This is a genomic window from Trinickia sp. (assembly GCF_057351765.1).
This window is the reverse complement of record NZ_JBMRBK010000075.1, coordinates 115,343-159,875: the sequence shown is the minus strand read 5'-3', so window position 1 is coordinate 159,875 and position 44,533 is coordinate 115,343. Positions and strand designations below refer to the sequence as shown.

The 44,533-nt window shown below is 62.6% G+C and carries 45 protein-coding genes and 2 pseudogenes (1 of these 47 only partly in view); 16 read left to right on the top strand and 31 right to left on the bottom strand.

What is annotated here, in order from left to right; all coding sequences use genetic code 11:
* Nucleotides 1-315: 315 nt before the first annotated feature.
* Both ACO1XS_RS21210 and ACO1XS_RS21205 read right to left on the bottom strand, forming a co-directional pair.
* Nucleotides 316-720, bottom strand: coding sequence for a DUF4399 domain-containing protein (locus tag ACO1XS_RS21210; protein ID WP_414720263.1), 405 nt, complete (start codon nucleotides 718-720; stop codon nucleotides 316-318).
* Nucleotides 721-795: 75 nt separating this feature from the next.
* Nucleotides 796-1,218, bottom strand: a complete 423-nt coding sequence (locus ACO1XS_RS21205) for a DUF4399 domain-containing protein (RefSeq protein ID WP_486391629.1) — start codon at nucleotides 1,216-1,218, stop codon at nucleotides 796-798.
* A gap of 186 nt (nucleotides 1,219-1,404) precedes the next feature.
* Here ACO1XS_RS21205 and ACO1XS_RS21200 point away from each other — a divergent pair, with 186 nt between their 5' ends.
* Nucleotides 1,405-2,541, top strand: coding sequence for a formylglycine-generating enzyme family protein (locus tag ACO1XS_RS21200; RefSeq protein ID WP_486391628.1), 1,137 nt, complete (start codon nucleotides 1,405-1,407; stop codon nucleotides 2,539-2,541).
* 79 nt (nucleotides 2,542-2,620) lie between these two features.
* Here the strand turns inward: ACO1XS_RS21200 and ACO1XS_RS21195 are convergent, their stop codons facing one another.
* The 7 genes from ACO1XS_RS21195 to ACO1XS_RS21165 all read right to left on the bottom strand — a co-directional run bounded on the left by ACO1XS_RS21195 (nucleotide 2,621) and on the right by ACO1XS_RS21165 (nucleotide 10,747).
* A complete protein-coding gene (locus tag ACO1XS_RS21195) occupies nucleotides 2,621-4,123 on the bottom strand; it encodes a SulP family inorganic anion transporter (protein ID WP_486391627.1) in 1,503 nt (500 codons plus the stop codon).
* Between the two features lie 68 nt (nucleotides 4,124-4,191).
* Nucleotides 4,192-5,088 (bottom strand): formylglycine-generating enzyme family protein, encoded by an 897-nt coding sequence (locus ACO1XS_RS21190; protein WP_486391626.1) that lies wholly within the window; start codon nucleotides 5,086-5,088, stop codon nucleotides 4,192-4,194.
* 79 nt (nucleotides 5,089-5,167) lie between these two features.
* Nucleotides 5,168-6,535 (bottom strand): arylsulfatase, encoded by a 1,368-nt coding sequence (locus ACO1XS_RS21185; protein WP_486391625.1) that lies wholly within the window; start codon nucleotides 6,533-6,535, stop codon nucleotides 5,168-5,170.
* A gap of 97 nt (nucleotides 6,536-6,632) precedes the next feature.
* Nucleotides 6,633-7,493, bottom strand: a complete 861-nt coding sequence (locus ACO1XS_RS21180; RefSeq protein WP_486391624.1) for an ABC transporter ATP-binding protein — start codon at nucleotides 7,491-7,493, stop codon at nucleotides 6,633-6,635.
* Complete coding sequence (locus ACO1XS_RS21175) at nucleotides 7,490-8,392, bottom strand: ABC transporter permease (RefSeq protein ID WP_486391623.1); 903 nt, start codon at nucleotides 8,390-8,392, stop codon at nucleotides 7,490-7,492. The genes ACO1XS_RS21180 and ACO1XS_RS21175 overlap by 4 nt, the downstream gene beginning before the upstream one ends.
* Nucleotide 8,393: 1 nt before the next feature.
* Nucleotides 8,394-9,836, bottom strand: a complete 1,443-nt coding sequence (locus ACO1XS_RS21170) for an ABC transporter substrate-binding protein (protein WP_486391622.1) — start codon at nucleotides 9,834-9,836, stop codon at nucleotides 8,394-8,396.
* A 287-nt stretch (nucleotides 9,837-10,123) separates the two neighbouring features.
* Complete coding sequence (locus tag ACO1XS_RS21165) at nucleotides 10,124-10,747, bottom strand: cadmium resistance transporter (protein ID WP_486391621.1); 624 nt, start codon at nucleotides 10,745-10,747, stop codon at nucleotides 10,124-10,126.
* 351 nt (nucleotides 10,748-11,098) lie between these two features.
* Between ACO1XS_RS21165 and ACO1XS_RS21160 the strand changes: the two genes are divergently transcribed.
* Complete coding sequence (locus tag ACO1XS_RS21160; RefSeq protein WP_486391620.1) at nucleotides 11,099-11,872, top strand: GntR family transcriptional regulator; 774 nt, start codon at nucleotides 11,099-11,101, stop codon at nucleotides 11,870-11,872.
* A gap of 132 nt (nucleotides 11,873-12,004) precedes the next feature.
* Here ACO1XS_RS21160 and maiA read toward each other — a convergent pair whose 3' ends face one another.
* The 3 genes from maiA to gtdA form a co-directional block, all read right to left on the bottom strand.
* Nucleotides 12,005-12,646, bottom strand: a complete 642-nt coding sequence (maiA, locus tag ACO1XS_RS21155; RefSeq protein ID WP_486391619.1) for a maleylacetoacetate isomerase — start codon at nucleotides 12,644-12,646, stop codon at nucleotides 12,005-12,007.
* 28 nt (nucleotides 12,647-12,674) lie between these two features.
* Nucleotides 12,675-13,373: a fumarylacetoacetate hydrolase family protein gene (locus ACO1XS_RS21150; protein WP_486391618.1), complete on the bottom strand. Its 699-nt coding sequence runs from the start codon at nucleotides 13,371-13,373 to the stop codon at nucleotides 12,675-12,677.
* A gap of 77 nt (nucleotides 13,374-13,450) precedes the next feature.
* Complete coding sequence (gene gtdA / locus ACO1XS_RS21145; protein ID WP_331570440.1) at nucleotides 13,451-14,497, bottom strand: gentisate 1,2-dioxygenase; 1,047 nt, start codon at nucleotides 14,495-14,497, stop codon at nucleotides 13,451-13,453.
* Between the two features lie 190 nt (nucleotides 14,498-14,687).
* Between gtdA and ACO1XS_RS21140 the strand changes: the two genes are divergently transcribed.
* Nucleotides 14,688-15,608 carry a LysR family transcriptional regulator gene (locus ACO1XS_RS21140; protein WP_331570438.1) on the top strand — a complete coding sequence of 307 codons (921 nt, stop codon included), beginning with the start codon at nucleotides 14,688-14,690 and terminating at the stop codon, nucleotides 15,606-15,608.
* Here ACO1XS_RS21140 and ACO1XS_RS21135 read toward each other — a convergent pair.
* Nucleotides 15,597-16,547 (bottom strand): universal stress protein, encoded by a 951-nt coding sequence (locus ACO1XS_RS21135; protein WP_331570436.1) that lies wholly within the window; start codon nucleotides 16,545-16,547, stop codon nucleotides 15,597-15,599. The two genes, ACO1XS_RS21140 and ACO1XS_RS21135, sit on opposite strands and share 12 nt — an antisense overlap.
* 123 nt (nucleotides 16,548-16,670) lie before the next feature.
* Nucleotides 16,671-17,972: an NRAMP family divalent metal transporter gene (locus tag ACO1XS_RS21130; RefSeq protein WP_331570434.1), complete on the bottom strand. Its 1,302-nt coding sequence runs from the start codon at nucleotides 17,970-17,972 to the stop codon at nucleotides 16,671-16,673.
* A gap of 319 nt (nucleotides 17,973-18,291) precedes the next feature.
* On the opposite strand from ACO1XS_RS21130, the gene ACO1XS_RS21125 reads away from it, so the two are divergent.
* Nucleotides 18,292-18,492, top strand: a complete 201-nt coding sequence (locus tag ACO1XS_RS21125; protein WP_331570432.1) for a hypothetical protein — start codon at nucleotides 18,292-18,294, stop codon at nucleotides 18,490-18,492.
* Nucleotides 18,493-18,803: 311 nt separating this feature from the next.
* Nucleotides 18,804-20,237 carry an MBL fold metallo-hydrolase gene (locus tag ACO1XS_RS21120; RefSeq protein WP_331570430.1) on the top strand — a complete coding sequence of 478 codons (1,434 nt, stop codon included), beginning with the start codon at nucleotides 18,804-18,806 and terminating at the stop codon, nucleotides 20,235-20,237.
* Between the two features lie 309 nt (nucleotides 20,238-20,546).
* On the opposite strand, the gene ACO1XS_RS21115 is transcribed toward ACO1XS_RS21120, so the two are convergent.
* The 3 genes from ACO1XS_RS21115 to ACO1XS_RS21105 all read right to left on the bottom strand — a co-directional run bounded on the left by ACO1XS_RS21115 (nucleotide 20,547) and on the right by ACO1XS_RS21105 (nucleotide 23,100).
* Entirely contained in the window at nucleotides 20,547-20,996 is a 450-nt protein-coding gene (locus ACO1XS_RS21115) for a universal stress protein (protein WP_331570428.1), read from the bottom strand.
* A 62-nt stretch (nucleotides 20,997-21,058) separates the two neighbouring features.
* The gene (locus ACO1XS_RS21110; protein ID WP_331570426.1) at nucleotides 21,059-21,991 is read right to left on the bottom strand and encodes a 1-phosphofructokinase family hexose kinase; all 933 of its coding nucleotides are present in this window, start codon (nucleotides 21,989-21,991) and stop codon (nucleotides 21,059-21,061) included.
* Nucleotides 21,992-22,062: 71 nt separating this feature from the next.
* Nucleotides 22,063-23,100 carry a zinc-dependent alcohol dehydrogenase family protein gene (locus ACO1XS_RS21105; protein ID WP_331570424.1) on the bottom strand — a complete coding sequence of 346 codons (1,038 nt, stop codon included), beginning with the start codon at nucleotides 23,098-23,100 and terminating at the stop codon, nucleotides 22,063-22,065.
* Nucleotides 23,101-23,272: 172 nt separating this feature from the next.
* Here ACO1XS_RS21105 and ACO1XS_RS21100 point away from each other — a divergent pair, with 172 nt between their 5' ends.
* Together ACO1XS_RS21100 and ACO1XS_RS21095 are read left to right on the top strand one after the other, a co-directional pair.
* Nucleotides 23,273-24,112: a universal stress protein gene (locus ACO1XS_RS21100; RefSeq protein ID WP_331570422.1), complete on the top strand. Its 840-nt coding sequence runs from the start codon at nucleotides 23,273-23,275 to the stop codon at nucleotides 24,110-24,112.
* Nucleotides 24,113-24,138: 26 nt separating this feature from the next.
* Nucleotides 24,139-24,510: a DUF3564 family protein gene (locus ACO1XS_RS21095; RefSeq protein ID WP_331570420.1), complete on the top strand. Its 372-nt coding sequence runs from the start codon at nucleotides 24,139-24,141 to the stop codon at nucleotides 24,508-24,510.
* A 59-nt stretch (nucleotides 24,511-24,569) separates the two neighbouring features.
* Here the strand turns inward: ACO1XS_RS21095 and ACO1XS_RS21090 are convergent, their stop codons facing one another.
* Nucleotides 24,570-24,782: a DUF2964 family protein gene (locus ACO1XS_RS21090; protein ID WP_414720262.1), complete on the bottom strand. Its 213-nt coding sequence runs from the start codon at nucleotides 24,780-24,782 to the stop codon at nucleotides 24,570-24,572.
* A gap of 247 nt (nucleotides 24,783-25,029) precedes the next feature.
* Between ACO1XS_RS21090 and ACO1XS_RS21085 the strand changes: the two genes are divergently transcribed.
* The 4 genes from ACO1XS_RS21085 to ACO1XS_RS21070 are packed head-to-tail and all read left to right on the top strand — an operon-like array spanning nucleotide 25,030 to nucleotide 29,915.
* Nucleotides 25,030-26,799 carry a PHA/PHB synthase family protein gene (locus tag ACO1XS_RS21085; protein ID WP_331570418.1) on the top strand — a complete coding sequence of 590 codons (1,770 nt, stop codon included), beginning with the start codon at nucleotides 25,030-25,032 and terminating at the stop codon, nucleotides 26,797-26,799.
* On the top strand, nucleotides 26,756-27,769 hold the full coding sequence (locus tag ACO1XS_RS21080) for a bifunctional enoyl-CoA hydratase/phosphate acetyltransferase (RefSeq protein ID WP_331570416.1): 1,014 nt from the start codon (nucleotides 26,756-26,758) through the stop codon (nucleotides 27,767-27,769). The genes ACO1XS_RS21085 and ACO1XS_RS21080 overlap by 44 nt, the downstream gene beginning before the upstream one ends.
* Nucleotides 27,766-28,977 carry an acetate/propionate family kinase gene (locus ACO1XS_RS21075; protein ID WP_331570414.1) on the top strand — a complete coding sequence of 404 codons (1,212 nt, stop codon included), beginning with the start codon at nucleotides 27,766-27,768 and terminating at the stop codon, nucleotides 28,975-28,977. Before ACO1XS_RS21080 ends, ACO1XS_RS21075 begins: the two co-directional genes overlap by 4 nt.
* The gene (locus ACO1XS_RS21070; RefSeq protein WP_331570412.1) at nucleotides 28,974-29,915 is read left to right on the top strand and encodes an LOG family protein; all 942 of its coding nucleotides are present in this window, start codon (nucleotides 28,974-28,976) and stop codon (nucleotides 29,913-29,915) included. The genes ACO1XS_RS21075 and ACO1XS_RS21070 overlap by 4 nt, the downstream gene beginning before the upstream one ends.
* Before the next feature lie 84 nt (nucleotides 29,916-29,999).
* Here the strand turns inward: ACO1XS_RS21070 and ACO1XS_RS21065 are convergent, their stop codons facing one another.
* The 3 genes from ACO1XS_RS21065 to ACO1XS_RS21055 form a co-directional block, all read right to left on the bottom strand.
* Nucleotides 30,000-30,650 (bottom strand): BON domain-containing protein, encoded by a 651-nt coding sequence (locus ACO1XS_RS21065; RefSeq protein ID WP_331570410.1) that lies wholly within the window; start codon nucleotides 30,648-30,650, stop codon nucleotides 30,000-30,002.
* Nucleotides 30,651-30,694: 44 nt separating this feature from the next.
* Nucleotides 30,695-31,129, bottom strand: coding sequence for an Hsp20/alpha crystallin family protein (locus ACO1XS_RS21060; protein ID WP_331570408.1), 435 nt, complete (start codon nucleotides 31,127-31,129; stop codon nucleotides 30,695-30,697).
* Between the two features lie 208 nt (nucleotides 31,130-31,337).
* Entirely contained in the window at nucleotides 31,338-32,084 is a 747-nt protein-coding gene (locus ACO1XS_RS21055) for a beta-ketoacyl-ACP reductase (protein ID WP_331570406.1), read from the bottom strand.
* A gap of 319 nt (nucleotides 32,085-32,403) precedes the next feature.
* Between ACO1XS_RS21055 and ACO1XS_RS21050 the strand changes: the two genes are divergently transcribed.
* The 3 genes from ACO1XS_RS21050 (at nucleotide 32,404) to ACO1XS_RS21040 (ending at nucleotide 34,194) form a co-directional block, all read left to right on the top strand.
* Nucleotides 32,404-32,910: a universal stress protein gene (locus tag ACO1XS_RS21050; protein WP_331570404.1), complete on the top strand. Its 507-nt coding sequence runs from the start codon at nucleotides 32,404-32,406 to the stop codon at nucleotides 32,908-32,910.
* On the top strand, nucleotides 32,907-33,734 hold the full coding sequence (locus tag ACO1XS_RS21045; RefSeq protein WP_331570402.1) for a universal stress protein: 828 nt from the start codon (nucleotides 32,907-32,909) through the stop codon (nucleotides 33,732-33,734). The genes ACO1XS_RS21050 and ACO1XS_RS21045 overlap by 4 nt, the downstream gene beginning before the upstream one ends.
* A 115-nt stretch (nucleotides 33,735-33,849) precedes the next feature.
* On the top strand, nucleotides 33,850-34,194 hold the full coding sequence (locus tag ACO1XS_RS21040; RefSeq protein ID WP_331570400.1) for a c-type cytochrome: 345 nt from the start codon (nucleotides 33,850-33,852) through the stop codon (nucleotides 34,192-34,194).
* 24 nt (nucleotides 34,195-34,218) lie between these two features.
* Here the strand turns inward: ACO1XS_RS21040 and ACO1XS_RS21035 are convergent.
* Nucleotides 34,219-34,887 (bottom strand): annotated as a pseudogene (locus ACO1XS_RS21035) (aldehyde dehydrogenase family protein); the annotation flags it as partial.
* A 99-nt stretch (nucleotides 34,888-34,986) separates the two neighbouring features.
* Entirely contained in the window at nucleotides 34,987-35,391 is a 405-nt protein-coding gene (locus ACO1XS_RS21030; protein ID WP_331570398.1) for a RidA family protein, read from the bottom strand.
* A gap of 98 nt (nucleotides 35,392-35,489) precedes the next feature.
* Here ACO1XS_RS21030 and ACO1XS_RS21025 point away from each other — a divergent pair.
* Nucleotides 35,490-35,732 (top strand): annotated as a pseudogene (locus ACO1XS_RS21025) (LysR family transcriptional regulator); the annotation flags it as partial.
* 13 nt (nucleotides 35,733-35,745) lie between these two features.
* Here ACO1XS_RS21025 and ACO1XS_RS21020 read toward each other — a convergent pair.
* The gene (locus ACO1XS_RS21020) at nucleotides 35,746-36,498 is read right to left on the bottom strand and encodes a hypothetical protein (RefSeq protein WP_331570396.1); all 753 of its coding nucleotides are present in this window, start codon (nucleotides 36,496-36,498) and stop codon (nucleotides 35,746-35,748) included.
* 204 nt (nucleotides 36,499-36,702) lie between these two features.
* On the opposite strand from ACO1XS_RS21020, the gene ACO1XS_RS21015 reads away from it, so the two are divergent.
* Complete coding sequence (locus ACO1XS_RS21015) at nucleotides 36,703-37,695, top strand: M14 family metallopeptidase (RefSeq protein WP_331570393.1); 993 nt, start codon at nucleotides 36,703-36,705, stop codon at nucleotides 37,693-37,695.
* A 119-nt stretch (nucleotides 37,696-37,814) separates the two neighbouring features.
* On the opposite strand, the gene ACO1XS_RS21010 is transcribed toward ACO1XS_RS21015, so the two are convergent.
* The 7 genes from ACO1XS_RS21010 to ACO1XS_RS20980 form a co-directional block, all read right to left on the bottom strand.
* Nucleotides 37,815-38,189, bottom strand: coding sequence for a hypothetical protein (locus ACO1XS_RS21010; RefSeq protein ID WP_331570391.1), 375 nt, complete (start codon nucleotides 38,187-38,189; stop codon nucleotides 37,815-37,817).
* 41 nt (nucleotides 38,190-38,230) lie between these two features.
* Nucleotides 38,231-39,223 (bottom strand): ABC transporter permease, encoded by a 993-nt coding sequence (locus ACO1XS_RS21005; protein WP_331570389.1) that lies wholly within the window; start codon nucleotides 39,221-39,223, stop codon nucleotides 38,231-38,233.
* Nucleotides 39,224-39,230: 7 nt separating this feature from the next.
* On the bottom strand, nucleotides 39,231-40,226 hold the full coding sequence (locus ACO1XS_RS21000; RefSeq protein ID WP_331570387.1) for an ABC transporter permease: 996 nt from the start codon (nucleotides 40,224-40,226) through the stop codon (nucleotides 39,231-39,233).
* Between the two features lie 35 nt (nucleotides 40,227-40,261).
* Nucleotides 40,262-41,809 carry a sugar ABC transporter ATP-binding protein gene (locus ACO1XS_RS20995; RefSeq protein ID WP_481581437.1) on the bottom strand — a complete coding sequence of 516 codons (1,548 nt, stop codon included), beginning with the start codon at nucleotides 41,807-41,809 and terminating at the stop codon, nucleotides 40,262-40,264.
* A 53-nt stretch (nucleotides 41,810-41,862) separates the two neighbouring features.
* Nucleotides 41,863-42,996, bottom strand: a complete 1,134-nt coding sequence (locus ACO1XS_RS20990; protein WP_331569983.1) for a substrate-binding domain-containing protein — start codon at nucleotides 42,994-42,996, stop codon at nucleotides 41,863-41,865.
* A 153-nt stretch (nucleotides 42,997-43,149) separates the two neighbouring features.
* A complete protein-coding gene (locus ACO1XS_RS20985) occupies nucleotides 43,150-43,713 on the bottom strand; it encodes a type III effector (RefSeq protein WP_331569985.1) in 564 nt (187 codons plus the stop codon).
* A gap of 280 nt (nucleotides 43,714-43,993) precedes the next feature.
* A protein-coding gene (locus ACO1XS_RS20980; RefSeq protein ID WP_331569986.1) for an SMP-30/gluconolaconase/LRE-like region family protein crosses the window boundary here: on the bottom strand, nucleotides 43,994-44,533 show its final stretch. It continues 1,353 nt past the right edge of the window; only the last 540 of its 1,893 coding nucleotides appear in the window; its start codon lies beyond the right edge, outside the window; its stop codon occupies nucleotides 43,994-43,996.

The following is a 44,533-nucleotide window of genomic DNA, read 5'->3' as shown; positions in this document are numbered from 1 at the left end:
CACGGCCGTCGAGTTCTTTGGCGACGCTCAGGTCTTCGATCATCAGCGTTTTCATGACAGTTCTCCAAAAGATTAAGCAAAGGGACTTCGAGGATAGTGAGCTGCAAGTGTTGCGGGCTCGGGTCTCTTACTGCACAGGCTGTGCCAGGCGCGCGACGCGACCCTGCCGGCAGTGCGCGAAGGCTTGCCGGTATTGACGCTGAGTGACGAGGGAAACGCAGGCCGGTGTCGCCGCTCGCGATACTTCGAACGGCGTGTGACGGTGCACAGACAACAGATCGGGGAGAATGTGTCGGCCGCGAGCCGACACTCACATCATTTGACGATGATCGTGATCTTCTTCGAATGGATGGGGGGATTGTGCGGGGTGTGATCGAAGTCGCCCATCAGCAACTGCAGCGTGTGCTTTCCGGGTGGAAGATCGAGCATGGTCTCGGTCTGGCCTGCCCCAAAGTGCAGATGATTCCTGTCCGAAGGTATTTTCTCGTCCATGGACGGCAGGTCCGTATCGATCAACAAATGGTGGTGGCCCGTATTGGGAAACTTCACCCCGGCCGGCGCGACGCCCATGTAGCGCAGCCCGAACCAGACGCGAAACGGCTTGCCCGCCGGCAACACCTGGCCGTCGTTAGGCCAGCCGATATAGACGGTGGCACGCGGGTCGGCCGGGGTGCTGCCGGCCCATGCGAGCGGCGCCGAGACGAGCAGCGCGGCAGCCATCGCTTGGGCGACCAATGGGGCGACACCTGCGGCGAAGGAAAATCTCTTGTTCATGGTGTCTGTCTCCGGGTCGGGCTACGTCACAGTGATCGTGATCTTTTTCGATTGAACGGGGGGGTTGTGCGGCACGTGGTTGTAGTCACCCATGAGCAATTGCAGCGTATGTCTTCCGGGAGGAAGCTCGATGCGCGCCTCCGTCTCGCCCGCGCCGAAATGCAGATGGTTTCGGTCGGACGGAATCGGCTGATCCATTGGCGGCAGATCCGTATCGATCAGCAGATGATGATGACCGACATTGGGCCGATCGATACCCTTCGGACACAACCCCATGTTGCGCAGGCCCATGCGCACCCAGAAGCCGCCCTTGATGACAGCGCCGTCGTAAGGCCAGATGATGTAAACCTCGGCACCAGGCGGCGAGGCCGTCGGGCCAGCGAACGACGTCCGCGGTGCGAGCACCGCCGCCGCCCACGCGATGAGCATCGTCCTTCGTTGCATGGTGTGTCCCCTCGTTCGTCGAATCATTGCGCCGGGCGATTCGCGCCCATGCCGGCGAGCACCTATCCTCGCCTATGAGCGAGGTCCGCTACTGCGCGGTGGCGCACAGACTATCGGCTCTTCCCTGCGCGCAAACTACGGGTCTATCGCGATGGATGCTTGGGCGGAACAATGAGGAGACTGAACATGTGGCGACGACTCGTGTTCCTGAGCCTGATCGCGTCGACTTTGGCTGCGGGGCCCGGATGGTCCAACGCAGGGGTGCTGCCAAAGGACAGCGCGGAGCAGTACGAAATCACGTTCTGGGATTCGATCAAGGACAGCACTTATGCGGGCGACTATGAGGCGTACCTGAAGGCCTATCCGAACGGCCGTTTCGCTCCGCTCGCACAGGCGCGCATCGCCCGCCTGCGTGCCGCGGCTTCCGCTCCCACTCCTGGGCAGTCGCCGGCGGCACGGCAGGGCGCAGCGCAGCCGCCCTCGCCGCCGCCATCGGCTACGTCACCGCCAGCATCGCCCAGGCAGCCATCCTCACGCCCCGTATCCCCGCCCGTGGGCGCACCGCCTACGGCCGCAATGCCGCCGCAGTCGCCGCCATCCGCGGCAAACCACGAAATAAGGGACTGCGCCACCTGCCCGGCTTTGATCGAGGTCGACCCCGGCACATTCACGATGGGCAACAACTCGGACGACCCGTCGGAAAAGCCGGCCCATCGGGTGACCATCGCTCATCGCTTCGCGCTTGCCAAATACCCGGTCACGGTCGCGCAATGGAACATGTGTGTCGCAGCGAGCGCATGCCTGCGCCCTGCGAGCGAAGGGGGGCAAGGTCCGAACGCGCCTGTGCATGACGTGAGTTGGGACGACGCGCAGCAATATCTGAAGTGGCTCACGAAAACGACCGGCAAGCCATATCGGCTGCCGACCGAGGCCGAATGGGAATATGCCGCTCGCGGCGGCACGACGACGCGCTACTGGTGGGGCGATGCGATGAGCAAGGGCCACGCCAACTGCAAGGACTGCGGCCCGCCGTGGCGCGCCGATTCGCCAGCTGACGTCGGCTCGTTTGCCCCCAATCCGCTCGGCTTTTACGACATGAACGGCGGCGTATGGGAATGGGTCAGCGATTGCTGGCACAGCTCCTACAAGAACGCGCCGTCCGACGGGCGCTCATGGGAAGACCCGTTTTGCCAATCGCGCGTGATTCGCGGCGGCTCCTGGCTCGACGGCGCGGGCTATATGCTGTCGTCGACGCGCTTCAAGTACGACGGCAGCGTCCGCTACACGGCAAACGGCTTTCGCGTGGCGCGCGATCTGAAGTGAGCGGTGAGCGCGGCGCGCCGTCGGCTATCGTCTCGGGCAAAACATTCAGATAGGAGGGTCATCGACGCGCAGGCGCCCCTCAGCCGACATTGAGATTACCGCTGAGTCGTGCGTGGAACGCGCGACTTCGTTCGTCGAGACCGGTGAACACCACGGCGGCGTCGTGCTGCCGATACTTCATCTGGATGGAATCGAGCGCGGCCACCGTCGATGCGTCCCAGATCTGCGACTTCGAGAAATCGATGACCACCAGGCGCGGATCGGCCGCGTACTCGAAGCGGTCCACCAGGTCGTTGCTGCTGCCGAAGAATAGCGGACCGTGCACCTCGTAACGCACGCTTTGTCCGTCGTCCGACATGGCGCGCGTGGTACTGATCACATGCGCAACGCGGCGCGCGAACAACACCATCGCCAGCAGCACGCCGCCCATCACCCCAAGAGCAAGATTGCCGGTATACACCGTCAACGCCACGGAGACCGCCATCACCGACGTTTCCATCAGCGGCATCCGCTTTAACGTAGCGGGGTGCAAGCTGTGCCAATCGACGGTCTTCACCGCGACAACCATCATCACCGCGGCAAGCGCGGCCGTCGGGATACGCGCCATCACCGGACTTAGCCCGGTCATGAGCAAAAGTAGTGTGAATGCGGCGGCGAGCGTGGAGACGCGTGTGCGGGCGCCCCCGATACCGACGTTGACCACCGTCTGGCCGATCATCGCGCAACCGGCGATCCCGCCGAACGCGCCCGCGCAAAGATTGCCGAGCCCGAGCGCCCAAGATTCGCGCGCCTTGTTGGAGCGCGTCTGCGTCATTTCGTCGACGAGTTTGGCCGTAAGCAAGGTTTCCAGCAACCCCACGAACGCGATGCTGGTCGCGGTCTGCCATACGATCTTCAGCGTACTCAAGTCGAACGGTACCGTCCATGCCGTAAGCCCCGGCAAATCCGCTCGACCGGGATGAGCACCGCTGACCGTCGGCACGCTCCATTGCAGCCCGACGGCAATGCCGGTCGCGACCACGATCGCGATAAGCGGAGAAGGCACGGATCGCAGGAATCGCGGGCCGACCAGCACGATAGCGAGCGTGATCGCAAAGACCACATATACCTCGAATGGCTTGTCGATCACGTGCGGCAACTGTGCGCAAAAAATCAGAATGCCCAGCGCGTTGACGAAGCCGAGCATCACCGAGCGCGGAATGAAGCGCACGATGCGCGAGAAGCCCATCAAGCCGAAGGCAACCTGAACCATCCCGCCGAGCAGCGCCGCCGGCAAAATGTAGCCCGTGCCATGGGCGCGAACCATCGGGCCGACGACGAGCGCCACCGAACCCGCCGCCGCGGTGACCATCGCGGGCCGCCCCCCGACGAGCGACGTAACGAGAAGCAGTACCACTGAGGCAAAGAGCGCGGAATACGGCTCGACCCCCGAAATAAACGAGAAGGAGATGACCTCGGGGATCAGCGCGAGGCTCGTCACCACGCCCGCGAGGATTTCGCGCTGCAGTTCGGCGCGCGACGTGGGCAACGCAACGTGCGACGCGGCGCGCGGGGTATCGATCCTGCTCACAGGATGTGTCATATCGGTACTCGGTTGTTTGAGACATAAGACGCGGCACACGTCATCGCATATGGAGCGCCGCGAACGGATCACGTCCGTACGATGCATCGAAAGCCGATATGGCTGGTCGACGTATCGAGCGTCTGGCCCTGACGTGCCGCAGGCCGGTAGCGCAGGCAATAGGCCGGCGCGCATAAATGCGATCCACCCTTCACCACGTTGCGCACGTCCGGAGCGTGAGAGCCCGTCGACGGGATGCAGCACGACTTCACATCCGCGACGCCAGGCGGCTGGCCGTAACGGGTCACGGTCCACTCCCACACGTTGCCCGCAACGTCGTAAAGCCCATAACCATTCGGCGGGAACGACTTCACCGGCGAAGTGCGTTCAAAACCGTCGAGCACAGCGTTGCTCCACGGAAATTCGCCTTGCCACGTATTCGCCATCTGCCGACCCTCGGGCGTGAATTCATCGCCCCAGGGATACACCGCACCATCGAGACCGCCGCGGGCCGCATATTCCCACTCGATCTCGTTCGGCAGAGACTTCCCTGCCCATGCCGCGTAGGCGCTCGCATCCGCGAGCGACACATGCACGACCGGATGGTCGGCGAGACCGCCCAGATCGGTGTCCGGCCCTTGGGGGCGGCGCCAGCACGCGCCCGGCACATAAGCCCACCATTGCCGAAAGTCGTGCAGGCTCACCCGCGACTGCGGCTGCGTGAACACCAGCGAGCCGGGGCACAGAAGCGCCGGATCGGCGTCGGGATACAGCGCCGGATCGGGCTGCCGCTCCGCGAGCGTGACGTAGCCGGTCGCCTCGACGAAAACAGCGAACTGCGCGTTCGTCACCGGGTGCGCGTCGATCCAAAAATCGGGAGCAGTGGCGCGCCGCGCCGGACGTTCCTCGCGATAAAAAACATCGGAGCCCATCGTGAAGTCGCTGCCTCTGATCCACACCATCCCTTCGGTGCGGGCAGCGTTCATGGAAGGCGCCGCCGCTTTTGCGGAGCAGCAGCATGCGGGCTTCTCGAGTTTGATGTCCATGATCGGCGCGCCCATGGCGTTATGCGTTGAAGACCGACTTCGGCACGAAGTCGAGCTCGGAGCCCGGCGGAATCAGCGCCTCCTGCTTCACGCTGTCCTCGAACTCCCGCACGACGCGATGCGCGTGCTGCATCACCCACCACCGCACGTAGCGCTGATTGACCGCCTCGCGTTCCTTGGGATCTTCCTGCAGATGCGTGATGCGCGCGAAGCCGAGCGGCAGCTCGGGGTCGTGAAAATGCTGCTGGCGCTTGAAGTTGATCTTGAAGTCTTTCCACTTCACCGCATGCAGCTCGTCCTTGAGCCATACCATGCACGACTCGCGGTTCGAGCTCTCCTGTTCACCGAGGAAAAACGCGGTCTGGTCCTTACCATCGATGAGCCGGTCCTTCGGCGTGTCGCTTCCCGCGAACTTGAGCAGCGTCGTGAAGAGATCGGTGACGTGGACCATCTCGTTGCTTTCCACGCCCGCCGGAATACGACCCGGCCACCGCGCCAGCAGCGGCGTGCGGATGCCGCCCTCCGCCGAGCTGAAGTACGAGCCGTCGAAGAATCCGCCGGTGCCGCGTCCTGCCAGATGGTCCTCCGCGCCGTTGTCGCCGCACAAGATGACGATCGTGTCGTCCGCCACGCCGAGACGGTCGAGTTCGTCGAGCAGCACGCCGAAATCGTGATCTAGCATCAACAGGCAATCGCCCCATTCACCGTTGGTGCTCTTGCCGACGAACTCGTCGCGCGGCGACATCGGAAAGTGCATCAGCGAGTGATTGAAGTAAAGAAAGAACGGCTCGTCGTTTTTGACGCAACGCTGCATGAAGTCGAGTCCGCGCTTCTGGTACTCGAGGTCGCAGGTCTTCTTGGTTTCCATCGTGAGCTGCTCGTCGAGCAGCGGCCTCGCGCCCTGGCCCTTGAAGCCCTCGTGCATGTGCGAGTAGCCATCCCGCTCGGGCACGTAGTGGGGATCCTCCAACCACATGCACTCGTCATAGGTACGCAATGGGCCATACCATTCGTCGAAACCGTGATCGGTCGGAAAACGCCCGTCTTCCGCGCCGATGTGCCATTTCCCGAGGCACGAGGACTTGTATCCGCCCTGCGCCAGCAGTTCGGCGATGGTGACCTCCCAGCTCACGAGGCCGCCGCCGTTGCCCCCCAGCGCGATCGTGTGATTGCCGGAGCGGATCGGGTAGCGGCCCGTCATCAACGCTGAACGCGTCGGCGTGCATTGCGGCTCGACCACGTAGTGCGTGAGCTTGGTGCCCTCCTTGCAGAAGGCATCGATACGCTTGGTATCCGCGCCGCGCAGTTTGCCGCCGCCGTAGCAGCCGAGTTCCCCCATGCCCAGATTGTCGACGTGGAAGAACAGGATGTTCGGTTTCTTGCTCATTGCAAAACTCCATCGGATCGAGAACGTTATCCCCCGCCCTCGGTTAGGGACGCTTTTCGCGTTGTGTCTTACTGCGCCAAATGCTGGCTCGACAGGATCAGAGCATCTCTTCGACGCCGTTCGGGCCCATCTCCATGCTGAAACCCTCCACGCCGCCCGGTCCCAGTTCGGATCCCATCGCGGCGAGCGATTCCTCGCGAATCAGGCCTTTGAGGCGATGCACCAACTCGATGAATTCGGGCGTATCCAGCATCGCTGCCGAACGCGGACGCGGCAGCGGCACGCGTATTTCGGTCTTGATGCGGCCAGGCCGCGCCGTCATCACGTAGATGCGGTCCGACAGGAAGACGGCTTCCTCGATGTCATGTGTGATGAACAGCACCGACAGCCGGAAGCGCTGCCACATGTTCGTCAGGATCTCCTGCATGACGGTCCGCGTTTGCGTGTCGAGCGCGCCGAACGGTTCGTCCATGAGCAACACCTGCGGGTTGGCCGCAAGCGCGCGCACGATGCCGATGCGCTGCTTCATGCCCCCCGACAATTGATCCGGATAGTGGTTTTCGAACGTCAGCAGCCCCGCAAGGCCGAGCAGCGTGCGGGCAGTGCTTTCGCGTTTGGCACGCGAGACGCCTGCCATCTTCAGGCCGAACTCGACGTTCTCTCGCACACGCAGCCAAGGGAATAGCGAATACTGCTGAAACACCACGCCGCGTTCCGCGCCGGGCTTTTTGATGAGTACGCCGTCAAGCGTGACCGTTCCTTGCGTCGGTTTCGTAAAGCCCGCCGCAATGCTCAGCAAGGAGGACTTGCCGCAGCCCGATGGCCCGATCAGCGAAACGAACTCATGCGGTTCGACGGTCAGCGATACGTCCTTGACTGCTTCGGTCTCGGCGTTGCCCGAGCCGAACACGACGCCGACGTTGCGGCACTCGATGCGGCCTTTGTTTGCGTTGCTCATTTGCGCGCTCCGTTGACGTATGCGAGCCATGGCATCGAGAACTGCCCGACGAGACGGATCGCGCCGCTGCAGACGAGACCCAGGGCGCCGATCGTGATCATGCCGAGGACGATCGCCGGATAGTTGACGAGCGAATAGGCTTCCCACGTGTAGTAGCCGACGCCGTACTGCCCCGCGATCATTTCGGCCGCGATGAGCGACACCCAAGCCACCCCCATACCTACCGCCAGCCCTGTGAAGATATTGGGCAGGACGCCTGGCAAGATCACATGCCAGAACAGTTGGGCTTCGCTCGCGCCGAGACAGCGGCCGGCGCGCAGCAGCACGCCATCGAGCGACTCGACGCCATCGACCGTGTTGAGCAGGATCGGATAGAACGCGCCGATGAACGTGATGAACACGATCGACGACTCCGTTGTCGGCCATAACATGATCGACAACGGCACCCAGGCGATCGCCGGGATGGGCCGCAGCACTTCGATCGCCGGCATGAGCAACTGCTTCACGATGCGATATCGTCCGATCACCAAGCCCAGTCCTACGCCCGAGAGCAGTGCGACGAAAAATCCCAGGAAGATGCGTCGCAAGCTGTTGCCGATGTTCGTCGAAAACGTGCTTGACCCGGCGACATGCACTGCCGCATGAAACACGTCGAGCGGAGTCGGCACGTCCTGAAAGCGGACATAGAACTGGACCCGATAGCGCGTGCCGAGATACCAGACCAGGAATGGCGCGCCGAGCGAAGCAATCGCGAATGCGAGCCTCACGGCGACCGCTTGCGCACCGTTCGGCGCCGAGGCTTGCTTACGGACGCCGTTACTTGACACAGCGGCCGGCGGTTTCTCTCCAGGCAACGACGATGCGCCGTTCTTGATCTCGAGATCGAGGGAGCCTTCCATGTCACTTCCCTCCCTTGCCGACCGCGCTCAACGCCTGCGCAAAGTTCACGACCGTCTCGCCCGAGTTCTTCGCACTCGCCTCGGCATCGCGCTTGAGCATGAACGATCCGATGTCCGGTCTTTTTCCATTCGCAGCGCCGAGCGTATAAAACGCGGCATCCGCAAAGACCTTCACGCCGAGCGTCTTGTCCATCAGATAGACCGCGTCGACCTTCTTGCCTTGCGCGCGATACGCGTTCACACCTTCGAGCGTGCATGCAGCGGAGCTGAACGAGGCGACCTTGCCGCCTTCGGCCCAAATCTGTCCCGCCTGCGACGGATCGCCGATCGGCGCGTTGCACACCGTGTCGTTGCCCTGCACCTGATAGTTGGAGAAGTCTGCGAGCTGCGCGTCGTAATTGCGCCCGGACTCCTTGAAAGCCTCGCGCACGAAGGCGTCGTTCACCCATTTGTCGATGTCGAGGTCTTTCACCATGTCGAGCTTCTTGAGCACCGCATAGTCCGCCTTCAACGCGGCGACCCAGCGTGGCTTGATGGTTGGGTCGAGCGTATCGATGCCGCCTGGTCCCAGGAAGATGTACGCTACCTCCTTGTCCACCTTGGTCCACGATTGAATCTTTTCCGCGGCCTGCTCCGGATCGCGGCGGACCCAATCGTCGGCTTCCATCAAAGCCCTGATGTAAGCCGTCACGATCTCCGGATATTTCTGGCCGAAGTCCTTGCGGACCACCACGCCATGAAACGTCGGCTGTCCCGTCTCGGCACCGTCGAAGATCTTGCGCGCGAAGCCGCGATAGGGCAGCAACTCGGCGAACGGCACGAAGTCCGCATGCGCGTCGATTCGTTTTTCCTGGATGCTCGTACTGCCGACTTCCGGCGACTGGTTCACGAGCGCGAAGTAGTCGCTCGGCAGATGCCGGCTCTGCAACGCGGCGAGCAGCATGCCGTGGGCGGCGGAGCCGAACGGCACCGACACGCGCTTGCCTTTCAGATCGCTCAAATCGTAGTAAGGCGAATCTTTCGGTACGACGATGCCGTTGCCGCCGCCGTGCGCGTTATAGGCGATTACCGCGACGAGTTCGGTATCGTTGTTCGTTGCGTGCCCCGTCGCCCCGTTCACGAGCAGCGGATAGTCGCCCATCATGCCGATCTGCAACTTGCGCGCGATCATGGCGTTGGTGATGGGCGGCCCGGAAGTCGCGTTTTGCCACGTCACGTTGTAGGCGACATCCTTGTACTTTCCCGTATGCGGCAAATATTTGTCGAGCAGATGGAGCTGCTTGATGACGATGCCGCCCGTGACTGTGTTCGTCGTGGTGTCTTGCGTGCCGATGCCGATGTCGATCGTTTCCGCGTGTGCGGCGCCTCCGAACGCCGGCATGGCGCCGATTGCGACGAGCGAGGCACTGCTCAACGCCCGGCCTACCAAAGCTCTGATTCGCATGGTGTAACCCTAAGAGTGAGTGACATGAATCGGGTCCCTGCTCCGCCCGCGTGGGATCCAGCCAGAAACATCAACCGTCGACATCGACCGTCTGCCTTTCGACACGATCTCCGTGGACATAACTCGTCATTACAAGTTGGCGAATCTATGCAAGCCCTATGCCAACGTTTACCGGGGGCAACAACCGCCGACTTGCCCTTCTTTCAGCCTCTGTCGCGCCTCACGATTGCGCGCGAGCAGGTTGTCGGTGCAGAAACGGTTCCGGCTTGGTGCAAGCTTGCGCGGCATCAGGCAAGCGAACAGATCCACGGAAACGTACGGAAGCGAATAAACAAAGACGCGCCGATAGCCACCGCCATGAATGGCGCAACGCGCCTCGCCGCGAACTGCAACGCCGGGATCGACGAGCGGGAGCCTGCGCTCCAGAATGCGCAAAGACAGAGCAATGCCGTAAGCAATCCAAACGCCCCCGCAATGAATGTCATCTGGGACGGGGCGCGATCCATCATGACGCTCGAATAAACCATCACGTTGTCGATCGCGCCGGAAGTCGTCACAGCAGCCACCGTCGCTACGCGCCCGAACGTTCCGTGGCCCGGACTCTCCCGGCACACCGCATTTTCGTTTCGCGGCCCATCTCGCCGGCACAATTGTGCGATTCGCTTCAGCCCCGCCAGCAGCGGCACGGCGCCGACTAGACCGACCAACGGCGAATGCGCCACCCATCCCGAGCGCATGACCGCAATCGATATCGCCAACTGGGTCGCCATGCTGAGGAATTGCCCCGCGACGATCTCCATCGCGCGATAACGCTCGTTACTGAAAAATCCGAGCAGCAGTGCATATCCATCGACGTTGGTCGAAACATAAGCGGCCGTCGCGGTGACGATCAGGGCGGGCAAAGCGTCCAATTTTCTCTCCGTTAGTGCTTCACTCATCTACTCGTCATGACAAGACATGACATGTAGTCCCAAGCAAGGACGATGCCAATCGTGGAAACGCGGTTCGCTCGGGCTTTTTTTTCGGCGGTGCGCTTCATGCAGGTGCGACCTGGCACACGCATCAGTCATTCTCGCCATAAGTCGGTGCGTGACGCCGTATGCTCGAAACCGAATGCCGTCAAAAAACGAGGTCTTGAAATGACACGCCATCCCATGACATGACATGATGGGTTTTTGGGTCGTCAACGCAGATATGCAGCGGTATAATCTTCCATCGCCAAAGCTGCATCGTGGAATCCCCCGTGCTCCCGCTCATCGACCATGCAGACAAGCCAGATCGCCTTCGAACCCGACTCGCCGGTTCCGCTCTATCAGCAAATCAAAGATACGCTGCGTAGCGGTATCCTCGACGGAAGGTACCCTCCGCATAGCCGCATGCCATCGGAGAGTGAACTGCAGGCGATGTTCGAGGTGAGCCGCATCACGATCCGGCAGGCGCTCGGCGATCTTCAGAAGGAAGGGCTGATCTTCAAGGTGCACGGCAAGGGCTCATTCGTGTCGCAGCCGAAAGCGGCGCAGAACATCACGTCCCTGCAAGGCTTCGCCGAGGCCATGTCGAGCGAAGGACACGAAATCGTCAATCGCGTGGTCTCTTTCACTTTCGTTCCAGCCAACGCCGAGGTCGCCGCGAAGCTCATGCTTCAGGAGGGTGAGAAGGTGGCGGAGATTCATCGTGTGCGCCTGCTCAATCGCGAGCCGACATCCTACGAAATTACGTTCCTGCCCGAATCTCTCGGCAAGAAGCTGATGCGTGCCGACCTCGCCACGCGCGACATTTTTCTCATGCTCGAGAACGATTGCGGCATTGCCCTGGGCAGTGCAGACCTGAGCATCAACGCTATACCCGCGCGCCCACCTGTTGCACGCGCGCTCGAGATCAAACGCGATGCGCCTGTGCTTCGCGTCGAACGGCTGACGCACGACAGCAACGATCACCCCGTCGACTTCGAATACCTGTATTTCAAGGGCGATACGTTTCAGTTCCGGTTGCGAGTGAATCGTGAACGTTCCGCAAAGGGGCGTCGGAAGGCTTGAGGCGGTGGCTGCCTGATGGCGCTGCGAATGGAGTGGCGCGCCCCGGAAGCGCGCCCGTGCAATAGCCAAGCCAAGGTTCGTTAGTGGGCTCGAGGACGGCGCGTGCGCCATTCTCGAGTCCACAACTTGATGTCAAGCCACGTAATCGGGCTGACGCTGTGGCTGGGCGGCAACGAATGCAGCGTGTTGCGATGCGTGCTCATAGACGGCCAGGCTGCGCTTGTACGCCCCCAGGCTGCAGTCCATGCGCAACGCGTTGGCCATCTGCGGTACGAGGCACACATCCGCCAGCGTCGGCTGCGCGCCGAAGCACCACGGGCCTTCGTTGCTGCGTTCGAGCAGACGCTCGACGGCGGCCATGCCCTCCGCAACCCAGTGTCGATACCACTGCGTTTTCTGTTGCGGCGTAACTTTCAGCTCCGTTTCCAGATAACGCAAGACGCGCAGGTTGTTGAGCGGATGGATGTCGCACGAAATCGCGGTCGCCAGTTCGAGCACGCGCGCCCGCCGTTCCGGTTCCAGCGGAACGAGGCGAGGCTCGGGATATTTCCGGTCGAGATAGTCGAGGATCGCAAGCGACTGGCCCAGGCTGAATTCGCCGTCGATCAGCACGGGCACCGACGCCGACGGATTCACGTTCGCCACATAGTCGGTCGCGCGATGTTCGCCGATCCGAATATTGACGGGCAGCGTGTCGTACGCGAGGCCCTTGAGTGCCAGCGCAATGCGCACGCGGTACGAGGTGGAGCTGTTGAAGAAACTATGGAGTTGCACGGCCGTGTCTTCCGTTGATAGCGCTGCGTCACACGATGCGAACGGTCAATTCACCCAGATGCTCGATGCCGACCTTCATCAGATCGCCCGCCTTCACCGCGCCGACGCCCTCCGGCGTGCCCGTGAAAATGACGTCGCCTGGTTCGAGGCGGAAGAACTTCGACAGGTAGGCGACCGTCTCCGCTACCGACCAGATCAGATGCGACACATCGCTCTTCTGCCTCGTCTCGCCGTTGACGGTCAACCACAGTCCCGCGTTTTGGATGTGGCCGACGGCGCTTGCGGGATGAATCGGGCCCATCGGCGCGGAACGGTCGAACGCCTTGCCGATTTCCCACGGGCGCCCCATTTCGCGCATCTTCATCTGCAGGTCGCGACGGGTCATATCGACGCCGACGGCGTAGCCCCACACATGATCGAGCGCCTGCTCGACTTCGATGTCCGCGCCACTCTTGCCGATCACGGCCACGAGTTCCGCTTCGTAGTGATAGTTCTGCGTCTGCGACGGATACGTCAGTTCAAGCGTTTCGCCATAGGCGACGGGGACGACGGCATCGGTCGGCTTGCAGAAGAAAAACGGCGGCTCGCGATCGGGATCGAAGCCCATTTCGCGCGCATGCGCCGCGTAGTTGCGGCCCACGCAATAAACGCGGCGCACCGCGAATTGAGCGTCACTTCCAGCGACGGGAACAGCGACGGGCGCTTCGGGAGTGAAAACGAAAGCCATGATGGGGTCGACTCGACAAGTGAAAGGATGGAGGGCGCGCCCTGTGACCGGGCGCGCAAAGATCAGGATGCGCCCGCCTAGCTGCGCTCTTCGCGCAGCAGATTCAGCGCGGCGAGCACCGGACGGTCCGAATAGCTGAACAGCACGCTTTCCGCCGACGCCGAAAGTTGCACGGGTTCCCACGACGGGGCGACGAAAACGTCATGCGGCTCGAACGTGAATTCGTCGCTGCCGATCTTCACGCTGCCCTTGCCTTCGACGACGCAATACACGGTGGCGTCGGTGCTGCGATAGGCGCGGCCCGTAAAGCCCGCCGGCAGGTACTGCATGAAGGTGGCAATCGTTGGCATCGGCCAGCCCCCCGTCGCCGGGTTGACGTAGCGCAGCTTCACGCCGTCCCAGTCGTCGAGCTCGCCGTTGCGATACAGCGCATCGAGCGCTTCCCGGCTGCGTTCGTACGGGTAGCTGAAAATCGGCGAAGTCGGATCGGACGCGCGATGCCGCATCGGCACCATGTTGTGACCGAATCTCGCGAAGCTGTCGCCTTCGGGACGCGAGATGGGTTGAGTCGCCTCAGGGTAGTTTTCGGCGAAACCCGCGTCCATCTGCGCGACGAGCGGAATATCGAGGCCGTCGAGCCAGACCACGGGCTCGCCGCCTTCTTCTGCCGACGGATTGCCGTGGTCGTGCCACGCCCACGACGGCGTGATGATGAAATCGCCCGGATGCATCGTCGTCCGCTCGCCGTCGACGGCCGTCCACGCGCCCTTGCCCTCGACGATGAAGCGCAGCGCCGACTGCGTATGACGGTGGCTGGGGGCGATCTCGCCGGGCAGAATCAGCTGAAGCCCCGCATAGAGGTTCGGCGTCATGCTCGACTTGCCGGACAGCCCGGGGTTCTCGAGCACCAGCACGCGGCGAACGGCTTCCTCGGCGCTGATCACGCTGCCCGCCTCCATCACGAGATCGCGTACCTGTGCGTACTTCCAGATCGCGGGCTGTGCCTTCGGCTGCGGCGCTTTCGGAACGAGGCTGTGCAGCGATTCCCATAGCGGCGCCATGTGCTGGCGGGCGATCTGCTCGTAGTAAGCGGCGCGCGATGCGTCCGGACGATTGTTGGTCATTTGCGTCTCGTTTCGATGTCTCGGGGCGCACGCGCTGTGCCGGCGCCGCATTGAATAGATGGTTCGATCGACCTCGTGCACTCTTTATATGCGATAGACCTATGCTTAGTAAAATGGTTAAATCATCTAATCCATGTGTTTTCGGATATACCTCCGGAACCTGGCGACATCGTGACCGGAGGGCTGCGCGATGGACTGGACATACCGTCTGCGTCTGCGACATCTGCAATTGCTGCTGAGCCTGGCGGAAACGGGCAATCTGAGCCAATCGGCCACGGCGCTCAATACGACGCAGCCGGCGCTGTCGAAATGGCTGAAAGAGCTGGAGAAAGACGTCGGCCTGCCGCTTTTCGAACGGCATGCGCGAGGTTTGCGGCCCACAGGGCCCGGCGAGGCGCTGATCGAGCACGCCCGGCGCATCGGAGCCCATCTCGACACCGCTCGCGACGACATGCAGGCGCTGCGCGAAGGCGGCAGTGGCCTCGTGAGCATCGGCACGTCAGGCGTAGCGGCGGCGGACACGGTGCCGCTCGCCGTGTCGCGGCTGCTCGCGCGCATGCCGCGGGCGCAGGTGCGTCTCGTCGAAAGCACGATGAATCAGCTGATGCCGCAGCTCGCGCGTGGCGAACTCGATATCGTCGTCGGCCGCTCGGGGGAGCAGTACGAGGACGCGCAGTTGCAAAGCGAGACGCTTTATACCGAACTGATCGACTTCGTCGCCCGTCCGAATCATCCGCTGACCCAAAAGGCCATGCTCGAGTGGGACGACGTTCTCGCCTACTCGTGGGTCGTCTGGCCGCAAGGCACACCGGTGCGCAATGCGCTGGAGACGGCGCTCGCGGCCGCCGGGCGCACGCTGCCGGCTCATTGCGTCGAATCCAATTCGTCGGTTCTGAACCTCACACTGTTGAACAACACGGATTTGCTGGGCGTCGCCTCGCATCGGCCCGCACTCCGCTTCCAGCAACTGAACGCGCTTCAGATACTGCCAATGGAATTGCAGGGCTTCGGCTCGGTATCGATCTACTGGCATCCGGAGAACGAAAATCGGGCCGCGGTGGCCATGGCGCTGGAGGCGCTGCGCGCCTACGCCGACGGATCACGCCTCTAGCGCATGCACGAGCAGAAGTGGCGTCTGGGAAAGGTGCGCTACGCGCCCTGCGACAGTGCCCAGCATCCAGCGAGCCACGCCGCGTCGCCCATGCGTGCCCATTACGATCAGGTCGGCCTGCCAATGGCCAGCCTCCCGAACGATTGCGTGGGCGACGTCGTCGTCGGTGCGGGCTGTCCTGACAAGTCTCGTGCTTGATCGTCCCGATGCGCCAGCAAGAATTGGCTCTGCTTGTGCGAGTGCATGCGTACCTTCGTCAACGAAGCCAGCCTCGAGCGCATCGATGGGTACGAAGTCGCCCAAGCGCACCGCGCGATCGACCACATAGATGGCCCGGACATGGGTGTCGAGCGTCGCGAACTGGACGCCGTAATGCAGCGCCGCCATTGCCTGACGGCTGCCATCCACCGCGAATAAAATGCGCTCCGGCGGGCGATCGGCCTTGACCGTATAGGCTGCGGGCACGATCAGAATCGGGCAGCGGGAAAGTTTTGCCAAGGGCTCGGAGATGGTGCCCTCGATCCAACGCAGCAAACCGTGGTGTTGCCGGGTCCCAACCACGAGCAGTTCGGCCTGCCACGTGTCGGCCGCTTCGATGAGCGCGTGGACGACATCGCCGCCGTGCGTCGAGAGATCGATCGCATCCGTTTCGACGCGGATGTTGCACTGGGCGAAGGCCTCGCTCGCTACGGCCAGCGCGTCAGCGGCGTCGCGCAACAATTCAGCGCGCGCTGAACCTAGAGCTTCGCCGACGAACGAACCCGTTGGAACGAGCGTGCGAGGGTTTTCGGCGACGCTCACGAGACGCACCGTGCCGCCCTGCGCGACGATATTTCGTGCATAAGCGACGGCGTGCCGCGATGCCGCGGACGAATCGACCGCGATGAGAACTTTGCCGGGTAGCGTTGGCGTCGGGCTGCGTGAAGTCGACGTGTTCATGGTTCGCCCCTTGCGATGGGTGTGAGGTCTCGTCTACTGGAATTCTGTGGGTCGGAGATGTTTCGTCGTTTGATGGAGGTCAAGGCCGACGTGATAACTGTCTTACCCGAGTGATGCAGTGCCCTACCGGGGCAGCAGCATTGCCACGGCCGCGGCGCCCATCACTGCCGTCGCGATCCAGCCAAGAACGATCAGTGGACGACTTGCGGTGAAAGCGCCCATCACCGACTTCTTCGAAACCAGCATGATGATGACCACCATCAACGGCACGGCGACCACACCGTTGACGACAGCACTCCAGAAGAGCGCCTTCATCGGGCTGATCGGCGAGTACTGGATGCCCAGCGCCGCAAGCACGCTAACGGCAATGATGGCGTAGAAGCCGCGCGCATCGTTCACCTTGCGTTCAAGCCCCTCCTTCCAGCCCATCGCCTCGGAAAGCGCATAGGCTCCCGATCCGGCCAACACGGGCACGCCGATCAGGCCGACCCCGAGAATGCCGAGGGCAAACAGGAGATAAGCGAACTCGCCGGCCAGCGGGCGTAACGCGCTCGCTGCCTGCGCTGCAGTCGAGATGTCGGTGACGCCGGCTGCATGCAGCGTGACCGCGGTCGCCAGGATGATGAAATAGGCGGTGACGTTGGAGTAAAGCATGCCGCTCCACGTATCCCACCTGATTCGTCGAAGTTCCGCGACGGCGGCACGCGTGTCTTGCAGGAGCGCCTCGCTGCCGTGGTGTGCCGCCATGTCCTCGACCTCTTCGGATGCCTGCCAAAAGAAGAGATATGGGCTGATGGTCGTACCGAAAACACCGACGATCACGGCTGCGGCGTTCGTGTCCAGTGTGAATCTGGGCCACAGTGTACGAACCGCAATCTGGCTCCATGGAACATCGACGGTGAACAGTACCGCTGCATAGGCTAGCAGCGAGACGGTCAGCCACTTCAGGAAGAAGACGTAGCGATGATAGGGGACGAACATCTGCAGTAAAAGCGTACCGAACACGAAGCATGCCGTCATCAGGTGGCGGTCCACGCCGCTGACCAGTTCCGCGACCTCCCCCATGGCAGCGACGTCGGCGGCAATGTTCAGGGTATTGGCGACGAGAAGTAGCAGCACGACGCCTCGAAGCACAATGGGCGGAAAGGCAGACTTGATGTTGGCGGCAAGTCCTTTGCCAGTCACCCGGCCGAGATTCGCGCACATCGACTGAACGGCAGCCATCAACGGGAACGCCAATGGCATCGTCCAGAGCATGTTGAAGCCGAATTGAGCACCCGCCTGGGAATAGGTGGCGATGCCGCTGGGGTCGTCGTCAGCCACCCCGGTGATAAGTCCAGGCCCGATCCGCGACAGCGGGTGCTCCTTCAGACGCTCCCACAGCATCCGAAAGGTGCCGATGCGCGCCGCCTGGTCGATGTTCATTTAGGGCTCCATTAATGGGAACGAGCGTGCCACCTGCCACTTGCTTCTTTTTTTTGATCGACCTCAAGTTATGCCTCGACCGGACGTCCAGAATTCGGATATCGGCACGCGATCAATGTAGCGACTGTCTCGCGGTGCCGGCTTGATTTGCATCAATCCGGTTTGCTGGGCGCGCGCGTAGGATAAAAGCGTCGCGTCGCCATCGCCTGCAACGCCAATCCCATGCAAACCATTCCTCGCCGCGAACTCCGCGCTGAAGAATGAAGATTCCCGTCACGATTCTGATGCTGCTCGATCGCGGCAGACAGGAAGGAGACGAATGATGCTGAGCCTTCACGAGGTCGCTGCGCTATTGCTGGTCAAGGACGGGCACGCGCTGAAACAAATCGATCGAGCCGAGTTGGAAATGCTGTCCGAGCACGAACTGATCACGCTCGAAAACCGCGAGAACACAGATGTCCGCGCACGCGTCACGTACCGCGGCGAGTCTATGCTGCGGGCGATCGGAAGAAAGCGCTAGCGCGAGCCCGCGCGGCGCGCAGGCCTGGTACTGCACGACGGACATCCGGTTTCGGTCGCGATCAGCACGGGACTCGACGACGATACGCACACCGAAGTTCTGGACGGCTCCCTGCAGCCCGGCGACATGGTGATCGTTCGTGCCATATCCGCGCATATCCGCGTGCGAGCGTTACGCGCATTCGCACGAATACAGTTTCGCGCGGCACGCCCCGGTTTCGTTGATGTGGATCAGGAGAAAGCTTCGGAGAATCCGCATCATGAAGTCATGCTCGAGGGCATCGAGAATCACGGGATTGCACGGAGCCACGCATGAAACTGACTTTCCTGGGCGCCACCGAGACGGTCACCGGCTCGAAATACCTCCTTGAAGGCGCAGGACTGCGCCTGTTGATCGATTGCGGACTGTTTCAGGGCACCAAGAACCTGCGGCTGCGCAATTGGGCCCCGCTGCCGGTGCCCGTCGATACGCTGGATGCCGTGATCCTGACCCATGCTCATCTAGACCACTCCGGGTACTTGCCCGTGCTTGCACGCATGGGCTACCGGGGCCCCGTGTATGGCACGTCGGGCACAGTGGACCTGTGCGGCGTGCTGCTCAGAGACAGCGCCAAGCTCCAGCAAGAAGAGGCCGACTTTGCGAATCGCCATGGCTTCTCGAAGCACCACCCTGCGCTTGCGCTTTATACGATGGACGATGCCGAGCGCGTGCTCAAGCAACTCGTGCCGTGCGATTTCGACCAGTCCGTCAGGTTGCAAAACGGCGTGTCCTTTTGCCTGCTTCCGGTCGGACATATCCTCGGCGCCGCAAGTCTGCTCGTACATATGGGTGGAAAGTTGATCGCGTTTTCCGGCGATATCGGCCGGCCCGTCGATCCGATCCTGCGCCCTCCGATGCCGCTCGCGCATGCCGACTACCTTGTCGTCGAATCGACCTACGGCGACCGCCTCCATCCCGATAGCGATCCAGCGGCCGAACTCGAGACGATCTTCGCGCGGACGTTCAAGCATGGCGGCGTCGTCGTCATTCCGTCCTTTGCCGTGGGCCGCACGCAGTCGATTCTGCGGTACATCGCGTTGCTGAAGGAAACGGGACGGATGGCGAACGTTCCCGTCTATCTCGACAGCCCGATGGCCATCGATGTGACCGAACTCTACCGGCACCACCTTCGCGAACATCGGCTCACGATCTCGCAGGCAGACTCGATCCGCAAGGCCGCGACGATGGTACGCACCGTCGATCAGTCAAAGCAGCTGACGGCCCGGCATGGACCGATGGTCGTCATTGCGGGCAGCGGCATGGCCACCGGTGGCCGCGTGCTGCATCACCTGAAGGCGTTTGCGCCCGATTCGCGCAACACCATCGTGCTCGTCGGTTATCAGGCGGCGGGCACGCGCGGGGCGGCCCTCGAGGCGCACGCGCCCACGCTCAAGATTCACGGTGAATACGTGCCGGTGCGGGCGGCGATCGAATCGATCTCGTCGCTGTCGGCACATGCCGACTATCGCGAGACGCTCGCGTGGCTCGGCTCGCTGTCGACCCCGCCCGAGCGCACCTTCATCACGCACGGCGAGCCGGCAGCAGCCGATGCGCTGAGACGCCGGATCGAGGAAACGCTGCATTGGCGCTGCGAGGTGCCGACCTACCTCGAATCGGTCGAACTGCCGGCGGCGCCGTGCAGCCAACCCGCGCAGGACGTCGCGATCGGGACCTGCGACGAACGCACCGATCATTGCCGCTTCTGAGCCTTTCGGCGGACAGGTTTCCAATGCATATCGGTTCCGGCCCTCGCGAGCCCCAGGCAATCTGCGCGGCAGTCCACACGCGGGGATACTGGCGCGCGCTATTCGAGCGCGTGCCCACACCCGGGTTCCTTGCGACGTGTTCCATGTCGCGCGCCTAGCTCCGGACCGCTTCGACCTGCGCCGCGCCCTCGCTGTAGCGCTCATGGCCTGGTGTTGCAGCAAGTCCCCCGGCCGCTGGCGTATCGACGAATGCAGATTCGAACGGGCCGGGAATCGGCCGGTTGTGTCTTCTCGCCAGCGAGCGTTCGATTACGCGGTGTCCCGAGTTAAGAGCACAGGGCAGTGGGAAACGCGCAAAAAGCGCTCGGCCACACTGCCGAGCACGAGACGCTGCACACCCCGGCGCCCGTGCGTGCCCATCGCCACGAGATCGGCACCGTGGTTTTCGGCATATCTGAGCAAGCAGTGCGCGACGTCGTCCGCGAGACTTTCGGTTTCGACGGCTTCGACATCGCCCGCCACACGCTGCGCCGCCATCGCATCTCGTGCGGCGTCGAGCACCGCGCCGCCGTTGGCGCGCAATGCCTCCATCAGCGCGACCGGATCGTAGTATCCGGCGTACATGAAGAGCGGCGACTTGTCGACGATATGCACGACGCGCACCTCGGCATGCGCCAGCTTGGCCAGCCGCAACGCTTCGTCCAGCGCGCGTTTCGATGACCCACTGCCGTCGACGGCAACCAGTATCTTTCTGTACACGATTCATCTCCCATCGCTGCCTGGCAGCGGCAATCGACACTTTCGCCGGAGGGCCTTGCGGCTCACCCGATGACGATGTCGCGGTATAAGCGCTCGATATCTTCTTTTTTGCAAAGTTCGGTGCCCGCGTTCAGTAGCGAGGCGCACGCCGCCGCCAATCCATAGCGAAACGCGTCCTCGAGCGGTGCGTCGCGATCGAGTGCCCAAACGAGTGCGCCCAGAAAGCTGTCGCCAGCACCGATCGCGCTGGCGACAGGCACGCTCAGAGCCGGCGCGCGCAGCACGGCGCGCTCGCTGACGAGCAAGGCGCCCAGCCCGCCCAGCGTCAATACGACCGTGTGGGCCTGTCCCGCATGCACGAGCGCGAGCGCCGCCTCTTTCCATTCGGACTCGTCGGCGAGCGGCCGGCCGGTAAGTTCACGAAGCTCGCCAAGACTGGGTTTGACGAGGAAAACGCCCGCATCGAGCGCCGATCGCAAAGCAGGTCCGGAGGTGTCGAGCACGACCCGGGTCCCCTTCGATCGCGCCGATCGAGCCAGCCTTGCATAGATGTCATCGGGAACTCCCGGAGGCAAGCTGCCGCTCAAGACGAGATAGCTCGGCGGCGGGTCGAACGCGTCCAGCCGCGCGATGCAGCCTCGCCACTCCGCCTCGGCGAGAGTCGGTCCAGGAAGGACGAAGCGAAACTGGCGCCCGGTCGACTTCTCGTAGACGGAAAAGCTCTCACGTGTCTCGCCGACGATCTCGATGCACTGCCCGCACACGTTTTCCGCCTCGACGAGGCGCCGCAGTTCCTCGCCGAACGGGCCGCCCGCAAGATAGACAGCCACGCAATCGCCGCCCAGCCGCTCGATAACGCGCGCGACGTTGATACCCCCGCCGCCAGGATGCCTGAGCGCCGTGTCGCATCGGAGCTTGCGCGTATCGATCACCTGCTCGACGGCGGTCGAAACATCGAGCGCGGGATTCAGCGTGAGAGTCACGATCCGCGGCATCTGTCCTCCGTTGGGTTAGCGCCGCGCGGTGCGGTCACGACGCCGAGCGCGGCCCGTTTGTGCGCCGGCAATCATGTTTCGATGAGCACCTTCAGCGCATGCGTGTCGGCGGCATGTCCAAACGTCTCGTAAGCTTTGTCGATCTCGCCGAGCTTGAAGCGATGCGTGATGAGCTGCTTTGGATCGAGCTTGCCCGACCGCACGGTCTTCAACAGCATCGGCGTACTCACCGTATCGACGAGGCGTGTCGTGATCGCGATATTGCGATCCCATAGCTTCTCCAGATGCAGATCGGCTTTCACGCCGTGCACGCCGATATTTGCAATGATTCCGCCCGGAGCGACAATCGCTTCGCACAGCTCGAAGCTCGCGGGCACACCGACGGCCTCGATCACACAGTCAGCGCCCACTCCCTCGGTCAGCTTCATCACTGCCGCAGCGGGATCGAGCGCGCTGATGTCGATACAATCGGTCGCGCCGAACCGCCGAGAAATCTCGAGGCGATTCGCATCGCGGTCGATCATCATGATTCGTGCGGGCGAGTAGAACTGAGCGGTCAACAGCGCGGCGAGCCCGATCGGACCTGCGCCTACGATCGCCACTGTGCTACCGGGCTCGACTTTGCCGTTGAGCACGCCGCATTCGAACCCTGTCGGCAGAATGTCCGACAACATCACGAGCGCGTCTTCGTCGGCACCCGCCGCGATGTGATAGAGACTGGTATCGGCGTGTGGAATGCGCACGTACTCGGCCTGAGTGCCATCGATCCGGTTGCCCAGGATCCAGCCTCCCGTCGTGCAGTGCGAGTACATGCCGCGCCTGCAGTACTCGCATTTGCCGCACGACGAAATGCATGAAATCAGCACATGGTCGCCCGGCTTGAACGCCGTCACGGCAGAGCCGACCTCTTGAACGATGCCGACGCCTTCATGGCCGAGAATGCGGCCGGGTTCGCATGTCGGCACGTCCCCTTTGAGAATGTGCAAATCGGTTCCGCAAATGGTTGTGCGGGTGACCCGAAGGATCGCGTCGGTCGCATCGACGAGAGCCGGTGTCGGGCGATCGTCGAGCGAGCATGCGCCGGGACCGTGATACACGAGAGCTTTCATTACTGGATTACCTCCAAGGAGCCAAAGGTTCGTTCTGCATACAAAACACCTTAAGCCTTGGCGAAACACCCCGGGTTGATTTGCGTCAATCAGTAGAACTCGCCGCGCTCCTAGACTGGAAACAGTTAAGCACCCATCCAGTATCGGAATTCCATTCTTGGGAGCAATGGCAATGAGTTACAAAAGCATCCTCGTGCACCTCGATCCGAGCCAGGCTGTGCACAACCGGCTGGAACTCGCGCTATCGCTTTCCAAGCAGTTCGAAGCTCATCTCACGGGGTTTTTCACTGTCTTCAGGCCGGAACCCGGATCTTTCTACGTGATGGCAGGCAACGCCGACCTTTACAGGGAGCTCGACCATCGGCGCGAGGAGCGCAAAGGCGCTCTCGAACGCCTGTTCCGGGCCGAAATGTTGCGTCTCGGGGTCGCGGGAGAATGGCAATCTTCGACGGAATACGCCAATCGGTACGTGCCGCAGGCGGCTCGTCTCGCCGATCTGGCCATCGTCGGTCAATACGATCCCAGCGACCCCGAGTCGTTCGTCGCCGACCAATTCGTCGAAAATCTGGTGCTCTCGTCGGGACGCCCCGTGTTGGTCGTGCCGTATGCCCGCCAATTCAAAAGCACCGGCTCGCGCGTACTTGTTGCGTGGGACGGCAGTCGCGAGGCCACCCGCGCGCTACACGATGCGTTGCCGTTTCTGGGCCGCGCGAAGCAAGTGACCGTGCTCACCATCGACGCGCTGAAGGGCGAGCCCCCATCGAGCCGCATTCCCGGGTCCGATATCGCGGCGATCGTCTCGCGTTATGGCGCCAACGTCGCCACGCAGGACGTCGAGGGTATGAAAGACGTGCCGACCGGCGAAGCGATCCTCTCCCGAGCCGCCGACCTCGATGCAGACCTGCTCGTGATGGGTTGCTACGGCCATTCGCGCTGGCGCGAGTGGGTGCTCGGTGGCGCGACGCGGTCGATTCTCAAATCGATGACGTTGCCGGTGCTGATGTCGCACTGATAGGAAGCCGTCGACAGGAGACTTCAATGAGAATCACCCTACACCTCGATACATTCAATACCAACCCTAGCGCGTACGCCATTCTCTGGCTGGACGACGCTTCGCTCAAATGGTCGCGCGAAGCGCACGCCGGCCTCGCGCTACCCGCGTGGGGAACCGTGCGCACGGAAGCAGGCAGGACATTGATATTGGACCCGTCCGGCACGCAGCAGCTATGCAAGCTCGAAGGGTTGGGGCTCGGAACCGATGGCGGACCGTTCGAGGGCGAAGTCGGTCGCGCCTCGTGGTGCAATCGGGGTTCGACGAAACGCATGCTGGGCGATTGGCACGTGCAGTGCGTCGACTGCGAAACGAGCGAACCCGAATTCGGCGTCTTTGCCGATGACGAAGCCGCTTGACCTGATATTCGCGACACTCGCACCGCCGGCCACGGTCAACGCCTTCCGGAAGACTTCGTTCATTTCCAAGGATCCGGGTGCGAGTCCTCGTCGAGACCCATGAGCGGGTTGAGCAGGAGCACGAACGCCGCGACGCCGATGACGACTGCCGCCGCACCATAACGGACCGCACTGTCCCGATCAAAAAACAGTCCGTGAATTGCGGCAAAGATGCCGCAAATCGCGACGAATACCGCCAGCGTCGCCAATACGATTCGAAAGTTTGCTCGCATGATCGAACTGCCCCACTGTGCACGCATTGCTCGTGCGACGGCCCGGTGCCGGCGCCAGAGCCTTCATCTTCGCCGGTTGCCTGTGCGCCTCGTTGATATGCGTCAATCGTGCGCGAAGTGAGTAACGAACCATCGCGTACGTTCACACGAATGCCCGAGCCCCAAGCGTCGCGCGCGTTGACGTAGGTCATACCTGCCGGCACCCACGTGTGTAGAGTGGATTTCACGCCGAACTGAAGGATGCTCGATGGATACGCGCAGCAAGGAGAAAAACCCGATCGACGATGCCGCGCTCACGCCCGGCCTTCTAAGCGACAGCCCATTTCGCGCGCTCGACCATGCGAAGGAAGCATGGATCGCGCAAGCCACCGGCGGCCCATCGCCGGCAGCGCTCGCACTCGCTTTCTCCGATTGGTTCATTCACTTGCTGGCGGCACCCGGCAAGCGGATGGAACTCGCTGCACTCGCCGCGAGCCAGGCGGCCCAACTACTGGACTGCGCATACGGTATCGCGCCACGCGAGCCGGATCTGCCGAGCGACGATCGGTTTCGCGCCCCCGTCTGGCAGATCCCCCCATTCCGCGCCTGGCAGTATTCGTTCCGACTGACCGAACAATGGTGGTGTGCAGCGACGCACGAGATGCCCGGCGTGACGCGCCACCATCAAGACGTAGTGTCGTTCGCCGCGCGGCAATGGCTCGACGTTTTTTCGCCGGGCAACTTCCCGCCGACGAATCCCGAGGTCGTCCAACGCACGGCCGAAACCTTCGGCGTCAATCTCGTTCAAGGTACGTTGAACGCGCTCGAAGACGCGTCGCGCGTCGCCGCCGGGCAACCGCCCGAGGGAACGCAGCGGTTCAAACCCGGCGTCGATGTCGCCGTCACGCCCGGGCGCGTCGTTTTTCGCAACCACCTGATCGAGTTGATCCAATACCGTGCGTCGACCGCCGAAGTTCGTGCCGAGCCGATACTGCTCGTGCCCGCGTGGATCATGAAGTACTACATTCTCGATCTGTCGCCGCACAACTCGCTGGTGCGATATCTCGTCGACCAGGGGTACACCGTCTTCTGCATATCGTGGCGCAACGTCGACAAGGACGATCGCGATCTTGGATTCGACGACTACCGTAACCTTGGCATCATGGCTGCGCTCGATGCCATATTGCAAATCATGCCCGGGCGCAAGATCCACGCGGCCGGCTACTGCCTGGGTGGCACGCTTCTCGCGATCGCGGCTGCCGAGATGGCCCGCCGGCGCGACGAGACGCTGGCCTCGATCACGTTGTTTGCCGCGCAAACGGACTTCAGCGAACCCGGGGAACTGCAGCTGTTCATTGACGACAGCCAGATCTATTTTCTCGAGAGCGCTATGTGGGAACGTGGCTATCTCGGCGGCGAGCAAATGGCGGGGTCGTTTCAGCTGCTGAAATCGAACGATCTTGTCTGGTCGCGTGTCGTCCACGATTACCTTCTCGGCGAACGCGCGCCGATGAGCGACTTGAACGCGTGGAACGCGGACCGCACGCGCATGCCCTATCGCATGCACTCGGAGTATCTGCGCAAGCTCTTTCTCGGCAACGACCTTGCATGTGCAAGATACGAGGTTGACGATCGGCCCGTTTCCCTGCGCAACATCCGCACGCCGATGTTCGTCGTGGGCACGGAACGTGACCATATCGCGCCATGGCGGTCCGTCTACAAAATCCACCATCTCTGCGATGCCGACATCACGTTCGTGCTGACGAGCGGTGGCCACAACGCGGGCATCGTCAGCGAGCCGAACCATCCACACCGCCACTACCGTATCGAAACTACCGCCGCCACGGGTCTCAGCGTCGGTCCGGACGAATGGATGGCACTCGCGGACCGACATGAGGGCTCATGGTGGCCCGAATGGAGCGAATGGCTCGGTATGCGCTCTAGCGCGAAACGCCTCCCACCCCCAGCGTGCGGGTCGCTGGGGGTGGAAGACCATGCCACGGCCGACGCCCCTGGCACCTACGTTTTCCAAAGATAGAAGGGACCACGTGAACGACGATCTTTCGGGCAGCCGGCTCACAGGTCACGGTCGCTACGAAGCATTCATTCGCAGCGCTCAGAGCCGGCCGCCCCTGCGAACCGCGATCGTACACCCCTGCTCTCCCGAAGCTATTCGGGCGGCCGTCGAGGCGCGCGACGAAAACCTGCTCGACCCCGTGCTGATCGGCCCGGAAGCGAAGATCCGGGCGGCGGCGGATGCTGCCCAGTGCAGCCTCGCACACATCACGATCGAAGCGGTCGCGCACAGCCACGCCGCGGCCGCCCGAGCCGTCGAGCTCGGCTCGTCCGGAGCGGTGGCGGCGTTGATGAAGGGCAGCCTGCACACCGACGAGCTGCTCTCGGCCGTGGTCGCACCGGGCTCCGGCCTGCGAACCGAGCGGCGCGTCAGCCACGTCTATGTCATGGATGTTCCAGCTTATGAAAAACCGCTCGTCATCACGGACGCGGCCGTCAACATCGCGCCCGACCTCATGCAAAAACGCGACATCTGCCAGAACGCGATCGACTTCCTACGGCTGATGGGCATCGACGAGCCGCGCGTGGCGGTTGTGGCCGCGGTGGAAACCGTGAATCCCAAGATGCAATCCACGCTCGATGCGGCCGCGCTCACGGTCATGGCCACACGCGGTCAAATCACGGGCGGCCTGGTCGATGGCCCGCTTGCATTCGACAATGCGGTCAGCCCCGCGGCCGCGCTGACGAAAGGCATCGTTTCGCCGGTCGCGGGCCGAGCCGACATCCTGCTCATGCCCGATCTCGAAGCCGGCAATATGCTCGTCAAGCAACTCATGCTGTTTGCCGGCGCGGACGGCGCGGGTCTCGTGTTGGGCGCACGCTTACCGGTCATCCTCACGAGCCGCGCCGATTCGCTGCGCGTGCGCCTGGCGTCGGCCGCGCTCGCCAAGCTCGTTGCCGAACGCACGCACCACGATGCCATTCCATCATGAGCGAACCGCTTCTCCTCACGTTCAACCCCGGCTCATCGACGATCAAATGCGGGCTGTTTCGCGTAACGGGCACCTCGCCGATACGCATTGGCAGCGGCAGCATCGATTTTCGGAGCGCACCGTTATCGCTGAACATCTCGAATGGTGGCGAAGCTGTGCGGGTGCCGTTACGCGCACCGCGCACGGACGATCTGCATGCTGTCATCGACGAAACGCTCGATTGGTTCAAAGACCATTTTTCGTTGAACGATTTCGCGCTGGTCGGGCATCGGGTCGTACATGGAGGCGACCGATTCAAAGGTCCCATTGCGATCGACGATCGCGCGCTGGCGGCCATCGAAGAACTCGTCCCGCTCGCGCCGCTGCACCAACCGCAAAGCGTTCGGCTCATTCGTGCCATCCGCACTCTACGGCCACACGTGCACCAAACAGCATCGTTCGATACCGCATTTCATCAGGGGCAACCCGATCTCGTGCGACGCTTTGCGATCGCGCGGCGCCTGTTCGACGAAGGCATCAAGCGATATGGCTTTCATGGCCTGTCATATCGGTTCATCGCCTCGCAACTCGCCAGCCTTTTCCCTGCGCTTGCGCGTGGCAAGATCGTCGCAGCCCACCTCGGGAGCGGAGCGAGCCTCTGTGCACTCGAGGGCGGTGTGAGCCGCGACACGAGCATGGGGTTTTCGACGCTCGACGGCGTTCCAATGGCAACGCGTTGCGGCGCGCTGGATGCCGGTGTCGTGCTGCACCTGCTCGGCCAGCGTCAGTTCAGCCTCGCCGAAGTTGAAGCATTGCTCTATCACGAATCCGGCTTGCTTGGTGTCTCGGGCATCAGCGCCGACAGCCGTGAATTGCTGGCGAGCGCGTTGCCGCAAGCGCGCGAAGCGCTGGACCTCTTTGCCTTTCGTATTGCCGGCGAGGTCGCAAGGCTGGCGACCTCCATGGGCGGGCTCGACGCTGTTGTTTTTACAGCCGGCATCGGAGAGCACCAACCTGCCATTCGAGCGGCAGTCTGCGAACGCCTGGCATGGCTTGGGGTTCGGATCGATGCCCCCTCGAACGCACGCAACGCGCGCGTTATCAGCGATACCACGAGCAAGGTGGACGTGCTCGTGATCGCGACGGACGAAGAGCAGGTGATTGCGCAAGAGGCGGTATCGGTGCTCGACGGCCAGCGCTTGGCGAAAGGATCGGGAGGTGCGCAATGAAGGGACACACTGGCATAGTCGCCGAGCCGCACGCGGCATTGCCGTGTTCTGCGCAAACCGACACGATTGCTTCGGCCCCGGCCGCCGGAGACCAAGACGTATCCGGCGACGAGGTACAGCAGGAAGCCGCCGAGCGCGTGCGGCAACTGATCGAGAGCCCCAGCTACCGGCAGGCCGACGCAGACCGGGCCTTCCTGTTGCGCCCCGAGATGTGCGGCGTGCGCCTGCAACTGGACTTCTGGAAGACGGAGGAAATCCTGCGGCGCCACGGCATCGAACACACGATCGTCGTGTACGGGAGCACCCGCCTCATCGAGCCCGCGGCAGCGCAGCAGCGCCTCGACGCGGCGAGACAAGCGCTCGCCGACGCGCCCTTGAATCCACAATGCCGAAGAGCAGCCGCCATCGCCGAGCGGCTGCTCGCGAAGAGCGCGTACTATTCGATCGCTCGCGAATTCGGTCGGCTGGTCGGACGCGCGCGTACCTCAGGCGCACCGCCGCAACTCGCGATCGTCACTGGCGGCGGCCCAGGCATCATGGAGGCCGCCAATCGCGGCGCGTTCGAATCCGGCGCACCAAGCATCGGCTTGAACATCTCGCTGCCGCGCGAGCAGCTCCCGAACCCCTACATCAGTCCCGACCTTTGCTTCAAGCTGCATTACTTCGCCATCCGGAAGCTCCACCTGCTCGAGCGCGCCAAGGCCGCCGTGTTTTTCCCCGGCGGCTACGGCACATGCGACGAACTGTTCGAGGTTCTCACGCTCCTGCAGACGGGGAAAATCGCGCCGCTGCCCGTGGTGCTCGTCGGTGAGCAATACTGGCGGCGAGCGATCGACTTCGATTTCCTCGTCGAAGAAGGCACGATCGCCGCCAGCGATACGGCACTGTTCTCGTTCGCCGAGGATGCCCAGGAGATCTGGCAGTCGATCACGCGCTGACGAGGGTTGTCCGCATACACCGGCGAAAACGGCGCTTCCGTCCTCCCCGCCATGAAGCACGGGGAGTTCATACAGCCGGCCGCCTTACCCGACGACGAGATTGTCGATCACCGCGTGCACACCCGGCGCGGACCATGCGGCGCCACGTGCGGCCGAGCGCTCGGCGTACGAACCCACCGTGCCGGTCAGCGTCACCGTGCCGTCGCGAACCTTGATCTGAATATGCTTGGCTTCGCGCTCGGCATGCCGCTGCATCGCCTTGCCGATCTTCTCCGCGACATTTTCGGCCGCTTTGGGGCCGGCAACGTCGATCAGGTTCGTCACGCCGGTCACGCTGCGCATCTGACCGATCGTGCGCCCGGCGAGATAGCTCAGGTGCGCATTGGCGAGTTCGCCGCGCAACGTCACCCAGCCATTTTCGACCTGCACCTTGATGGCGTCATGCGGAACCCCGACGGTCCAGCGCAGCAATGAGCGCACCGCATTGGCGATGTCTTCGTCGGTATGCACGTCGTCGTGCGGCAGTCGAACATGCATTTCGACCACCACGGCCTTCACGCCCGCGACTCTTTGGGCCGCCTTCTCGGCGGCGAGCTTTTCCGCGTAACTCGAGGGGTGGCCCGACAGCGTGACGATACCGTCCGTCACCTCGACGCCGATCAGCGCCGAATTAATCAGAGGCGAGAATTCCAGCTCCTCTTCGACTTCATGCTTCAGTTGCTTGTCTGTCTTCATCGCGCCCTCCTTCAGGCCACGTTCGAAATCGTGCTGCCTGACGCTCAGCTGATCTGCAGACGCTTTTGTTCGGTGTTTTTCTTCTTCGGCAGCGTCATCGACAGCACACCATCCTGATACGTCGCGGACGACGCGCCCTCGTCGATGTCGCTCGCGAGCGAGAACGAGCGGCTCATCGCACCCGAATAGCGTTCGCGGCGAATCACCTGCTCGCCTTCCTTCAGTTCCTTGCTGCGCTCGGCCTTGGCGCTGATCGATACCACATTGCCATCGATTTTTACGTCGATGTCTTCCTTGTTGACGCCAGGCATCTCGGCTTTTACGGTGTAAGCGGCATCGCTTTCCGAAACGTCGACCTTGATGTCCGAAAGCGGCACGCCGCCTTCGAGCGTCAGGCTTCGCATCGGCCGGAAGAACCCCTGGAACAGGTCGGCCACCGGCTCGAGCGAAAACGGGTCATAACGGGTCGGGCTGCTCATAGCACACTCCTTTATGGAAACTCACAATACAGGTGCGTGCGCACCCGTGACAGCGCCTGCGTCCCGCACTCCGGCAGCTTCTCGCCTCGTCGGTTGCACGAGACCATGCACGAACTACTCTAGCCAGTGTCGTCGTAGGGCGATTGACTTGCGTCAACTCGCAGCCATCTGCGCTTCACTGTCGTAAAGGCACTTGCGATTCCTACGCTTACCGCATATGCATGCCGCCGTTGATCGCGATTTCCGCGCCCGTTACGAACGCGGCATCGTCCGAACAAAGGAATGCCACGAGCGCGGCGACTTCATCAGGGCGTCCGAGCCGGCCAATGGGAATCTGCGGCAAGATGCGTGTTTGCATGACCTCCTCGGGCACCGACGCAATCATCGCCGTATCGAGGTAGCCGGGCGATACCGTGTTCACCGTCACGCCGCGCTTGGCGACTTCGAGGGCCAGCGCTTTCGTGAAACCGTGCACGCCCGCCTTCGCGGCCGAATAATTCGTCTGTCCAAAAGCACCACGTGAGCCGTTCACCGACCCGATGTTCACGACACGCCCGAAGCCGCGCTCCACCATCCCGCCGATGAACGGCTTCGTCACGTTGAACAGAGCGTCGAGGTCCGTGCGCATCACCGCATTCCAGTCGGCCTTCGTCATCTTCGCGAACGTGCTGTCCCGCACGATGCCCGCATTGTTGATCAGCACGTCGACTGCGCCGTGATCGGCGAGCACACGTTTCGCGCATTGCTCGCACGAATCGAATTCGGCGACGTCCATCTCGTAGGCGTGGAACTTGCGCCCCGCGTCGCGCTCGTGCATGAGCCATGTCGATACGTGATCGTTATGTTCGGAATGCGACATCGCGACCGTCATCCCCATGGCGTGAAGACGCCGGCTGATCGCCGCGCCGAGGCCTCCCATACCTCCGGTGACGAAGGCAACCCGTTTAGCGGACATGCTGTTCTCCTCGAAAGGGAAATGCGCTGGATACCGGCGTGGCGTATCGGCGAGCGCCGTTAGGTGGCGCAAAAAAATTCGCGTGACGAGATCACTGTACGCAGCCGCTTTCGCACGCACTTGACTTCCGTCAATCAAACATGAACCGCCGCCAGCGGCTAGAACCGATGCACTCCACGCGATGCGTTCCAGCATCCGCGGACTGCGCATCCGGAGCCCACGCTCGATTGATCTGTGTCAATCCGCAATAAAACGCCGCTCCTAGACTCTAGATTACGCAAAGGCACTTCCGTTCCGTTGCAAACGAAGAGGTCCGATCATGTACCAACGCATCCTCGCGCCGATCGACGGCAGCGGCACCGCACAGCGCGCGTTCGATTTCGCGCTCGAGACAGCCCGCGAGAACGGCGCAGAACTGATTCCGCTGTACGTCGTCGAGGTTCCGATCGCGGCCTATCAGGCGCCCGGATTCAATCCGGCGATCGTGCGCGACACTTTGTTCGAAGAAGGCGAGCGATTGAAGGCGGAGACACTCGCCGCCATGCAGCGGCAAAACGTCAAGGGCGCGCCGTCTGTGGTCGAAGCCGCCGTACCCGGCGGCGACATCGCGGAGTGCATTCTGGAACAAGCGCGTGCCAACCACTGCGACCTCGTCGTCATGGGTACGCATGGCCGGCGCGGCGTCCGGCGGCTCATGCTCGGCAGCGTCGCCGAGCGCTTCTTGCGCATGGCTTTCTGTCCGGTGCTGTTGATTCCCGGCAGCGTCGAAGGCGCCGCCCCGGCGGCGGCTGCAGCGCCCTCCCAAACCGAAAAGGAACCGTCATGACTTATCAGACTTTGCTCGTCCACGTCGACGACAGCCGCCATAGCGAAGCGCGTGTGGACCTCGCGCTAGATCTCGCGCTCAAATACAACGCTCACCTGGTCGGCCTTTATGTGGTCTGCCAGGAGATATTCCGCCCGCTGCTCAAGCGCGATGACAGCCTCAATTTGGCCACTCTGGAAGCGCAAGGCGCGGAGCGCAGGCTGCGCGCGCAGGAACAGTTCACCGCCGCAGCCAAGCGCGCCGGATGCCGGTTCGAGTGGCAGGCGCCCGCGGGTCCCGCAGTTGACGCCGCCACCTTGTACGCCCGCCATGCCGATCTCCTGATCGTGGGTCAGGAAGACCCCGACGACCAGGCATCGTATGTCGCTCGCAATTTCATCGAAGATCTCGTCATGACCGCCGGGCGTCCCGTAATCGTGGTGCCGTACGCGGGCCGCGTCACTTCGTTCGGCGAGAACGTCGTCGTGGCGTGGGACGGCAGCCGTGAAGCCGCTCGCGCGCTCGCCGACGCGCTGCCGATCCTCAAACGCGCGCGCTTCGTAACGGTCTCGACAGTGGTGAAGCACCCGGATCGAGACGAGCCGGCCGGGTTCGACGTCTCCGGTTATCTCGAGCGGCACGGCGTACGTGCGGGGTTTGCGTCGATACCGCGCGCGTCCGGCGTCAGCACCGGAGCGACGCTCCTGAATCAGTTGAGCGACGTGCATGCCGACCTGCTCGTGATGGGTGCCTATGCGCATGCGCGCGCACGGGAGCAGGTGCTGGGCGGCGTCACGCGCACGATGCTCGAAACGATGACGGTTCCCGTGCTGATGTCCCACTGACCCACGGTGCGGCCGGTGCCGTATCCGTATGCGAGAACCGCACTCGATGGGCGTCGATCTGGCTGTGGCCGTGTCCCACATTTCACGCTGAGCGCGTCTCTTTCGGAAAAAAGCAATGAATGTGCGGCAAAAGCAATATGCAATCGGTACGGCCTGGCTGCTGGCTGCGGTGTTCGGCTCGCCGGCATTCGCGCAGCAGCATGAACCCACCGAGCTGATCGATCAGCAGCATTGCATGTTCTGCCACACTATCGACGCGCCGTTTCTTGCGCCGTCCTTCCATCAAATCGCCGACCGCTATCGGGACAAGCCGCAAGCCGCCGAAATGCTCGAGCACAAACTACGTCTCGGTGGAAAAGCGCACTGGGGCGACACGTCGATGCCGCTGCCCGCGGATCGCGGCGGCCCACTGTCGCCAGAGGACGCGCATACGCTTATCCAATGGGTGCTCAGCCAGTAATCCCGGGGGCAGGTAGCGACGCATTCAATCGTAGTAGCCAAGTACCGACTTGACCTCTGTGTACTCCTCCATCCCTTCGATCCCATATTCACGGCCGTTCCCGGATTGCTTGTATCCGCCGAACGGCGCCTGCGGATCCCATGCCGGATAGTTGAGATGCACCTGTCCCGAACGGATGCGCGCGGCTACCGCACGCATGAGTGCCTTGTCCGTGCCTTGAACATGCGCACCCAGTCCATAGACGGTGTCGTTCGCAATGGTGACGGCTTCTTCGACCGTGTCGTAAGGAAGGATCGCAAGCACTGGGCCAAAAATCTCCTGCTGGGCGATGTTCATATCGGTGCGGACATCGGAGAAGATAGTCGGGCGTGCATAGAATCCCCTGCTGAATCCCGCGGGTCGGCCGGGGCCACCCGCGATGACCTTTGCGCCTTCCTCGATGCCCGCTTCGATCATCTGCCGAACTCTGTCGAACTGCATGCGATTGGCCAGTGGGCCATGCGTCGTCGCCTCGTCGAGCGGATCGCCAACGATCATCTTTTCCGTTGCGGCCACAGCCAACTCATTCACCGCCTCGAGAACGTCGCGCGGCACGATCATGCGGGTCGGTGCGCTGCATGACTGGCCCATGTTCCGGAATGCAGCGGCGACGCCTGGCGCAATGGCCCTCGGCAGGTCGGCATCCGGTAGCATTCGCCATCGACAAAGAACCGATCCAGCCTTTGCGCTTGCATCAGGTGATGAACAGGAGAAGTCACTGCAGTGCGTCCTTGAGTGCGGGATAGCGCATTGCTACGCCAACGCCACCGCCTCGATCTCGATCGTCAGACCGAAATGAAGCGCCGGAACCGGCACGACGGCACGGGCGGGTCTCGCGTCGCCGGCCCAGCGTGCATAGATTTCATTGAAGCTCGCCCAATGCGCGATGTCGACGATATAGACACGGACCTGAACCAGCTTCTCGGTCCCGCTGCCAGCACCGATCAATGCGGACGCCAGGTTGGCCAACGCCTGCTCGGCCTGCGCCTCGAAGGGTTGGCCGGTGAGCTTGGCGCCACTCGCGTCGATTGGAAGTTGACCGGACACGAAAACCAGGCCGTTTGCGATCGCAACGTGACTGTAATGGCCACCGGGCGTCGCCAGCCCGGGAGGGTTCATCGTCTGAGGCAACTGCGTACCGTGTTCGTGCTGAACCATGAGCCACTCCGTTCGGAATCCGTAGCCTGCACTATAGAAAAAAAACGCCCCATCTTGTTTAATACGGAGTGAACCCTTCGTTAAAGGTCACTTAATGCTCGAACTGGAAGACATGGCATTACCTCGCCCCCAACGACCGCTTGCTGTGTGCAAGCCCCCCGTTTGCGCGTCGTTTATCGAAGCTCGATCATCCATCCGAACTCGCGCAGTGCGCGTTCCTCAGTTTGCGCGAGAACGATGAAGACGTGACCCGCTTACGCTTCACTCGACACGATGCGGCGGGCAAACGCCCGAGCAAGGCCGTCACGATCCGGCTCGCCCGTACTGTATCCTCGAACGACGCACACCCCTCGGCTATCGGCTCAAAGCCGATTGGGCGCGTTGCAACCACTCGCTGTTGTGGTCACGGGCGTAGCGCGTCCAATGCCTCGCATCGTGCACGATATCGGCGTAGAGTTCGCGCGCTCGCCGACGATCGGCGTCGTCGGCCTGCGTCGCCAGCCAATCGGCGTACAAGCAACGGGGCGCCGCATCGCTCGCGCTGGCGAGCGCCACCTCGAATGCGGCGCGCGTGCCCGATGCGCCGAGCGCCGCCAAAGCTCGTGCGTACAGCAAGGCAGGTTCGGATTGCTGACGGGCGATGGGATGAACGGCGAAGAGCCTTTCCAGCGTCTCCTGCGTACCTGTGGCATCGCCGTTGGCAAACTGCGCTCGCGCCAATCCCTGTAGCAAGCCCGGATCGGATGAGAACGGCCCCGTAGCCGCCGCTCGGTAGTGCTCGAGCGCTTCAGCGGCGTTTCCCGCATCGAGCAGCGCGGCACCGAGCCGCATGCGATGCGCGACGCTCGGCGCGCGATCGAAAGCCATGCGCGCCTCGCGTACGGCTCGATCCGGGTCGACCAGCTGCGAAAAGGCCCGCGTTGCCGCCCTCGCTCCACGCGACTGGCGCAAGCCAGGCAGGTAAACAACGAACAGATAGACCAGACTGCCGAGGCCAGGGAAGAGAAACAGAATCACCAGCCAGTACATGTTCTGCTGCGTGCGCACGGCATGCACCGCAAAAATGAGGGCGATGATGATGTGGATGCTTATTCCGAAAATACGCATTTACGAGAGGCTCGATCGTGATCCGTTGTCGACGGTGCGCCGGCGAATCGGCGAACGCCATTGTGACAGAAGTGATGCCACGCGCTTTCTGACGGCGAATTACCGGGCAATGCTGCAAAACAAAAAGATCATCCTATGCAATGAGGGCCCGCAGATCGATCATGTGTAGTCCAGGTATCGCTGTCAGCAAGGGCTGAAACAAAGATGAATAGCTACCCCATCGAAATCGACTTCCCCGATATTGCCCCGCACGCGCCTGGCAATACCGGTATCCCGTACCTTTACACGTTCGATTCCGGCGTAGCCGGCCCGCACGTCATGATCAACGCACTGACGCACGGCAACGAGGTCTGCGGGGCGATCGTCGTCGACGAACTAGTGCGCGCACGATTGCGCCCCCGTCGCGGCAAGCTCACGCTGTCGTTCGCCAACGTAGCGGCGTATGCGCGATTCGATCCCGCCGCGCCGGACCGGGCGCGCTTCGTCGATCAGGACTTCAACCGCGTGTGGACCGCGGCGAAGCTCGACGACGTCGCGACGCGTTCGGCGGAACTGGACCGCGCCCGCGCGATGCGGCCAGCGATCGATACCGTCGATCTGCTGCTCGACCTTCACTCGATGCACGAGAAGAGTTCGCCGTTGATCGTCGCCGGTCCGCTGAGAAAGGGCGCCGAACTCGCGGTTAGCCTCGGCACACCGGCCACGGCGATTCTCGACGAAGGTCACCCCGAAGGACGCAGAATGCGCGACTACGAGGGCTTCGGCGATGAAGCGAGTCCAAAGAGCGCCCTGCTCATCGAATGCGGGCAACACTGGGAGAAAGGTGCGGTCACGGTCGCACGAGACAGCACGGCGCGCTTCCTGCTGTTGGCGGGCATCGTCGACGAAAGCGACCTGCCGGCCGAATGGCTCAGGCCGCTCCCCGAGGAAATGCGAGTTGTGCGCGTCACGGAACCGGTGGTTGCGAAGAGCATGGACTTCCGGTTCGCGGCACCGTACACCGGCCTCGAAGTGTTCGAGAAGGCCGGCACGGTCATCGGGTGGTCAGACGGTCAAGCCGTCACCACACCGTACGACGACTGCGTGCTCGTCATGCCGTCTCTACGTCAGTTGCGGCCCGGCGTGACAGTCGTCCGGCTCGGGCGAATCGAACAGCGCATCGCCCGTTCGCCGGACAAATGGCAACAAGCAACGTGAATGCATGGTGTTGCGTGTCGGGTGCGCGACCGAGCCGACCCCTCAGCCGCGCACCGGAACGCTATAAGCGCTGCGAATGCGTTCATCCTGGAATCGCGGAGCGCGGCACGCTCGTCGTTCTACTGCGGGATTTTGCCGGTCGCGCTACCTGAAGCGCCCTGGGGCGACATACCCTGCTCACGCTTTTGCATCAGCGTGCCACCTTGGGGGGATGACGCTGGGTGGCTCGGATCCGCATAGCGCGTGGTGGTGCCGGGCGCCTGCTGGTCGGGTTGCGCGCCTTGCTGGGTGGAGTTCGGTTGCTGCGGGGGCTGTGTGGTCTGGGCCATGGCCAGCGGACTTGCGATGACCAGTTGCGCACAGGCGGCTATCAGTATTGGCCTGAAGAATTCCATGGTACCTCCCGGTTCATGCGAATCGAGTCGGCGGCAAGCGATCGTGCCCGCCGCCTCCCATCGACATTGCGGCAAGGCACGTGCCAGGTCTCTCGACATGGACACGCGCCCTGCACCGCCTGATCCCGGCTCCCGCCACACTATCGCATCGCTTTCTCCCGCCCATACAGCATCATCATCACGATGATCACCAGGCCGAACACGACCTGCCGGAAGACATCGGCGGGCAGCTTGATGCCCATCGAAGCGAAATAATCCTGCGGCTGCAGTACCGAAAGAATCGACTGCAAGAGGGTAATCAGAATCACGCCGGCCACGGTGCCGAGATAAGTACCCCGACCGCCGAGCACATTGGTTCCGCCCAGCACGATGGCGGCGATCGTAGGCAACAGATAGGGATCGCCCATGGCCTGATACGAACGGTTTGCCCATCCGGCGAGCAGCACGCCGCCGGCCGCCGCGCAAGCGCCGGAAAAGGCGAAAGCGATCAGCGTGACCCTCCGACTATCGACGCCGGAAAGAAACACCGCCCGCTCGCGATTGCCGATCGCATAAATCTGACGACCGAATACGGTGCGCGTCAGGATATAGACGGTGAGTGCCCCAAGCGCGATCCACACGAGCAGCGGATTGGAAAAACCGGGGATCCACTGACCACTGGCAAGCTCGATCATGAGTGAGGTCGCCCGGTCCTGCGGTGCGAAGCCCCCGGTGTGATAGACCATGAGGCCTTGGGCAACGGCATTCATGCCGAGCGTGAAGATCATGGAAGGCGCCCGCAGATAAGCCACGCCCCAGCCGTTCACCACCCCGATCAAAGCGCCGCATAAAATCCCGAACGGGACGGCAAGCGGTACGCCGAGCGTAGTGCCGAGAATGCCCGATGCGCCGGTGGCCATCATGCCGCCGATACCGATCGTCCACGGAATCGAGAGGTCGATCTGTCCCATCAGGATCACGATCATCTCTCCCGTCGCAATCACGCCGAGGAACGCCGCAACCTGAAGTTGCTGACCGAGATAGTCGACGGACAAAAAGCCCGGTTTGGCCACGCCGCCCAGCAAAAGGAGCAGCACGATGCAGCCAAATGCGATCAATGTCGCGACGTCGATCTTGGGTAAGGAACGAAGCATGGCGGCTTTAGCGATAGAGATCGAGCTTGTTACGCACCCGCAGCAGGCGCAGCGAGCCAAGGCTGACGGCGAACAGCAACACCACTCCGACGAATAGCGGCTGCAGCACCGGATTGATGTTGAAGACGACGAGCAGATCGCCCACCGTGCGCATCACGAAGGCCCCGAAGACAGAGCCGACCACGCCGCCCGAGCCACCGAAGAGCGAGGTGCCGCCGATCACCAGCGCGGCAATCGAGTTCAGCGTATAGTCCCCGCCCAGCGCGGCACGCGCTTCGCCGGAATACGTCAGGCACGTGAGCAACAGCCCGCCCACCGCGGCGAAGAGCCCCGCGAGCGTATAAGCGCAAAGCTTGGCTCGCGCAATCGGAATGCCCGACATATAAGCGGCCTGTTCCGACGAACCGACGGCATAGGCCGCCCTGCCCAGCGTGGAGTTTCGGTAGGGCATCCAGATCAGGACGACCGTCGCCACGATCAGCACCACGGACGAAGGCACGCCATAGGTCGACCTCGTCATCAGATCGGCGAAATCGCCGTTGACGTCACCGCCCGGCTGCGGTCGTAACGCGAGCGCAATACCGAAGTAGATCGCGCTCGTCGCAAGCGTCGCGATGAGGGGCTGCAGCCGCCCATAGACGACGATCAATCCATTCACGAGACCGCACGCCAGACCTGCCGCGAGGACGCCGGCAATGCCGAGGATCGTCATGACCGGACTGCCCGTGACGATGACCGATGCCAGGCAATTGGTCAGCATGAAGATCATGCCGACCGACAGGTCGAGCCCGCCCGTGAGCACGGGCACGGTCTGCGCCATCGCAACGAGCGCCAAGAGCGCCCCCTTGTTCGCCGCGGTATTGACGACATCCGAGCTCAGCCCCGTAGGCTGCGCGGCGCCATACACCGCGAACATGATCGCGAAAATAGCGGCCGCCGCGAGCGCGCCGCGCTGGGCGGCGAGCCGATATCGCCAGTTTCTGTCGCGCGCTCCGACCGTCATCTTCGCCCCTCGTTCCACAGTTGCATCGGCAACCTCTAAGCAGCGTTCGAAGCTGGCCGCTCGCCCGCCGAAGACAAGTTCAGCGCCGCACCCACGAGATTGCGCTCGGTCAGCTCGGCGCCTTGGAGCATCCGGCTGATCGTGCCGTCATAGAAGATGGCCACGCGGTCGCAGCAACCGATCAGTTCGTCGTAGTCGGTCGAATAGAAGAGCACGGCCGTTCCCTGCTGCGCGAGCCGGCGCAGCAGCAAGTAGATCTCCTGCTTCGTGCCGACATCGATGCCACGCGTCGGATCGTTCAGGAGCACGATGCGCGGGCGCGTCATCAGCCACTTGCCGATCACCACTTTCTGTTGGTTACCGCCGGAAAGCGCGGCCACGGGACCGTCGAGGCCATCCGATTTGATGGCCAGCTGCCGCACGAGCGCATCGAGCTGCTCGGCCTCCGCCTTGCGGTCGATGCGGCCGAACCGGCTCAGCGTCTCGAGCGCGGCAAAAGAGAGGTTCTCGCGCACGGTCATGGGCAGCATCAGCCCTTCGTTCTTGCGGTCTTCCGGAATCAGCGCGAGCCCGAGTTGGGGCGACTTCGCCTGACGCGGGCTGCCGATTTTCGCGGGCCGGCCGGCCACTTCGATCGTCCCCTCCACGCCGATCAGCGCACCGAACAATGCGAGCAGGAACTGCCGCTGGCCCTGACCGTCAAGACCGCCCAGACCGACGACCTCGCCCGGATGGACTTCGAGCGAAATGTCGTTCAATTCTCCGGCCCAGGACAAGTTACGCACGGCAAGCGCCGGTGTTCCGTCGCGCCGCGTCCCGCCGAGCGGCGGGAAGGCACTCGAATACTCGCGGCCGATCATCATCTCCACGATGGCATCGTCCGATCGCGTACCGGCTGCGAAGGTTTCGATGTAGCGGCCGTTGCGAAACACAGTGCATTCGTCGGCAAGCTCGGCGATCTCGTGCATGCGATGGGAGATGTACACGATCGCCATGCCCTCGGCCCGAAGCTGCTTCAGCAGGGTGAAGACCTTGGCTACGTCGGCCGCTGTCAACGCCGAGGTCGCCTCGTCGAGTATCAGCACTTTTGGCCGCCGTGCCAGCGCCTTGGCAATTTCCACCAACTGCTGGCGCGAGAGCGGAAGCTGGCCTACAGGCGCGGCCGGGTGGATATCCTCGCCGCCGACGCGGGCCAGCATCTGCTCCGCCCGCCGCCGCTCTTGCGTGCGATCGATCAATCCGAGGCGGCGCAGCGGATCCGCGATATTGATGTTGTCGGCCACCGTGAGATCAGGCAGCAGCGAAAGCTCCTGAAAGATGCAGGATATGCCCGCGTCCGCCGCCGCGGCGGGCGTAGGAAAGCTGACCGGCATACCGCCAAGCACGATGCGGCCGCGCTCGGGCTGTACCACGCCGGAAAGGATCTTGATGAACGTGGATTTGCCCGCGCCGTTTTCGCCGAGAAGCGCATGAATCGAGCCCGCGCGACACGAAAACCGCACATCCTCGAGCGCCCGGACGCCGCCGTAATGCTTCGACACACCCTCCACGCGCAGCAGTGGATCCGATGCTCCCTCCCCCATCGTCGTGCTCCCCTTGTCGGCCGCGGCAACGATGCGCGGCCGCGCTCAAGCGTTCAGTTGTTCTGGCTGCTCTGCTTCGCAATTTCCTCGGCGGAGAACCCGATATTGCAACTGGGGAAGTTGTTGCCGGCGAAGAAGCTGCCCGGCAGTTTGGGGAAGACATTCTTGTCCGGCGTAAATGGCGAATAGTCGACCGACGTAGGCAGCGCGATGCTTTGCGGCACCACTTTGCCTTGCAGCGCCGCAATCGCGGTTTTGACCGCCACCGCGCTTTGCGCCGGCCCGGTACCGCCCGACTGGCAGGTCAGGTCTGCCTTGTCGCATAGCATCCGAAAAGCGTTCTCCGTCTCGCCGGAAATCGGCGCCTTGAACTTGCCCGCGTCGAGCATGGCCTGCACCGTGCCCTGGGAGCCGCCCTGTACGTAGATACCGTCGAAAATGCCGCCCGCGGCGATCGCATCCGCGGTTGCCTTCTGCGCATCGCCCGGTGCCCAGTTGCCGATCACATCGACTACCTTGACCTTGCGGCCGGACTTGTCGAGCACTTCATGAAAGCCCTTGTCGCGGGCGAGATCCACCGGTTGGCCCGACGGTCCGCGTACGTGCAGGAACGTCAGATCGCCGCTCTTCTTTTTGGCTTCCTTCAGCAAGAACGTCGCCGCCATTTCGCCGAGCCCGACCTGGTTGACATTGACCGAGACTTGATCGGGGCTGTCGATCACGTTATCGAACGATACGACGACGACACCCTTCGCATTGGCCTTGCGCACCACGCCCTTGAAAGCCGCGGAATTGTTGGCATCGACGATGATGGCATCGAAGCCTTGGTCGATGAAATTGTTGGCGGCGGCAATCTGCGCGGAGATGTCCTGGCCAACCGAGACAACCTTGAATTCCTTGATGTCCTTTTTGACCGCCGGCTGGGAAACATAGGCTTTGGCAACGCGGATCATCTGCACGCGCCAGTCATTGGCAATAAAACCGTTAACGAGCGCAATTCGATAGGGGCCCGGTTTGGCCGGCCACTGGAAGTACTTCGTGTCGGACGCCTGTGGCTTGAAACAGCCCGGATCGGCGCCGGGCCCGCCAACCGCCTTCGGGCCTTGCGCAAATGCCGGAGTCGATAACGCGACCGCCATCAGTGCGCCAACGATCATGGGATGCAGAGCTTTATGCCAAGCTTTCATTGACCTACCCCCATAGAAAGGTATCGCCGCAATGCGGGCAAGTGTGGAGAGTGGCGATTGCCCTGTCAAGAAGTGAGAGGGCTCGTCACTTAATGGGATGTCGTGGGAGTAGGTTGTATTTTGCGCTGCAGCAGCAGGCGTCGCCGTTGCCGATCAATCCACATCCGAGGGTTTTTCCCCGGTGCCGTCCGTCCTGAAACCGGTCATCTGCTGCGCCAGGTCCTGCGGCCGCGCGTGCCGTTCGGGGCGCACGTCCCAGTCGAACACCGTGCGCGCCACTTCGGCGTGGCCGTGAACGCAATTGCTCTCGTCAGCGCCGCTCGTCTCGTATTCGGGAAAAATCGGCTGCTGCTGAATTTCCTTCATACGCGCGAGCTGCTCATCCGTCATCTCGCCGTGGTCGATTACGCGCGACGCCGATTGCGGCTCGATGAGCTTGTCGTCACCCGCGTTGATTGCCGCGCCCTTCAGTGCATTGACGCGAAACGGCGTGCCATCGGGCAGCGAGCCGCTCACCTTGAAGCGATGGACCTTCGGTGCATGCGGATCGGTGCGTCGCGAATGTCCGATGGCGAGCGCCAACTCCGGCTCTCTCGCGCGCTCGGCCTCCGATGTTTGATATTGGATGTGTCCGGGATCCGTGACGTCGCCTGCTTCGTTGATCTTCGTGTCGCTCACGACGGTACTGACGCGCCTGCCCGGCAGCGCCGACAACATGGGCGAGACGTTCCGAGTCCGTGAGTCGCCTTGGGAAGGCTCTTGTTCGGCCGTGCGGTTGTTCGTCCTTTTTCCAGCGGTGCTGCCCGTCTGGCTAAGCGCTCTCGCGGCGCGGCCCACTCCTCTGCCATGCATTCGCCCCCTCCGTTGTCGCTGTTTATCGTCGGAGTATCGAGTCCAGGCCGTTGTAATGTTTCAAGCCAAAGCGTAAGACCGCTCCCGCAAGCGAAATGGTCGCGTCGCTTTCCGCACCAAGCTCGAGCGCGGAAATCGACCGATTTCAAGGGCGCCATCTATACACGACGACACTGGATCCGTTGTAGTTGTCCTTCGCAACCAGGTACTCGCCGTTCGTACTCAGATAAGCCCGCAGTCCATACATCGAATCCACGTCGTTGCCGACGTCGATCCGGCCTTCACTGCTGTTGGTCAGCGTCGCCACTCGCTGGCCGCCGCTCAGGCTGAATACGTCGATGTTCGGCACGGTATGGACATACCCCACGAAAAGATAGTCTCCGGCGGCTGCGAGCGACTTCGCGCTCGCGTTCTCCAGCACCACGACCGGATTCGGCCTATTTGTGTTGCCGGCAAGCCAACCGTGATAGACCTCGATGCGCTCGCTCATCTGCGTCCAGTCGAGCGTACTGCCGCTCCCCTGCGCAAGGATCATCGTGTCGCTCTCGGGCAAGTAAACGATTCGCACGAGCGGACGGACGCTGGCCGGGACCGGGATCGTTTCGGGCGGGCTCCACCTCGGTTTCCCATCGGCGCCGAAGCCGAGAAGCCGGTAGTGGTAGATCGCGTCGGTCTTGTCGAGCGC

Excerpts from the sequence above, each read along its gene's own strand:
- ACO1XS_RS21010 (WP_331570391.1), bottom strand. The coding sequence starts at position 38,189 with ATGTCGAGAGACCTGGCACGTGCCTTGCCGCAATGTCGATGGGAGGCG.
- ACO1XS_RS21100 (WP_331570422.1), top strand. The coding sequence starts at position 23,273 with ATGAGTTACAAAAGCATCCTCGTGCACCTCGATCCGAGCCAGGCTGTG.
- ACO1XS_RS20985 (WP_331569985.1), bottom strand. The coding sequence starts at position 43,713 with ATGTTGTCGGCGCTGCCGGGCAGGCGCGTCAGTACCGTCGTGAGCGAC.
- ACO1XS_RS21135 (WP_331570436.1), bottom strand. The coding sequence starts at position 16,547 with ATGAACACGTCGACTTCACGCAGCCCGACGCCAACGCTACCCGGCAAA.
- ACO1XS_RS21180 (WP_486391624.1), bottom strand. The coding sequence starts at position 7,493 with ATGAGCAACGCAAACAAAGGCCGCATCGAGTGCCGCAACGTCGGCGTC.
- ACO1XS_RS21060 (WP_331570408.1), bottom strand. The coding sequence starts at position 31,129 with ATGAGCAGCCCGACCCGTTATGACCCGTTTTCGCTCGAGCCGGTGGCC.
- ACO1XS_RS21085 (WP_331570418.1), top strand. The coding sequence starts at position 25,030 with ATGGATACGCGCAGCAAGGAGAAAAACCCGATCGACGATGCCGCGCTC.
- ACO1XS_RS21055 (WP_331570406.1), bottom strand. The coding sequence starts at position 32,084 with ATGTCCGCTAAACGGGTTGCCTTCGTCACCGGAGGTATGGGAGGCCTC.
- ACO1XS_RS21170 (WP_486391622.1), bottom strand. The coding sequence starts at position 9,836 with ATGCGAATCAGAGCTTTGGTAGGCCGGGCGTTGAGCAGTGCCTCGCTC.
- ACO1XS_RS21050 (WP_331570404.1), top strand. The coding sequence starts at position 32,404 with ATGTACCAACGCATCCTCGCGCCGATCGACGGCAGCGGCACCGCACAG.
- ACO1XS_RS21075 (WP_331570414.1), top strand. The coding sequence starts at position 27,766 with ATGAGCGAACCGCTTCTCCTCACGTTCAACCCCGGCTCATCGACGATC.
- ACO1XS_RS21040 (WP_331570400.1), top strand. The coding sequence starts at position 33,850 with ATGAATGTGCGGCAAAAGCAATATGCAATCGGTACGGCCTGGCTGCTG.
- ACO1XS_RS21125 (WP_331570432.1), top strand. The coding sequence starts at position 18,292 with ATGATGCTGAGCCTTCACGAGGTCGCTGCGCTATTGCTGGTCAAGGAC.
- ACO1XS_RS21090 (WP_414720262.1), bottom strand. The coding sequence starts at position 24,782 with ATGCGAGCAAACTTTCGAATCGTATTGGCGACGCTGGCGGTATTCGTC.
- ACO1XS_RS21020 (WP_331570396.1), bottom strand. The coding sequence starts at position 36,498 with ATGCGTATTTTCGGAATAAGCATCCACATCATCATCGCCCTCATTTTT.
- gtdA (WP_331570440.1), bottom strand. The coding sequence starts at position 14,497 with ATGACCAACAATCGTCCGGACGCATCGCGCGCCGCTTACTACGAGCAG.
- ACO1XS_RS21130 (WP_331570434.1), bottom strand. The coding sequence starts at position 17,972 with ATGAACATCGACCAGGCGGCGCGCATCGGCACCTTTCGGATGCTGTGG.
- ACO1XS_RS21080 (WP_331570416.1), top strand. The coding sequence starts at position 26,756 with ATGCCACGGCCGACGCCCCTGGCACCTACGTTTTCCAAAGATAGAAGG.
- ACO1XS_RS20995 (WP_481581437.1), bottom strand. The coding sequence starts at position 41,809 with ATGGGGGAGGGAGCATCGGATCCACTGCTGCGCGTGGAGGGTGTGTCG.
- ACO1XS_RS21210 (WP_414720263.1), bottom strand. The coding sequence starts at position 720 with ATGGCTGCCGCGCTGCTCGTCTCGGCGCCGCTCGCATGGGCCGGCAGC.
- ACO1XS_RS21175 (WP_486391623.1), bottom strand. The coding sequence starts at position 8,392 with ATGGAAGGCTCCCTCGATCTCGAGATCAAGAACGGCGCATCGTCGTTG.
- ACO1XS_RS21200 (WP_486391628.1), top strand. The coding sequence starts at position 1,405 with ATGTGGCGACGACTCGTGTTCCTGAGCCTGATCGCGTCGACTTTGGCT.
- ACO1XS_RS21160 (WP_486391620.1), top strand. The coding sequence starts at position 11,099 with ATGCAGACAAGCCAGATCGCCTTCGAACCCGACTCGCCGGTTCCGCTC.
- ACO1XS_RS21205 (WP_486391629.1), bottom strand. The coding sequence starts at position 1,218 with ATGCAACGAAGGACGATGCTCATCGCGTGGGCGGCGGCGGTGCTCGCA.
- ACO1XS_RS21000 (WP_331570387.1), bottom strand. The coding sequence starts at position 40,226 with ATGACGGTCGGAGCGCGCGACAGAAACTGGCGATATCGGCTCGCCGCC.
- ACO1XS_RS21070 (WP_331570412.1), top strand. The coding sequence starts at position 28,974 with ATGAAGGGACACACTGGCATAGTCGCCGAGCCGCACGCGGCATTGCCG.
- ACO1XS_RS20990 (WP_331569983.1), bottom strand. The coding sequence starts at position 42,996 with ATGAAAGCTTGGCATAAAGCTCTGCATCCCATGATCGTTGGCGCACTG.
- ACO1XS_RS21015 (WP_331570393.1), top strand. The coding sequence starts at position 36,703 with ATGAATAGCTACCCCATCGAAATCGACTTCCCCGATATTGCCCCGCAC.
- ACO1XS_RS21095 (WP_331570420.1), top strand. The coding sequence starts at position 24,139 with ATGAGAATCACCCTACACCTCGATACATTCAATACCAACCCTAGCGCG.
- ACO1XS_RS21150 (WP_486391618.1), bottom strand. The coding sequence starts at position 13,373 with ATGGCTTTCGTTTTCACTCCCGAAGCGCCCGTCGCTGTTCCCGTCGCT.
- ACO1XS_RS21185 (WP_486391625.1), bottom strand. The coding sequence starts at position 6,535 with ATGAGCAAGAAACCGAACATCCTGTTCTTCCACGTCGACAATCTGGGC.
- ACO1XS_RS21030 (WP_331570398.1), bottom strand. The coding sequence starts at position 35,391 with ATGGTTCAGCACGAACACGGTACGCAGTTGCCTCAGACGATGAACCCT.
- ACO1XS_RS21065 (WP_331570410.1), bottom strand. The coding sequence starts at position 30,650 with ATGAAGACAGACAAGCAACTGAAGCATGAAGTCGAAGAGGAGCTGGAA.
- ACO1XS_RS21110 (WP_331570426.1), bottom strand. The coding sequence starts at position 21,991 with ATGCCGCGGATCGTGACTCTCACGCTGAATCCCGCGCTCGATGTTTCG.
- ACO1XS_RS21005 (WP_331570389.1), bottom strand. The coding sequence starts at position 39,223 with ATGCTTCGTTCCTTACCCAAGATCGACGTCGCGACATTGATCGCATTT.
- ACO1XS_RS21045 (WP_331570402.1), top strand. The coding sequence starts at position 32,907 with ATGACTTATCAGACTTTGCTCGTCCACGTCGACGACAGCCGCCATAGC.
- ACO1XS_RS21120 (WP_331570430.1), top strand. The coding sequence starts at position 18,804 with ATGAAACTGACTTTCCTGGGCGCCACCGAGACGGTCACCGGCTCGAAA.
- ACO1XS_RS21105 (WP_331570424.1), bottom strand. The coding sequence starts at position 23,100 with ATGAAAGCTCTCGTGTATCACGGTCCCGGCGCATGCTCGCTCGACGAT.
- ACO1XS_RS21195 (WP_486391627.1), bottom strand. The coding sequence starts at position 4,123 with ATGACACATCCTGTGAGCAGGATCGATACCCCGCGCGCCGCGTCGCAC.
- ACO1XS_RS21140 (WP_331570438.1), top strand. The coding sequence starts at position 14,688 with ATGGACTGGACATACCGTCTGCGTCTGCGACATCTGCAATTGCTGCTG.
- ACO1XS_RS21190 (WP_486391626.1), bottom strand. The coding sequence starts at position 5,088 with ATGAACGCTGCCCGCACCGAAGGGATGGTGTGGATCAGAGGCAGCGAC.